The sequence below is a fragment of the Pantoea sp. X85 genome, from assembly GCF_029623675.1.
Classification (GTDB): domain Bacteria; phylum Pseudomonadota; class Gammaproteobacteria; order Enterobacterales; family Enterobacteriaceae; genus Pantoea; species Pantoea leporis.
Genome location: NZ_CP121108.1, coordinates 2,475,626 through 2,532,166, shown reverse-complemented (window position 1 = coordinate 2,532,166; position 56,541 = coordinate 2,475,626). Strand labels below are relative to the sequence as shown.

59 protein-coding genes (2 of these 59 only partly in view) are annotated in these 56,541 nt (G+C 55.0%); 30 read left to right on the top strand and 29 right to left on the bottom strand.

All coding sequences use genetic code 11. The annotated features are described in order from the left end of the window. From P6287_RS11815 to yodD, 3 genes are all read right to left on the bottom strand, one after another. A protein-coding gene (locus P6287_RS11815; protein ID WP_101763945.1) for a glycosyl transferase crosses the window boundary here: on the bottom strand, window positions 1-504 show its beginning. The gene continues 717 nt to the left of window position 1, outside the view; only the first 504 of its 1,221 coding nucleotides appear in the window; the start codon lies at window positions 502-504; the stop codon falls past the left edge of the window. 26 nt (window positions 505-530) lie between these two features. Further along, a complete protein-coding gene (locus tag P6287_RS11810) occupies window positions 531-1,328 on the bottom strand; it encodes a mannosyl-3-phosphoglycerate phosphatase-related protein (protein WP_277974930.1) in 798 nt (265 codons plus the stop codon). A 358-nt stretch (window positions 1,329-1,686) separates the two neighbouring features. After that, the gene (yodD, locus tag P6287_RS11805) at window positions 1,687-1,920 is read right to left on the bottom strand and encodes a YodD family peroxide/acid resistance protein (RefSeq protein WP_192411591.1); all 234 of its coding nucleotides are present in this window, start codon (window positions 1,918-1,920) and stop codon (window positions 1,687-1,689) included. A 313-nt stretch (window positions 1,921-2,233) separates the two neighbouring features. Here yodD and P6287_RS11800 point away from each other — a divergent pair, with 313 nt between their 5' ends. Further along, entirely contained in the window at window positions 2,234-2,392 is a 159-nt protein-coding gene (locus P6287_RS11800) for a YqaE/Pmp3 family membrane protein (RefSeq protein WP_192411592.1), read from the top strand. Window positions 2,393-2,460: 68 nt separating this feature from the next. Then, on the top strand, window positions 2,461-2,655 hold the full coding sequence (gene dsrB / locus P6287_RS11795) for a protein DsrB (protein ID WP_101763947.1): 195 nt from the start codon (window positions 2,461-2,463) through the stop codon (window positions 2,653-2,655). A 124-nt stretch (window positions 2,656-2,779) separates the two neighbouring features. On the opposite strand, the gene P6287_RS11790 is transcribed toward dsrB, so the two are convergent. The 15 genes from P6287_RS11790 to fliF form a co-directional block, all read right to left on the bottom strand. Next, the gene (locus tag P6287_RS11790; protein ID WP_137386044.1) at window positions 2,780-4,483 is read right to left on the bottom strand and encodes a methyl-accepting chemotaxis protein; all 1,704 of its coding nucleotides are present in this window, start codon (window positions 4,481-4,483) and stop codon (window positions 2,780-2,782) included. Window positions 4,484-4,625: 142 nt separating this feature from the next. Next, the gene (rcsA, locus tag P6287_RS11785; protein WP_008105413.1) at window positions 4,626-5,261 is read right to left on the bottom strand and encodes a transcriptional regulator RcsA; all 636 of its coding nucleotides are present in this window, start codon (window positions 5,259-5,261) and stop codon (window positions 4,626-4,628) included. Window positions 5,262-5,890: 629 nt separating this feature from the next. Next, window positions 5,891-6,679: a flagellar biosynthetic protein FliR gene (gene fliR / locus P6287_RS11780; RefSeq protein ID WP_101763949.1), complete on the bottom strand. Its 789-nt coding sequence runs from the start codon at window positions 6,677-6,679 to the stop codon at window positions 5,891-5,893. Then, window positions 6,679-6,948 carry a flagellar biosynthesis protein FliQ gene (gene fliQ / locus P6287_RS11775; protein ID WP_008105408.1) on the bottom strand — a complete coding sequence of 90 codons (270 nt, stop codon included), beginning with the start codon at window positions 6,946-6,948 and terminating at the stop codon, window positions 6,679-6,681. The genes fliR and fliQ overlap by 1 nt, the downstream gene beginning before the upstream one ends. A gap of 40 nt (window positions 6,949-6,988) precedes the next feature. Beyond that, the gene (gene fliP / locus P6287_RS11770) at window positions 6,989-7,720 is read right to left on the bottom strand and encodes a flagellar type III secretion system pore protein FliP (RefSeq protein WP_061723562.1); all 732 of its coding nucleotides are present in this window, start codon (window positions 7,718-7,720) and stop codon (window positions 6,989-6,991) included. Beyond that, the gene (fliO, locus tag P6287_RS11765) at window positions 7,720-8,115 is read right to left on the bottom strand and encodes a flagellar biosynthetic protein FliO (protein ID WP_101763950.1); all 396 of its coding nucleotides are present in this window, start codon (window positions 8,113-8,115) and stop codon (window positions 7,720-7,722) included. Before fliO ends, fliP begins: the two co-directional genes overlap by 1 nt. Before the next feature lie 2 nt (window positions 8,116-8,117). Further along, a complete protein-coding gene (gene fliN / locus P6287_RS11760; protein WP_008105402.1) occupies window positions 8,118-8,528 on the bottom strand; it encodes a flagellar motor switch protein FliN in 411 nt (136 codons plus the stop codon). Further along, window positions 8,521-9,528 (bottom strand): flagellar motor switch protein FliM, encoded by a 1,008-nt coding sequence (gene fliM / locus P6287_RS11755; protein ID WP_064739115.1) that lies wholly within the window; start codon window positions 9,526-9,528, stop codon window positions 8,521-8,523. Before fliM ends, fliN begins: the two co-directional genes overlap by 8 nt. Before the next feature lie 4 nt (window positions 9,529-9,532). Next, window positions 9,533-10,018 carry a flagellar basal body-associated protein FliL gene (fliL, locus tag P6287_RS11750; RefSeq protein WP_101763951.1) on the bottom strand — a complete coding sequence of 162 codons (486 nt, stop codon included), beginning with the start codon at window positions 10,016-10,018 and terminating at the stop codon, window positions 9,533-9,535. 129 nt (window positions 10,019-10,147) lie between these two features. Continuing rightward, a complete protein-coding gene (locus P6287_RS11745; protein WP_277973752.1) occupies window positions 10,148-11,410 on the bottom strand; it encodes a flagellar hook-length control protein FliK in 1,263 nt (420 codons plus the stop codon). Continuing rightward, window positions 11,407-11,850: a flagellar export protein FliJ gene (fliJ, locus tag P6287_RS11740; protein WP_064739112.1), complete on the bottom strand. Its 444-nt coding sequence runs from the start codon at window positions 11,848-11,850 to the stop codon at window positions 11,407-11,409. The genes P6287_RS11745 and fliJ overlap by 4 nt, the downstream gene beginning before the upstream one ends. Before the next feature lie 19 nt (window positions 11,851-11,869). Then, window positions 11,870-13,234 carry a flagellar protein export ATPase FliI gene (fliI, locus tag P6287_RS11735; protein ID WP_008105395.1) on the bottom strand — a complete coding sequence of 455 codons (1,365 nt, stop codon included), beginning with the start codon at window positions 13,232-13,234 and terminating at the stop codon, window positions 11,870-11,872. Then, entirely contained in the window at window positions 13,234-13,935 is a 702-nt protein-coding gene (gene fliH, locus P6287_RS11730; RefSeq protein WP_101763954.1) for a flagellar assembly protein FliH, read from the bottom strand. The genes fliI and fliH overlap by 1 nt, the downstream gene beginning before the upstream one ends. After that, window positions 13,928-14,920 carry a flagellar motor switch protein FliG gene (gene fliG / locus P6287_RS11725; protein ID WP_101763955.1) on the bottom strand — a complete coding sequence of 331 codons (993 nt, stop codon included), beginning with the start codon at window positions 14,918-14,920 and terminating at the stop codon, window positions 13,928-13,930. The genes fliH and fliG overlap by 8 nt, the downstream gene beginning before the upstream one ends. After that, the gene (fliF, locus tag P6287_RS11720) at window positions 14,917-16,647 is read right to left on the bottom strand and encodes a flagellar basal-body MS-ring/collar protein FliF (protein WP_101763956.1); all 1,731 of its coding nucleotides are present in this window, start codon (window positions 16,645-16,647) and stop codon (window positions 14,917-14,919) included. Before fliF ends, fliG begins: the two co-directional genes overlap by 4 nt. Window positions 16,648-16,905: 258 nt before the next feature. Between fliF and fliE the strand changes: the two genes are divergently transcribed. Together fliE and P6287_RS11710 are read left to right on the top strand one after the other, a co-directional pair. Further along, a complete protein-coding gene (gene fliE / locus P6287_RS11715) occupies window positions 16,906-17,217 on the top strand; it encodes a flagellar hook-basal body complex protein FliE (protein WP_008105389.1) in 312 nt (103 codons plus the stop codon). A 128-nt stretch (window positions 17,218-17,345) separates the two neighbouring features. After that, entirely contained in the window at window positions 17,346-18,053 is a 708-nt protein-coding gene (locus P6287_RS11710; protein WP_277973751.1) for a YnfC family lipoprotein, read from the top strand. 31 nt (window positions 18,054-18,084) lie between these two features. Here the strand turns inward: P6287_RS11710 and P6287_RS11705 are convergent, their stop codons facing one another. After that, window positions 18,085-19,296: a diguanylate phosphodiesterase gene (locus P6287_RS11705; RefSeq protein ID WP_137386039.1), complete on the bottom strand. Its 1,212-nt coding sequence runs from the start codon at window positions 19,294-19,296 to the stop codon at window positions 18,085-18,087. Between the two features lie 120 nt (window positions 19,297-19,416). Beyond that, window positions 19,417-20,064 (bottom strand): S24 family peptidase, encoded by a 648-nt coding sequence (locus tag P6287_RS11700; RefSeq protein WP_110866416.1) that lies wholly within the window; start codon window positions 20,062-20,064, stop codon window positions 19,417-19,419. A gap of 144 nt (window positions 20,065-20,208) precedes the next feature. Between P6287_RS11700 and P6287_RS11695 the strand changes: the two genes are divergently transcribed. The 4 genes from P6287_RS11695 (at window position 20,209) to P6287_RS11680 (ending at window position 21,882) form a co-directional block, all read left to right on the top strand. After that, a complete protein-coding gene (locus P6287_RS11695) occupies window positions 20,209-20,598 on the top strand; it encodes a hypothetical protein (protein WP_007891426.1) in 390 nt (129 codons plus the stop codon). Beyond that, the gene (locus P6287_RS11690) at window positions 20,579-20,908 is read left to right on the top strand and encodes a hypothetical protein (RefSeq protein ID WP_192233531.1); all 330 of its coding nucleotides are present in this window, start codon (window positions 20,579-20,581) and stop codon (window positions 20,906-20,908) included. The genes P6287_RS11695 and P6287_RS11690 overlap by 20 nt, the downstream gene beginning before the upstream one ends. A gap of 82 nt (window positions 20,909-20,990) precedes the next feature. Then, window positions 20,991-21,458, top strand: coding sequence for a hypothetical protein (locus tag P6287_RS11685; protein WP_277973750.1), 468 nt, complete (start codon window positions 20,991-20,993; stop codon window positions 21,456-21,458). Between the two features lie 157 nt (window positions 21,459-21,615). After that, window positions 21,616-21,882 (top strand): hypothetical protein, encoded by a 267-nt coding sequence (locus tag P6287_RS11680; RefSeq protein ID WP_101764034.1) that lies wholly within the window; start codon window positions 21,616-21,618, stop codon window positions 21,880-21,882. A 20-nt stretch (window positions 21,883-21,902) separates the two neighbouring features. Here P6287_RS11680 and P6287_RS11675 read toward each other — a convergent pair whose 3' ends face one another. Further along, entirely contained in the window at window positions 21,903-22,142 is a 240-nt protein-coding gene (locus tag P6287_RS11675; RefSeq protein WP_101764035.1) for a DinI-like family protein, read from the bottom strand. Between the two features lie 63 nt (window positions 22,143-22,205). Between P6287_RS11675 and iraP the strand changes: the two genes are divergently transcribed. Further along, on the top strand, window positions 22,206-22,499 hold the full coding sequence (gene iraP, locus P6287_RS11670; protein ID WP_061717593.1) for an anti-adapter protein IraP: 294 nt from the start codon (window positions 22,206-22,208) through the stop codon (window positions 22,497-22,499). A gap of 197 nt (window positions 22,500-22,696) precedes the next feature. Here the strand turns inward: iraP and P6287_RS11665 are convergent, their stop codons facing one another. The 3 genes from P6287_RS11665 to P6287_RS11655 all read right to left on the bottom strand — a co-directional run bounded on the left by P6287_RS11665 (window position 22,697) and on the right by P6287_RS11655 (window position 26,020). Next, window positions 22,697-23,020, bottom strand: a complete 324-nt coding sequence (locus tag P6287_RS11665) for a DUF6388 family protein (protein ID WP_101764036.1) — start codon at window positions 23,018-23,020, stop codon at window positions 22,697-22,699. A 154-nt stretch (window positions 23,021-23,174) separates the two neighbouring features. After that, a complete protein-coding gene (locus P6287_RS11660) occupies window positions 23,175-24,467 on the bottom strand; it encodes a sugar ABC transporter substrate-binding protein (RefSeq protein WP_277973749.1) in 1,293 nt (430 codons plus the stop codon). Window positions 24,468-24,475: 8 nt separating this feature from the next. Further along, window positions 24,476-26,020, bottom strand: coding sequence for a methyl-accepting chemotaxis protein (locus P6287_RS11655; protein ID WP_277973748.1), 1,545 nt, complete (start codon window positions 26,018-26,020; stop codon window positions 24,476-24,478). 195 nt (window positions 26,021-26,215) lie between these two features. On the opposite strand from P6287_RS11655, the gene yedD reads away from it, so the two are divergent. Further along, window positions 26,216-26,683, top strand: a complete 468-nt coding sequence (yedD, locus tag P6287_RS11650; protein WP_137386035.1) for a lipoprotein YedD — start codon at window positions 26,216-26,218, stop codon at window positions 26,681-26,683. 142 nt (window positions 26,684-26,825) lie between these two features. On the opposite strand, the gene P6287_RS11645 is transcribed toward yedD, so the two are convergent. From P6287_RS11645 to fliD, 4 genes are all read right to left on the bottom strand, one after another. Further along, complete coding sequence (locus tag P6287_RS11645; protein ID WP_277973747.1) at window positions 26,826-27,980, bottom strand: IS481 family transposase; 1,155 nt, start codon at window positions 27,978-27,980, stop codon at window positions 26,826-26,828. A gap of 121 nt (window positions 27,981-28,101) precedes the next feature. Next, a complete protein-coding gene (fliT, locus tag P6287_RS11640) occupies window positions 28,102-28,455 on the bottom strand; it encodes a flagella biosynthesis regulatory protein FliT (RefSeq protein WP_110866410.1) in 354 nt (117 codons plus the stop codon). Beyond that, window positions 28,455-28,862: a flagellar export chaperone FliS gene (gene fliS / locus P6287_RS11635; protein ID WP_277973746.1), complete on the bottom strand. Its 408-nt coding sequence runs from the start codon at window positions 28,860-28,862 to the stop codon at window positions 28,455-28,457. Before fliS ends, fliT begins: the two co-directional genes overlap by 1 nt. Before the next feature lie 12 nt (window positions 28,863-28,874). Continuing rightward, a complete protein-coding gene (gene fliD, locus P6287_RS11630) occupies window positions 28,875-30,299 on the bottom strand; it encodes a flagellar filament capping protein FliD (RefSeq protein ID WP_277973745.1) in 1,425 nt (474 codons plus the stop codon). 337 nt (window positions 30,300-30,636) lie between these two features. On the opposite strand from fliD, the gene P6287_RS11625 reads away from it, so the two are divergent. The 14 genes from P6287_RS11625 (at window position 30,637) to P6287_RS11560 (ending at window position 46,323) form a co-directional block, all read left to right on the top strand. Further along, window positions 30,637-32,274, top strand: coding sequence for a FliC/FljB family flagellin (locus tag P6287_RS11625; RefSeq protein WP_277973744.1), 1,638 nt, complete (start codon window positions 30,637-30,639; stop codon window positions 32,272-32,274). 179 nt (window positions 32,275-32,453) lie between these two features. Further along, window positions 32,454-33,044 carry a transcriptional regulator UhpA gene (gene uhpA / locus P6287_RS11620; RefSeq protein ID WP_277973743.1) on the top strand — a complete coding sequence of 197 codons (591 nt, stop codon included), beginning with the start codon at window positions 32,454-32,456 and terminating at the stop codon, window positions 33,042-33,044. After that, a complete protein-coding gene (uhpB, locus tag P6287_RS11615; RefSeq protein WP_277973742.1) occupies window positions 33,044-34,540 on the top strand; it encodes a signal transduction histidine-protein kinase/phosphatase UhpB in 1,497 nt (498 codons plus the stop codon). Before uhpA ends, uhpB begins: the two co-directional genes overlap by 1 nt. An 8-nt stretch (window positions 34,541-34,548) precedes the next feature. Then, window positions 34,549-35,877 (top strand): MFS transporter, encoded by a 1,329-nt coding sequence (locus tag P6287_RS11610; RefSeq protein WP_110866456.1) that lies wholly within the window; start codon window positions 34,549-34,551, stop codon window positions 35,875-35,877. 137 nt (window positions 35,878-36,014) lie between these two features. Beyond that, window positions 36,015-37,406 (top strand): hexose-6-phosphate:phosphate antiporter, encoded by a 1,392-nt coding sequence (gene uhpT, locus P6287_RS11605; RefSeq protein ID WP_256696734.1) that lies wholly within the window; start codon window positions 36,015-36,017, stop codon window positions 37,404-37,406. 211 nt (window positions 37,407-37,617) lie between these two features. Beyond that, the gene (locus tag P6287_RS11600) at window positions 37,618-38,586 is read left to right on the top strand and encodes an HNH endonuclease signature motif containing protein (protein WP_101764045.1); all 969 of its coding nucleotides are present in this window, start codon (window positions 37,618-37,620) and stop codon (window positions 38,584-38,586) included. A 143-nt stretch (window positions 38,587-38,729) separates the two neighbouring features. Beyond that, the gene (locus tag P6287_RS11595) at window positions 38,730-39,452 is read left to right on the top strand and encodes an RNA polymerase sigma factor FliA (protein ID WP_007891379.1); all 723 of its coding nucleotides are present in this window, start codon (window positions 38,730-38,732) and stop codon (window positions 39,450-39,452) included. A gap of 51 nt (window positions 39,453-39,503) precedes the next feature. Further along, entirely contained in the window at window positions 39,504-40,007 is a 504-nt protein-coding gene (gene fliZ, locus P6287_RS11590) for a flagella biosynthesis regulatory protein FliZ (protein WP_007891377.1), read from the top strand. A 131-nt stretch (window positions 40,008-40,138) separates the two neighbouring features. After that, window positions 40,139-41,125, top strand: coding sequence for a D-cysteine desulfhydrase (locus P6287_RS11585; RefSeq protein ID WP_192411607.1), 987 nt, complete (start codon window positions 40,139-40,141; stop codon window positions 41,123-41,125). Between the two features lie 105 nt (window positions 41,126-41,230). Continuing rightward, window positions 41,231-42,031, top strand: coding sequence for a cystine ABC transporter substrate-binding protein (gene tcyJ / locus P6287_RS11580; RefSeq protein WP_192411608.1), 801 nt, complete (start codon window positions 41,231-41,233; stop codon window positions 42,029-42,031). Next, entirely contained in the window at window positions 42,031-42,699 is a 669-nt protein-coding gene (tcyL, locus tag P6287_RS11575) for a cystine ABC transporter permease (protein WP_064739084.1), read from the top strand. The genes tcyJ and tcyL overlap by 1 nt, the downstream gene beginning before the upstream one ends. Next, window positions 42,696-43,448: an L-cystine ABC transporter ATP-binding protein TcyN gene (tcyN, locus tag P6287_RS11570; protein ID WP_064739083.1), complete on the top strand. Its 753-nt coding sequence runs from the start codon at window positions 42,696-42,698 to the stop codon at window positions 43,446-43,448. Before tcyL ends, tcyN begins: the two co-directional genes overlap by 4 nt. A gap of 236 nt (window positions 43,449-43,684) precedes the next feature. Beyond that, the gene (locus P6287_RS11565; protein ID WP_277973741.1) at window positions 43,685-44,773 is read left to right on the top strand and encodes an acyltransferase family protein; all 1,089 of its coding nucleotides are present in this window, start codon (window positions 43,685-43,687) and stop codon (window positions 44,771-44,773) included. A 467-nt stretch (window positions 44,774-45,240) separates the two neighbouring features. Continuing rightward, on the top strand, window positions 45,241-46,323 hold the full coding sequence (locus tag P6287_RS11560; RefSeq protein ID WP_192411610.1) for an acyltransferase family protein: 1,083 nt from the start codon (window positions 45,241-45,243) through the stop codon (window positions 46,321-46,323). Window positions 46,324-46,393: 70 nt separating this feature from the next. On the opposite strand, the gene putA is transcribed toward P6287_RS11560, so the two are convergent. Further along, the gene (gene putA / locus P6287_RS11555; protein ID WP_277973740.1) at window positions 46,394-50,338 is read right to left on the bottom strand and encodes a trifunctional transcriptional regulator/proline dehydrogenase/L-glutamate gamma-semialdehyde dehydrogenase; all 3,945 of its coding nucleotides are present in this window, start codon (window positions 50,336-50,338) and stop codon (window positions 46,394-46,396) included. Between the two features lie 447 nt (window positions 50,339-50,785). Here putA and putP point away from each other — a divergent pair, with 447 nt between their 5' ends. The 6 genes from putP to phoH form a co-directional block, all read left to right on the top strand. Beyond that, window positions 50,786-52,270, top strand: a complete 1,485-nt coding sequence (gene putP / locus P6287_RS11550; RefSeq protein ID WP_277973739.1) for a sodium/proline symporter PutP — start codon at window positions 50,786-50,788, stop codon at window positions 52,268-52,270. A gap of 208 nt (window positions 52,271-52,478) precedes the next feature. After that, on the top strand, window positions 52,479-53,312 hold the full coding sequence (efeU, locus tag P6287_RS11545) for an iron uptake transporter permease EfeU (RefSeq protein ID WP_277973738.1): 834 nt from the start codon (window positions 52,479-52,481) through the stop codon (window positions 53,310-53,312). Window positions 53,313-53,366: 54 nt separating this feature from the next. Then, window positions 53,367-54,482, top strand: coding sequence for an iron uptake system protein EfeO (gene efeO, locus P6287_RS11540; RefSeq protein ID WP_277973737.1), 1,116 nt, complete (start codon window positions 53,367-53,369; stop codon window positions 54,480-54,482). 2 nt (window positions 54,483-54,484) lie between these two features. After that, entirely contained in the window at window positions 54,485-55,762 is a 1,278-nt protein-coding gene (gene efeB / locus P6287_RS11535; protein ID WP_277973736.1) for an iron uptake transporter deferrochelatase/peroxidase subunit, read from the top strand. Between the two features lie 297 nt (window positions 55,763-56,059). Then, the gene (locus P6287_RS11530; protein WP_110866394.1) at window positions 56,060-56,263 is read left to right on the top strand and encodes a hypothetical protein; all 204 of its coding nucleotides are present in this window, start codon (window positions 56,060-56,062) and stop codon (window positions 56,261-56,263) included. 72 nt (window positions 56,264-56,335) lie between these two features. Next, window positions 56,336-56,541 carry the start of a phosphate starvation-inducible protein PhoH gene (gene phoH, locus P6287_RS11525; protein ID WP_101764056.1) on the top strand. It continues 583 nt past the right edge of the window, so only the first 206 of its 789 coding nucleotides appear in the window; the start codon lies at window positions 56,336-56,338; the stop codon falls past the right edge of the window.

Here is a 56,541-nt window from a genome sequence, read left to right as displayed (position 1 = left end):
ATTGGCCAGCGGATAGAGCAAACGCGCCAGCATGCCGCGTTCATAGGTGACGATATCGCAGTCGTGCAGCGCCACGCACTGAGTGCGGTCGGAAGCCAGCGTGTAGCCAGTACAGAACCACACATTACGCCCTTTGCCGGGTTGGCTCGGCGATAAACCCTCTTTATCCAGTTCGGCATCCAGCGCTTTCAGGCGTGGCCCGTCATTCCATAAAATGCGATGGCGCTGCGGCAGGCGGGAGAAGAACTCACGCGCAAACAGAAACTGGTCGCGATCGGCGCGGTCGAGGCCAATCACAATCTCCTCCAGGTAAGGTACCTTCGCCAGTTCATTAACGATATTATCCAGCGCCGGGCCTTCCAGTTCCGAGAACAGCGACGGCAATATCAGCCCCATTTTGCGTTTGCGTGAGAAGCGCACCATCTCTTTTTCCAGCGATTCGACGCTGCGGTGGGTGAGATTATGGAAATTAGTAATGACACCATTCTGGTAAAAATCACTCATCGTCTCATCCTTTTGGTTAAAGGCCGTTACTCATTCGGCGCAAGAAAATAGTCCAGACCTTCACGCCAGCCCTGCGGACCGACGTGCGCGGTGTGGTAAACGTTCTCAGTATCGGTGCGTTGCAACTCCACCGGCGTTTTACTGAAGCCTTTTATCACCACGGCATAATCAACGCGCTCCAGCATCGGCACATCGTTAGGACCATCGCCCAAGCCGATTGTGGTGCGCGCTTCTCCTTCCTGCGCGGCGAGATGCTGCTGAATGTCCGCCAGCGCGATACCTTTGCCGGTGCCGGCGGGCATCACATGCCAGAAACGCCCGCCCTGGGTTAACGCCAGATTGTGTTCTGCCAGCGCCGCGCGGAATTCCGGTAAACGCTGTTCGTCATCGCGCCACAACACCACTTCCGACGCTTCGCGTAGGCGGCTTTGGCTGGCTTCGGCAAGGGTTAAACCGGTAAAACGTGCGACTTCGGCATCACTAAATTCATGAAAGCCGTTGAAGCGAAATCGTGCCTGCAACGCCTGCAGCGTCTGGCACAGCGCATGATAGCTGGCGCTGGTTTCGATCGGCGGCGTGTGTTCACCGCCCAACACCACGCGCGCACCGTTTTCAGCAATAAAGGGCGCACCGACAATGCCTAACTTCTTTTGTAGCGGAATAATCTCGGCCGCCGTTTTGCTGGAACAAATCACCAGCGGAATCTGATGTTGTTGCAGACGCGCCAGCCATTCACTGGCCGCATCCCAGTTATAGTCATGATGATCCAGCAATGAGCCATCAAGATCGGTAATGATCATCAGGGAAGAGTTAAGACTCAGCATCATCACACTCCTTACGCCAGTGGCATCCGTAAAGCGAAGAGTAATCAGTATAATAGCGGAATCGCGATCACACTTTTTCCCGCGACCCGGCCAGCGACATCCAGGATAATTCTTAAATGGCAAACGTGACGGAAGGCGCGATGCACATTTCGTGCACAGCTGAAACCAGCAGTGACGCGGCGCGTAGGACGATTCACATGAATGCTTATACAAAATTGTTCGATTTACATGCAGGGATGAGTCTTGTCTTAATCAGACTAAGGCGTAATCTGACAGGGTGTTAAGAATTCCCTGGTGTAACGAACTTACTGATTTACTTTACCCGGCCATCCCGCCGGGTATTTTTTTGAAATCGATTTCAGCGGTTCACTTCGCTGCTGGCGAAGTCGCGAATGTCGAGTTCGAAAGCTTCCGCTAGCTCGGAGTAAGAGCCATAGGCTGCGCCATTTACCGTAACGCGATGCGCGTCTTCGGCTTCCATAAACTCTTTTACCTCGCCCGACGTTCTCTTCTGAATGGCTTCCAGCAACGCATCAACATCGACATTCACTTCGCGCTGAACTGTCTCGCTGTACTCTTTTGCAGTGGTCATGGCGGCCTCCCGGAGGCAATCGGATCTACACCAGTATAGTCGTTGGTGAAAAGAGGGCGCGGAGGGCAAATGGCAGGCAAAAAAAAGCCCGCGCTGCGCGGGCAAAAATCCTTGTTACTTTTAGGTTGACTGCGCCTTTGGGGTTGGTGCAGTACTGAGAAGTGTACGAGCAGCCTGCGTCAAAAGTCTCTCTGCGAAACGTTAAGAAAGCGAAAAAGCGCATCTTGACAGAGTTTTACCTGCCTTTAAGTGCACAGTGCGTAACAGCGACTATGCTTAGCGATTGATTGTTAAGTGATATCAGGGAGTGAATATGGACTTTTTACGTATTGTCATCGCCATTTTGGTTCCACCACTGGGCGTATTCTTGCAAGTCGGTTTTGGTGGGGCTTTCTGGCTCAACATTCTGCTGACGCTGTGCGGCTACATTCCGGGCATCATACATGCGGTGTGGGTTATCGCCCGACGCTGATCGCGATCAGGCAGTGTTGATTATCTTCCGTTAAACTGTGTCGCAGGACAATTTGTGGAGAGTAATCAATGAAGGTGAACGATCGCGTTACGGTTAAAACCGACGGCGGCCCGCGCCGTGTGGGTACGGTGCTGGCAGTGGAAGCATTCAATGAAGGCATCATGTATCTGGTGGCGTTAGAAGATTACCCGCTGGGGATTTGGTTCTTTAATGAAAGCGATCATGCTGAAGGGGTTTTTGTGGAGCCGTATGAAGAGGCTTGATTAATTTTCCCCTCACCTTAACCCTCTCCCGCAAGCGGGAGAGGGGAAAGATCGGCGCAACATCCACTTCTTCGCCCATGTGTGGGAGAGGGCCGGGGTAGGGGATACCGCGCACTACCTCAAATCAAAACGTCTCCCAGTTATCATTCCCTGACGTCGCCAATGCAGGACGCGGCGCCAGATTTGGCGTACGTAACGCAGACTGCGCCGCTTTAGCCACGTGCGCCACCGGCGCGTCATTCAAACGGAACACCGCCACCGCCTGCGTCAATCTGCCGGCCTGATCTTCCAGCGAAGCCGCTGCCGAAGAGGCTTCCTCAACCAGCGAGGCGTTCTGCTGCGTCACGTTATCCATCTCGGTCACCGCCAGGCTCACCTGCTGAATGCCACGGCTCTGCTCATCCGACGCGGCGGCAATCTCCGCCATAATGTCCGTCACGCGCCGCACCGCTTCAACTATCTCGCCCATGGTATTACCGGCTTCACCGACCTGGCGTGAACCGTTGGTGATCAACCCCACCGATTCAGCAATCAGCGTTTCAATCTCTTTCGCCGCCTGCGCACTGCGTTGCGCCAGGTTACGCACTTCGCTGGCCACCACAGCAAAACCACGGCCTTGTTCACCGGCACGCGCCGCTTCTACCGCGGCATTCAGCGCCAGAATATTGGTCTGGAAGGCGATGCTGTTAATGACGTTGGTGATCTCGGCAATCTTTTTCGAGCTGCCAGAAATATTGTTCATGGTTTGCACCACGCCGCTCACCAGATCGCCACCGCTGCGCGCTTTGCCAGAAGCATCGGCGGCCAGCTGGCTGGCGTGATGGGCGTTCTCGGCGTTCTGTTTCACCGTGGCGGTGAGCTGCTCCATGCTGGCGGCGGTTTGCTCCAGCGCGGAGGCCTGCTCTTCAGTACGTGATGAGAGATCGGTGTTACCGGCGGAAATCTCGCTGGAACCCTGATAAATCGCTACCGCGCCTTCTCGCACCGTACCAACGGTACGCACCAGCGAGGCCTGCATTAGCTGCAGGTTATGCAGCAAGCTACCAATCTCGCTGCGGCCATAGGCTTGTTCCGGCGCGGTGAGATCGCCTTGCGCGATACGCTCGATGCGATCAACGGACTGACGTAGCGGGGTGATCACCACGCGACGCAGGAACACGAAGGTCAGCAGCACCAGCAGCAAGGCGGCAGCAAACGCCACCGCCATAGCAATAAAGCCAATGCGTGATTGATGCGCGGCTTCGGCATTAATCGCTTCGGCGCGGTCAGTACGGATTTTAATCGCCTTCAGCAGCACGGCGTTGTAAGCGTCATCCAATTTGCGCGTGACGTCAGTTTCCTGCGCCACAATGCCTTCGAAGCTGCCCTGTTTGGCCGATTCAATCATCGGCTTGAGACCTTTATCAATATAGGCATTAAAGCTGGCGGTCAGCGGTTCATCGAGGGCAATATCCGCCGGCGTTTTCGCCTTGCGATCCATATAGAGTTTAAAACCTTCGCGCGCTTGTTTAATACGCGTCTCGGTGCGCGCTAAATCGGCACGATAACCATCCATTTCACCAATACGCGCGGCGGCACCGGATTGCAGCACATTGAGTCGCGCAGTACGCAGATGGTTAGAACTGTTAGAGATGCCCATACGAATTTGAATTTCTTCGGTGGCATCGTTTAGGGAATTATTACTCTGAATCAAAAAGTAGCTGGCGAGTCCAATGCACAGGGCAAAAAGCAGCAGAATGCCACCAAAGATCATACTGAACAAAGGCATCAGGCGCAGGTTCTGCCAGATGCTGAGCTTATATTGCTCATCAATCGATGCTGTTTTCATATCCTTGCTCTCATGTAGGTAGGTGTTATGAGAATAAGCATCGGCAGGCAGGGGGAAAGGATTAGGCAGGAAAGTGGGATCAAACTCTCAAAACGTGAAAAGGGCCAATCAGATGATTAGCCCTTTTATTCACTGTAGGTAATTATCGCACGTTAACATAAATCCCTGAGGTGACATTATCAGTCAAACGGACGACATGATAAATAACCTGCTTATTATGGGTTTTAATTTTACGTTTAATATTACCTTTATGTGACGATACGGTTTTGGCTTTAATTTGCATGTTCTCAGATATCTGAATGGTGTCATGACCTGACATCCACATTTTCAGCATATTTGATTCAGTCTGACTTAATGTCAGTGGATGCACGTCGAGCCCGGCAGAAATACGCGGCGAAGCGTTGAGTTTCTTTTGCAAATAGGTGCCTAATAAGGAATCCAACGTCGAAGTTTTTATCGATTTTGATGTAATAATCAGGTTCTTACGAACGTAGAGGTATTCCTCAAAATGGATATTCGAGATCGCCATGAAAATAAAGAATAAGGTATCAGGATGCTGCATGATAATAGCACGAATACGATCGCTGGAATCAGATTCGTGAATAAAGCACTCTTCGTTGATAAACACAACGCCCGGCTTAATTTGCTCACATCTTTGTTGCAATTGGTCGATATCCGAGACAGGAGTAATATTTTTCTTTTTAACTCCTTTCGCAGACATATAGTCAGACAAACCCAGGCGTGTGTAATTACATGAATCCATAATAATCGTTGGCATTATAGCGACCCTCACCAATTTGTTATCCGTTTAAATCAACGATGAATACGCGTTTGCGGTACGAGAGAAATTTCCAAAGACACTTTTTTATTCTGCTCAGCAGATTGGCGATAGTTATCCATGCGCCATCATGACTCTTCCCTGAACCGTGCTGCGAAGTTTTTTTTATAGTACATCCACGTCACTCTCATCTCAGCCATAGTGGGAATGGCTAAGGATTTGCATTAAGTGTTTTATTCGCTCTGTTTTGAGAGCCCTGTCACTATCGCGCAGATCACAGACAAATCTGATAGGACAAATCTTAAAAACATTTGTGTGGCGAAAGTATGACGCTTCAGCGAGCGTTGACAATGCCGGAAAAAAGGGATTTAGACAAGAAAAATCGCTGTGAAATTTTTTTTGTTTAAAAACAGCCCTTTGAGCATTTAATCAACCGATTCAGCAGGTTTAACCCCTTAGGAATCGTCTGACTAAAATACGCGAAGCGCGGTTTAATAAGAATAATTTTCACCAAAAATGCGCACTTATCAGAATTTCCTCAGTTGATTTCTGAGAAATATGGTTCAGAAAATGCACTAACAGATTTTGAATGCTTAACTATTACTTAAGGGCGTCTACAGAATAGTTAATCAACGGGCGCGGGAAAGTTCTGACACAAACTGGGCGAGTAAATCAAAGACTTCGCTAAACAGATGTTCGCAGAAGGGAGCAAGCAGCGGCATCATCAACCCTACGCTGAGGATGCCCACCGTTAAGGTAATCGGGAAGCCAACCGCGAAAATAGAGAGTTGTGGTGAAACACGGTTTAACAAACCTAGTGCCATGTTTAGCGTGAGGAGCAGAACTATTAAGGGCAGCGCTAACATCATGCCATTAAGGAAAATTAATCCCGCGGATTTCACCAACGCCATAAAAGCATTGGCGTTGAGCGGCTGATCGCTGATTGGCAACGTATGAAAACTGTCCACCAGCAGTGAAATCAGCCACAGATGTCCGTTGAAGGTAAGAAACAGCAGCATGGCCAGCATATCGAGAAAACGAGCCAGCACCGGCATGTTCAGGCGGCTGCCTGGATCGAAGAAGGTGGCGAAGGACAATCCCATCTGCAAACCAATCACTTCCCCCGCCATGCGCACCGCCGCAAAGGCGAACTGCATGGTCAGGCCGATGCTCACGCCAATCAGCAGCTGTTGCAGTAGCAACCAAAATCCCGCGGGTGTAAACAGGGTCGCCTCCACCGGCGGTAGCACCGGCAGGATGATCCAGGTGGTCAATACCGCGAGGCCAATCTTGACGCGTTTGGGAATCGATTTTTCGCTCAGCACCGGCGCGCTGGCGAACAGCGCCAGCAAACGCACCATCGGCCAGAAGAATTGTGCGACCCAATGGATCAGCTGGCTGCTGTCGAGGTTAATCATTAGCCAATAATGTACGGCAGATTGCTAAACAGCGTGCGAATGTAATCCAGCATCAGATTAAGCATCCACGGACCTGCGATTACCGCCGTAGCGGCAACGGCCAGAATCTTGGGGATAAAGGAGAGCGTTTGTTCGTTAATCTGGGTCGCGGCTTGCAGCACGCTGATGATCAACCCGCTGATCAACGCCACCAGCAACATCGGCGCGGCCATCAGCAGGGCGACACGCATTGCTTCCTGGCCCATAACCATCACTGATTCAGGTGTCATGCTGCACTCCTCGAGAAAGAAAGGTGAGGGCGAACGCCACTCAAGAGTAGAAACTTTGCGCCAGTGAACCCACCAGCAGCTGCCAGCCATCCACCAGCACGAACAGCATCAGCTTGAACGGCAGGGAAATGGTCGCCGGCGGCACCATCATCATCCCCAGTGCCATCAGTACGCTGGCGACCACCAGATCGATGATCAGGAACGGAATGAACACGGTGAAACCAATCTGGAAGGCGGTTTTCAGTTCACTGGTGACATACGCCGGCAGCAGAATACGCATCGGAACCGCTTCCGGACCCTGAATCGGTGCGGTGTTAGCCAGACGGGCAAACAGCGCTAAATCGGCTTCGCGCGTTTGACGCAGCATAAATTCACGCAGTGGCTGAGCACCTTTATCGATCGCGTCCGCCATGCTGATTTTGTCCTGGCTGAACGGCAGATAGGCGTCGGAGTAAATCTTGTCGAAGGTCGGCGCCATGATAAAGAAGGTCAGAAACAGCGCCAGGCCGAGCAGCACCTGGTTTGGCGGCGCCGACGGCGTGCCGAGGGCGTTACGCAGCAAACCAAACACAATAATGATGCGCGTGAAGCTGGTCATCATCAGCAGCACCGCCGGAATAAAGGTCAGCGAGGTGATGAACACCAGCGTCTGTACCGGCAGCGACCAGCTCTGGCCACCGTTCGCCAGCGGCTGGCTGATTAAACCTGGCAGCTGCGCATGGGCAACCGGTGCCAGCAACAGCAGCGGCAGAAGAGGAAGTAATCGACGCATCATTGTGGTTTTCCGGGACGTTTAACCAGGTTCTGGAACAGCTGACGAAAATCCTGTGGCGCAGCGCTGTGATTTGCCCGTTCTTCCGGCGGCAGCGGCGGTAACGAGTGCAGATGGGTGATCTGCTGGGCGGTCACGCCCAACACCAGACGCGCATCGGCGGTATCGACAATGACCACACGCTCACGCTGGCCAACCTGCACCGTCGCGCTGACTTTCAGCGCCTGGCCGGTCACCGTTTTCGGTGCAAAGCCAAGGCGTTTGGCCAGCCAGCCGCAGCCGAGAATCAGCAGAACAATTACTGCCAGCACGCTGCTGACCTGGCCAATCACCGAACCGGTTGAGACCACCGGCTGGCTGGGTACCGGTTGTTCGGCTTGCGTGTGTTTTAACATGCTTAACGGCTCAGACGACGCATACGTTCAGACGGGGTAATGATGTCGGTGATGCGCACGCCATATTTGTCGTTCACCACTACCACTTCACCCTGCGCGATCAGATAACCGTTGATCAGAATATCCAGCGGTTCCCCGGCCAGGCCATCCAGCGCCACCACCGAACCCTGCGTCAAGCGCAGCAGCTCTTTGATGGTCATCTTGGTGCGACCCAGTTCCACGGTCAGTTTGACCGGGATATCCATGATCAGATCGATATCCTGCAGCGAGCCGCTGATGCCAGGATTTTCCAGCGATTTGAACACATTTTCAGTTGGATCTGGCGCGCTGGTGGTGGTTTGTTCGTTCATAGCTGCAGCCCACAGATCGTCCGCGGAGATGTCGTCGTCGGACGGTTTCTTGCTGTCACTCATCGGGCTGTTCCTCGTTCAGCGAATTCAAAATCGGGTTAATCAAATGTTCTACACGCAGCGCGTACTGGCCATTGATGGTGCCGTATTGGCTGGTCAGCACCGGCACGCTATCGACGTGAGCGATGATGCGGTCCGGCTTCTCAATGGGCAGGACGTCACCGGGTTTCAGCTGCAAAATACGTGACAGGCGCAGCGATGTTTCGGCGAAATGGGCAATCAGCTCCAGCTCCGAGTGCTGCACCTGTTTCACCAGATTGTCGCGCCAGTGATTATCTTCCCGGCGTGAGTTTTCCAGTGGGGGATTGACCAGCAGCTCGCGCAGCGGCTCAATCATCGAAAACGGAATACAGATATTGAATTCACCGACCAGGTTTCCAATCTCCACCTGGAACGGCGTGTTCACCACGATGTCATTCGGTGAAGTGGTGATGTTGGTGAACTTCACCTGCATCTCGGAACGCACATACTCCACTTCCAGCGGATAAATCGCTTTCCACGCGTCGCTGTAGCCATCCAGCGCCAATTTCAACATGCGGCGAATCACGCGCTGTTCGGTATGGGTAAATTCACGTCCTTCAACTTTGGTCGGGAAACGACCGTCGCCGCCAAACAGGTTATCGACAGCAATAAAAACCAGGCTCGGTGAAAACACCACCAGCGCCGTGCCGCGCAGCGGCTTCAGGTGAATCAGGTTCAGGTTGGTTGGCACCGGCAGGTTGCGGGCGAACTCGTGGTACGGCTGAATCTTGATCGCACCCACACTAATATCGGGGCTACGGCGCAGCAGGTTAAACAGCGCCATACGGAAATGACGGGCAAAGCGCTCGTTGATGATCTCCAGCGCCTGCAGACGCTCACGTACGACGCGGCGCTGAGTATTGGGATCATAGGGACGGATATCGCCATCGGTCCCTTTGGAACTGTTCTCTACTTCCGCACTGTCACTGTCGCCATTAAGCAGCGCGTCAATCTCAGCCTGGGAGAGAATGCTATCGCCCATTAAATCACCTCAAAATGAAGGCGGTAAACAGCACGTCATTGACAACCTGAGCCGGTTGGCCTTTTACCAGCGGCGGCGCCAGCACCTGTTTGATCTGCTCAACCAGGGCCTGTTTGCCTTGCTCTGTAGCCAGAGCCGTCGCGCTTTGACGCGAAAGCAGTAACAGCAGACGGCTGCGCACTTCCGGCAGGTAATCGTTCAACCGACGACGGGTATCCTCATCGGGCAGACGCAGGGTGAACCCCACGTACAGCACACGGTCGGGATCGTTGTCAGGATTGACCAGGTTTACTGTAAACGTATCCATTGCAAAAAATACGGGAGCAGCCGGTGGCTCGACTTTCGCCGCGTCCGGTTGGCTGCCTTCGTGTTTATTCATCATTCGCCAGACTGCATAGCCTGCCACGCTGCAAGCGGCCAGCGTTACAATCAGTAACACTGGTAGTAGTAGTGAACGTTTGCGGCCTTTAGCTTTCGCGTTATCAGACATCTTGCAGTTACTTCCTGTGAATTATGGGCAAGCCTCTCGGCTTACCTGGACAGATTATCCCGCGTCTTAAGTCAAACAATGGGAAGAAAAGACGCGGGTTTTACGCTTACCTTCAGCGTTTAGCGGCTATCAGGCAAAGATATCGACAGCGCCGTTACCGGCCGCGCGCGCTTGAAGGGCTGCCGGGACGGCAATAGGCGTTATCTCGTTGTCACTGTCCTGGGAGAGGCTAAAGCTGCCGTGCTGTCCATCACGACGTCCTTCCTGCTGGCCCTGATAACTCTGGCCCTGTGCGAAGGCGTCGCTGCTGACGTTACTCTGTCCCAGGTTTATTCCGCTCTCCGCCAGCGCGCTACGCAGCTGAGGAAGAGCCGCTTCCAGCGCGGCCCTCACTTGGCTGTGGCTGGAAACCATATTTAACTGTGCCTGATCCTTATCAAGGGTCAGGCTGATCTGGATAGCGCCCAGATCCTGCGGATGTAAACGCAACTCGGCGTTATGCTGCCCGTTGCGGCTAAACATCACAATCTGCTGACTCAGCGCCTGCTGCCACTCGCTGCTGCCAAGCTGGGCGTTCAGCATGGGCGTCGACGGCGTGGTGCTGGTCGAGGCGGTGCTGCTTACCAGCGAACTGGTGGCGCTGAGCGGTGCGCTGGTGAATGGCGTCACCGGGTCATCACTGCTCTGCGCGGCGCTGCGCGCTTCAGGCTTACTCAGCGCATTCAGCACCTGCTTAAAACTCTCATCCAGCGTCAACCCGCTGCTGTTACTGGCGGTGGTGCTGACGCTGCTGCTCTGCGTGCTGCTGGCCGTTTGCGTTAAGAGCGTTACAGCATCGCTGGATTTCTTCTGTGCGCCATCCTGCTGCGCGTGCTCTTCTTTTACTGCACCGTCCAGCGAACCCCTTAACAGTGCGGTATTAAGCGAAGCGCGAGTGTCGGTTTTCCCTTCGCCTGCGCTGCTACTTACGCTGGTTGGGCTGGTGCGGTTCTCTACCGCCACCGGCAACATGGCGAATAACGCCTGCACATTCTGTAAGTCGCTGGCAGTTAACGAACTTGCCTCACTCTTGTCTTTATCATCGGCTGATTTCAGCGTGGCTTTAGTGTTTTCCGGCTGTAAAAGTGCGTTTAACGCATCGGGTTTCTCCAGCGCCTGTAATAACGCGCTTAGCGAAGCCTTACTGACGTCTTTTTCATCAACTTCTGCTGTCAGATCAGTCGATTGCGTGTTAACAGCTTGTTGCTTTACCAGCGTCAGCAAGCGGTTGCCGAGTTCAGTAATAAATCCCTGCGGCAGCGACTCCGCGCCCTGCAAAACATCTGATGAAACTGAAGTGTCAGCGTCTCCCAAAACCGAGGTTTGCGTAGCAACTGTTGGCAGCGTAATCATTCGCCTTTCCTCAATGCGGCCCGTTGGGCAAATTCATCCATCCGTTTCTGATCGAGACGGTTTTCTTGTCGTAATGCGTTTTCCTCAGCGCGCGTAATCAGCGTTTGATAAGCATTGAGCCGCTTATGCTTTTCACGCCAGTTGCTCAGCGCGCTGTCGAGGCGCTGATTCCACTGGGAAAGCTGTTGGCGATGCTGTTCGATGGCTTTTTCCAGCGTCTGAATAAACTGGTGATAATTGGTCCAGCGCGTGCTGGCGATGCCGCCGGACATATCCTGATTGAGCTTGTTGCGATACTCATCCTGATAATCCAGCAGCATGCTGAGTTGTTCGTCGGCCTGCTGCACACCCCGGCGCATATCGCCAAGGTGAATCACCGCACTCTCCAGTTCCTGCTCCGCCATATCGCGCAGCTTGTTGATCGCACTGGCCGTTTTCATCACTTAACCTCGTTTGGCGTTAACCGAACATCGCCTGCAGATGCAAACAGGCATCGTCGTAATCGCTGCGTTCGAAAATGCCCTGATGCAGGAAGGCTTCCATCTCGGGATAGAGCTTGATGGCGCGGTCCAGCATCGGATCGCTGCCTGCGGCATACGCCCCCACACTCACCAGATCGCGGTTACGCTGGAAGCTGGAGAGCAACTGTTTGAACTGACGCACGCGCGCGTAGTGTGTCTCATCAATTAATGAGGTCATGGCGCGGCTGATTGACGCTTCAATATCAATAGCCGGATAGTGACCGGCTTCCGCCAGACGACGCGACAGCACGATGTGGCCGTCGAGAATCGCACGCGCCGAGTCGGCAATCGGGTCTTGCTGATCGTCGCCTTCGGTCAGCACGGTATAAAAGGCGGTGATTGAACCGCCGCCGTGCGTACCGTTACCGGCGCGTTCCACCAGCGCGGGCAATTTGGCGAACACCGAAGGCGGATAACCTTTAGTCGCCGGCGGCTCACCTATGGCCAGTGCGATTTCACGTTGCGCCATGGCGTAGCGGGTGAGGGAATCCATAATCAGCAGCACATGCTGGCCGCGATCGCGGAAATCTTCAGCGATACGCGTGGCATAGGCGGCACCCTGCATACGCAGCAGCGGCGAGACGTCCGCCGGCGCGGCGATCACCACCGAACGCGCACGGCCTTCGGCACCGAGAATATTTTCAATGAACTCTTTAACTTCACGGCCACGTTCACCAATCAACCCCACCACGATCACGTCGGCTTTGGTGTAGCGCGCCATCATGCCGAGCAGCACGCTTTTACCGACGCCGGAACCGGCGAACAGGCCCATACGTTGACCGCGACCCACGGTGAGCAGGGCGTTGATGGCACGCACGCCGGTATCCAGCACATCTTCAATCGGCGTACGTTGCAGCGGGTTGAACGGTGCGGTGATCAGCGGGGCGCGATAGCCAGTTTCCGGCGCGGGTAAACCGTCGAGGGGTTTGCCGCTGCCGTCCAGCACGCGACCCAGCAGTTCCGGGCCCAGCAACATCTGTTTGCCGCTGTGCCCGCTGTCGCCACTGACGCGCGCATAAACGCGTGCGCCCGGTAAAATACCGTCGACTTCTTCCAGCGGCATCATTAGCAGTTTCTGGCCGTTGAAGCCGACCACTTCACTTTCAACTTCAGTGATCTTGCTGCCATCGGTACGTTCAATAATGCAGGTAGCACCGAGCGGCAGCTGCAGGCCGGTGGCTTCCAGCACTAAGCCGGTGGCGCGCGTCAGGCGACCGTAACGACGCACGGTTTGTACCTGCGAAATGCGTTCTTCGAAGGCGTCGAGCGCGCCGAGCCAGCGTGAAAGGCGTGAGGAGGTCATTACAGTGTCCCCGGAGCGGCCAGGCGGCACAGCTCCTGCCAGCGTGTTGCCACGCTCGCATCAAGGTCGCCATCTTCGGCGCTAAGCTTACAGCCGCCAGGATGCAGCGTGCTGTCGGCCAGCAAGCGCCAGCCGTGCAGATCGAGCGTTGGACCCAGCGTCTGCTCGATGCGTTGCAGATCGTCCGGATGGACGCGCAGCTGCGGTTTGCCGCTGAACATCGGTTCCTGCTGAATCAGCTGCTGGATTTGACGCAGCAGGGCGGTGCCGTCCACCTGCGTGGCCTGGCCAATCACCGTGCGCGCGGCTTCCAGCGCCAGCTGCATCAGACGTGAAGCGATCACGCTGTCGAGCGCTTCGAGCGTGTGATGGAACTCGGTCACCAGCTGCTGCATGCGTGCCTGCAGCGGCGCTTGCTGCTGCTGCGCATCGGCTAAGCCTTGCTGGAAACCGGCGTCATAACCGTTCTGTTGCGCTTCGGCGAAACCTTTCTGATAGCCTTCGCTGTAGCCTTGCGTCTGCGCATCTTTGCGCATCTGCTGCTGCATGCGTTCCAGCTGTTGCTGCTGTTCCGCTTCGGCGCTCAGTTCGACATCGATCTCCGGTTCATCTAACTGAGGCTCCGGTTCGGCACCGAACGGGCTGCCTAAATCATCAGGCTGCCAGCGCTGCCACGCGCGGGCGGAAAAGGCATCAGACATAGGTTTCCTCGCCACCACCAATCACCATCTCGCCGGATTCTGCTAAGCGGCGCACCACCAGAAGAATGGCCTTCTGCTCGTTCTCCACCGCCGACATACGTACCGGACCACGGTTGGCCAGATCGTCGCGCAGAATATCGGCCGCACGGGCAGACATGTTTTTGAGGAACTTCTCGCGCAGCGGCTGTTCGGCACCCTTCAATGCCACCAGCAACTGTTCGGATTCCACTTCCTGCAACAGACGCTGGATGCTGCGGTCGTCCACTTCCACCAGGTTTTCGAACAGGAACATCTCGTCGATGATCTTCTGTGCCAGCTCGCCATCGAAGTCGCGTACTGCTTCGATAACCGCTTCTTCCTGCTGGGTTTTCATCAGGTTGATAATTTCTGCTGCGGTTCTCACGCCGCCCATCTTCGCGCGCTTGAGGTTGGTGCCGTCGAGCAGGCCATTCAGTACTTCGGTCAACTCCGCCAGCGCCGCCGGCTGGACACCGCCGAAGGTGGCGATACGCAGCATCACATCGTGACGCAGACGCTCGTCGAACAGCGCCAGAATATCCGCCGCCTGACCACGTTTGAGGTGGACAAGGATGGTGGCGATAATCTGCGGATGCTCGTCGCGAATAAGGTCGGCGGCCGCCTGTGGCTCCATGAAGTTGAGCGTTTCCATGCCGCTGGTGGTCTCGTTTTTCTCGAGAATATCTTCCAGCAGGCTTGAAGCTCGCTCCTCGCCCAACGCTTTGATCAGCACCGAACGCAGGTAATCGTTGGAGTTGAGGCTCAGCGCCGCAAACTGTTCGGCATCGGCTTCGAACTCGCGCAGCACTTCGGTCAGCTGTTTATGTGAAACCTGGCGCATGTTGGCCATGGCACCACTCAGGTGCTGAACTTCACGCTGGTTAAGGTGTTTGAACACCTCCGCCGCGCGCTCTTCGCCGATGGTCATCATCAGAATGGCGCTTTTTTCTGTACCGGTCAGACTCATAGTTCTTTACTCATCCATTCGCGGATAACCAGCGCGACGACGCGCGGATCGTTTTCAGACATGTCGCGGATACGCTGGCTCATCACCTCGGCGCTCATGCGGTTAGTAGATTTACGCTCCTGATCCAGCTCGTCTTTGCTGAGCTGAACGTTAAAGGCTTCTTCTTCTTCCATCGCCGCAGAGCGTGCCGCCAGCGCTTCAGCCGCTGCCTTCTCCTGCTCTTTCTTACGCACCAGCTGTGGACGTACCAGCTTGCGATAGAGGATGAAGCCAACCAACGCCACCAGCAGCCAGCGACCGGCAGTCATCAGCTGATCGAAGAACGATTGCTGCTGCCAGAATGGCAGGTCGCCACCGCTTGGCTCGGTCATGTTGAACTGAGAGTTCACCACGTTGACGCTGTCGCCACGGGTTTGTGAATAGCCCATCGCTTCACGGGTTAAATCTTCAATCTGCTTAATCTGCTGCTCGTTAAGCGCCACCGCTTTGCCTTTACCGTCGTCGCGGTAGTTCACCACCACGGCAACCGACAGGCGCTGCACATCGCCGACGTTCAGCTTGGTATGACGAATGGTGCGGTCCAGCTCGTAGTTCACCGTGTCGTTGCGCGTTGAGCTGCTCGGACCAGAAGGCTGTGCGGTACTGGTGGTGCTGCCGTTATTCTGCGCATTGGCGGTTTGCGCGTTGGCGTTTTGGCCGTTGGCATTATTGTTGTTATTCGTTGGCGGATTGGTCACCGGCGCGGTATTGGCTGGCGCAGGCTGATTCGACAATGCACCCGGCACGCCGCCTGGATACGGGCTGCCATTCTGTTCGGAGTTGCTGGTCTGGCGTGAACGCACCGCGCTGTTGTTAGGATTGGCGTTCGGCTGGTATTTCTCGTCGGTCTGCTCGCTGCGGTCGAAGTTGATTTGCGCCGTCACCTGCGCATGCACATTGCCCTGACCGACAATCGGATTGAGGATCGCTTCGATACGCTGCTGGAAGCGTGCTTCCACTTCAGACGCATATTTCAGTTGCGCGTCATTCAGGTCGCGACCTTCGCTGTCAGAGCGGGTCAACAGACGACCGGCCTGATCGACAACGGTAACGTTGCCCGGCGGTAAACCGGCCACGCTGCTGGAAACCATATGCTGAATGGCCTGAATCTGGCCTTCATCTAATGCGCGGCCTGGCTGCAGGTTCAGCGTCACCGAGGCGGAAGGGGCTTTCTGCTCACGCACGAACAAGGTCGGTTTCGGCATTGCCAGATGCACGCGTACGCTCTTCACCGGACCGAGCGTTTCGATGGTGCGCGACAGTTCACCTTCCAGCGCACGCTGATAGTTGATCTGCTCGCTGAACTGGCTGATCCCGAACTTCTCTTTGTCCATCAGTTCGAAGCCAACGTTGCCGCCTTTCGGTAAGCCTTGTTGTGCCAGACGCAGACGCAGCTCATGCACTTTATCGGCGGGCACCATCAGTGCTCCACCGTTATCGGCGAACTGGTAAGGGATGTTCATTTGCGTCAGCTGCGTGACGATCGCGCCACCATCCTCATCGGAGAGGTTGTTATAAAGCACGCGATAGTCTGGCGCTTTTGCCCACAGCACCAACGCAAACACCACCGCGATAACCGCAGCAGCAGCGATAATTAAGGGAATACGCGGGTTGGCGCGCAGGCGGGCGAGAAGGTCATTGAAGCCTTTCTTAGCTGTATCCTGTGTAGCGGCTGCACTCGCATTCATGACCGATTCCTGCCTGACATTATTGATCGGGTGTGGTGTTGTGGTGACAAAACGTACTCCCTGAAGACTTCTCCCCTAAAATCGGGAGAGGAGAAAAATTAAATTCCACTTAATGGCAGGCATTATTTGTTGAAAGCCGCGACATCGATGGGTGGATAAGCCGGGTTTTTTGCGGTCATTTAGCGCCTTTGTCCTATTGACAGTGTGTTAACTTTCTCATCGTGAAAATTTAATCACTTCTTCATTAGGGGTCAGGCAATGTCAATTCAGGCGATTGAGGGTGTGCTGCAGCAGCTGCAGATGACGTCTCTGCAGGCCAGCGGTAAGCAAGCGGAGTCCACTAATCAGGTCGATTTCAGTGCCACCATGAAAGCAGCACTCGACAAGATCAGTGAAACCCAGACTACGGCCCGCGCTCAGGCACAGGATTTCGAAATGGGTAAACCGGGCATCCAGTTAAATGATGTGATGGTCGATCTGCAAAAATCCTCTATTTCCATGCAGATGGGCGTGCAGGTGCGTAACAAACTGGTGTCGGCGTATACCGATATTATGAGTATGCAGGTTTAGTTTCTTTCGGGTATTTCTTTCGGGTATAGTCCAGCGCGGTAATGGTGTTATATCAGGCGGGAAGGTTGCTGCATCACAGTGAGTACACCGCCAAACGCGCTGCCTTATTTTGAGAAGAGGATTCTCACGTGAAGAAAACCCTGTTGTTTTTAATCGCTATTGTCCTGCTCACGGGATGTGACAAGGATGACGCGACTTACTACCCGCAAATGAAAAACTTTGCCTATCTGTATCAATTCGAAGCGCTGCCCGGCAACGTCAAAACGACCCATCAAACGCTGTTTACCGCCGACGGCCAGCAGATCTTCGAAGTGAATGTCGATTTCGACCGCAACGGCTGTCCGACGCACGTGAAATCGGTGCGCAAACAGGGCGAAGTGATTGATGTCACGCGCGATGGCGACCAATTAAAAGGCAGTGAAAACGGTCAGGACGTGGTGGTGACGCTGGATAAGAACTGCGCCATGGTGAAGAAAGTCACGCCGACCATGACCGTGGATATTGCCTATAACAAACAGGGTTTGGTAGAGCAGATCTCATCGCCCGCCTCCGATGCCGCGTTTCACCTCGCTTATAACAGCGCCGGTGAAATGGCGGTATTGAGTATTACCCAGGCCGGAACGGAAGTGTCGCGTGCTACCGCGGTGCGAGCAGAAGATAAGAAAAAGATCTCTGACGTGGTCACCACGGTGAAGCGAAATGACCAAATTAAAACCGTCAGCAATGTCTGCAAATACAAACACGACGTTCCCTATTATTGCGACATTATTAGCGTTGACGCGGCAGGCAACGTGATTGATAAGCAGTATGGCAATATTGAGGTAACGTATTACTGATTGGTGGGGTCGCCATGCATGGCGACCAACACTATTTAATCTCAGGCCACGCCACCGCCGGGAATCCATTCAGCAGCGGATAAGCAAACAGGAAACCCTGGAACTGGCTAATGCCTGCGGCTTCCAGCCACATCCACTCTTCAGCTTGCTCGACACCTTCGGCAATCACCGCAATCTCCAGCGATGCGCAGCACTTAATGATGGCGTGCATGATCGCCTGCTTCGGTCCGCTTTTATGCACATCGCGGATCAGCTCGCGATCGATTTTGATTTTGTCCGGCTGGAATTTTGATAACAGCGACAAGCCAGCAAAACCGGCACCAAAATCGTCCAGCGCAAGGCTGATACCCGCCGCTTTCAACTTTCTCACTTCGGCAGCAAATTCATCTGAGCGCGAAATGATCTCATTTTCGGTCACTTCGACAATCACCTGTTGCGGCACCAGCCCGCTGGCGTTGATCTCAGTAAGCAGGAATTCCACCGCGTTTGGCACCGTCACCAGTGACATCGGCAGCAGGTTGATCGACAGACGATGCTCGCCAATGCCCAGTTTGTTCGCCACGCGAAAGGCCAGACGTTTCGATTTGATATCCGCGTGATAAATCGCTTCGCCGCCAAACGCGGAGAAATACTCATCGGGTGAGCCACCGTTTGGCGTGCGGATCAGCGCTTCAAACGAAGTGACGCGGCGCGCGAAGGGATCGATGATGGGTTGAAAAGCAAAGCGGCAATCCTGCAGGCTCTGATCGATACCCTCCAGATCGTTCTGCCATTCAATATCCGGAACAAATTCCCAGGTATTGGCTGGCGGGATCTCGAAGTAGTTCTCTTTGTCGCGCGCCACCACGAAGGTACGCAAAAACTGCAGCGCGCGATCGTTGTAGGTGAGCTGATAACGCGAGGTGCCTTTATCCAGCACAGCTTGCAGCACATTGTCCTTGTCATGCTCGCGCAGATCGAACAGCTCCATGCCGACTTTGCCAAAACGGCGTTCAGGCGCGAAGTCGTGCATTAACTCCACCAGATTATGGTGGCGTGCGTCCTGACAAATACGCTTGTATATGCCCTGAACGGACTCACGCGGTCCTTCCAGCAGCTGGAAGAAGTGCAGGCCGTCGAACAGCAGGATGCCAGTAACGTCGAAGTTTTTATTTTTGCTATTGGCTTTAGCAACCATATCTTCGAGCGTTTTGATTGGCACGTGATCGTGCAGATGGCTGCGGTAAATAATTGTGGTGAGCATCGAGATTGTCCGGATAATTTATTATTTTGCGACTAGATTAGCAGCCTTACCGCGGGGTCTGTCCATAGCTTACCGCGATCAGGCTAAACTTTTTTTATTATAACAGCTTAAGCGAAGCGGCTAGCCGCTTCGGTAACGTCGCAACTCCATCAGCGTGCCGATAATTTCTAGCGCCGATTCCGCCGAATGCAGCTGCGGAAAGTCATCATTCAACGCGCGCAATGTGAAGATCTGCTCATCCTGCTGTTGCGTTTGCAGGCGATAAATGCGCACTCGTGCCACGCCATCCACCAGCGCCAGCACCACATCGCCCGGCTGCGGCTGAACGTCAGGATCAAAAATCACTTTGTCACCGGGCCGGTAATCGGGCTGCATCGCCTGATCGTCTATCGTGACCGCCAGCGCGCCATCGCCCAGCTGACTCTCGCTGTAGAGAAAGTGCGCAGCCTGCTGTTTGAGCAACAACCGTTCTTCGCTCAACCACGCTGACGCTTGCGCCAGGCTAATCAATGGCACCGCCGCAACCGGTGCGGCTTTGGCGTGGGTGGCAAACACTTCGCCATCCCCGTCGATAATCCATGCCGCGGTGCATTGCAGCCACTGCGCGAGCCGCAGCAAATTCTCGCCACGCGGTACGGTTTCCTCTTTTTCCCACTGCGATACAGCCACATGCGACACCCCAATACTTTTGGCCAGCGCCTGCTGCGTCAACTGTAGAGCTTTACGTCGTGCCCGGATGCGCTCACCGGAAGATTCTTTTTTCATCATCTTGACATCTCCTGAAGGAACGACTTAAGTATACTTAAATTCATAAGTTAAAGTAAACTTAAATTCAGGCGTTGACCGCGAAGCTGGCAAGGGTGGTCAGCGTGCTTATGGGGCACATCCCTTGCCAGGGGTGAGAGGTGAAGCATGGAAAGTAGTTTAGTCACCAGCGTAGGTGCGTTGCTTCTCGGCGGCGGCGCAGCAGCTGTGTTCTGGAAACCGTTAATGGCGGGTATCGCCGCTATCGTCACCAGCAATCGTGCCGGTGGGGAGATCATCACCAGTTACAAAGAACAGGTGATGCTGCTCAAAGAAGGTCACGCCTTGATGCGCCAGGAAAACGATGAATTGCGCATCCGACATGACAAAAACCTGCGGCGTATCTCTTCGCTGGAAACCGATCTGCGGCTGATAAAAAACGCCCTGAGCATTTTGCTGGCCACCACGGAAGCCGAGCACAGCGATAAGTTTCGCAGCCAGGTTAACCAACTGATTACCACTCTGGAGGAGAGTCGTGATGATGCAGATAAACAGTGAGTACGTAGTGAAAAACCATCGGCGCCAACTGTTCTTCGGCGGCTTTTTGCTGATGTTGTCGTTGATGTGCGTGGCGATGACGGTGCTATTCCTGTTCGTCAGTAACAGCGCCAATCAGCGTGTTGAAGAGATTCGACAGCAATATCGAACCATATCGGAACGACGTGAAGCGCGCGTGGCGGAGCTTACCAGCCAGCTGGTGGCGCTGCAGAACAAGCTCGATGGCACCGTGAAGCACCCGGTCAGCAATCCGGCTGACAAAGGGAAACCGGCAGAAGGAGATAAGTCGCCACCTCAACCCAAGCGTTAAGGAGGGCATCATGCGAATTACCCCGTGGATTGCAGCCCGTCTTGCCCGACTGCGATCTTTATTCAGTATGAAGGAGAGCATTATGAGCGATCAAACTGTCATCAATCCAACCAGCACCATCGCATCGTCACCAGCGGAAGATTTCGCCAACGAAGTCGCCACGCCCGTTGCTGCACCGACGACCGCCGTAGCACCTGAAGCGACGCCCGCCGTCGTCGCAGAAGCAGCACCTGAAGTTGCGCCCGCATCGGCTACAGCACCCGAGGCGATAACAGCTGCACCCGCGCAGGTGGCGGCGACTGCCGCTCCTGAGGCGGTAACGCCTGCGCCAGCCGAGGTTGCGCCGCCCAGCGAACCGGACATCGCTGCTCCCGCTGCAGCCGATGCGCCACCAGCCGCCGCAACGGCGCAGAGCCACGACGGGACTCAGGCGTTCTCAGAAGGCGTGAAGGATTTTGTCAGAGCGTTTAGCTTTGTCGAGCAGGGCGTAATCAAGCTGGGCGATGCCGCGAAGGATGAGCTGATTGATCTGGCGAGGAAGTATCTGTAATGCCTGACGACTCAGCATCGGGGGACCGGGATGTCCCCTGTTTACTAACAGGTTTTAGTCACTTCCGATTATTCCTAAGGCAGCTTCGATATTTTGCACTACCTTTAATCATTCAAGCGTTATTTAAATCGTCTTATTAAGCGAAAAGGAAGATAGCATGAGTGATACAGAAACTGTAAAAACCAAAACTGAATACTTGCGTGATGTCACCTCCCAGCTTAAAGAGATGCGCCACTACGCGCAGACCAACACTGAGACGCTATCTGCCCACTGGCTGGCGTTTGATGCGGGTGAGTATAAAGACACCGAATACGCGGGACGCTTCGACACCTTGCTGAACAAGCAGGGCAAGCTGCTGGATGACATTGATGAGGCGATTCAGGATCTCGAAATCGCCATCAACCATGCTGAGCAGGAAAGCTAAGCGCCTAGCGTACTGGTGGCCTAATCGGCCACCAGCCACATTTCTGCCTCATCGAACATCTCTTCAACAATCCGCGCAACTGTCGCTTTATCGTTCTTACTCATATCGGTATCTATCGCGTTACGCTCCATCGGTTTGACGCGCACCTCAATATCGGGAAAGACGCGCTGTACACGCTTTTCCAACTCCTGCAAAATCATCTCGCGTGCACCCGGTAATCCGGCCACGTTACGCTTATCGTAAATCAACTCCACAAACATCAGGGTCGTTCCATTCATTGGATCGGGTGCGATATAGTACTGTAAATAAAAACAGGGGTAAATATGCGCCAACTGGTTATCGATATCTTATTGAAAATGGCAAAAATGGATGTGGAAGCAAAAGAGCTGGTGGCGCAGGTAGAGGCGCAGTCGTTATTGATTGCCGCGCTGCTGATTCAGGCGAAAGAGAATAACTCGTTGACTATTTCCGATACGGTGCAGGAGGCGATTGTTACCGCTTCGCGCGCATCGCAGGAATTTTTACAGTCCGATGTTGATCTGCTGCTGACCCACGTCAATCGTCTGCTGGCGGTGGCAAGTTATATCGAAGTAAAAGGGATTGAGCGGGAAGGATAAGAAAAAATATTACCTCTGGAAGTGGAAATCCAGCAACACTTCCAGAGGCGGTGCAACAGCACCATTCGTTCAAGGACAATCTACGACTGACGTCGTGATGAGTAAGTTATACAAGTTTTCTCAACTTGTACAACTTTTTCCTGAACATTTTGTGTGGTTGGCGATGTATCTTTGATGCCGTTACAGTGCGTGGCCGATTACAACTCGTTTTTGATGCAGAACTCTTCCCACGTCATGCCTAAGGCTTCCGCGTGAGATTTCAGATACTTTTCAATGGCATCCGCGGCAACGGCTTTATCGGGTTCCGCGAGTTGAATGGAAAACAGCATGCCATCCAGCTTCTTCTGACGCAAAAAAGCGGCATAAATACGTTCTGCATGCCAGTCGCGTAACTGCGCTAATGACAGGTTCGCCTGGCGGGCATCGCTTTCGGTGAGTTCATCCAGTGCAGACTGGAAATCGGGGTGAGCGGCGAAAAACATCGTGCGCGCCTGAGCGTAATACTCTTCTGGGGTTTTCATTCGGTGTTCCTGCGTATCAACTTGCGCGCTAGTGTAACGCGCGCATGTGGCCTTGTCAGTTTCCGATCTTACAGAACATGGGCATCGTAGCGGCGCAATTTACTGCGCGATAAAGCGCGCCGCTACGGTATGTGCAACTTGTGATCACAGCCTATCAATGCATCTGCTGATAAATCCGCGTCACATCTTGTTGGTTCTTTGCCAGCGTTTCATCCAGCGTCAGTTTACCGCTCAGCATATCCGCCAGATTCTGCCCGACGGCGTTACCCATCTGATCAAACCCGGGAATACTCACGTACTGCACGCCCTGATAAGGCACCGGATTGAGCGTCGGCTGCTCGACGGTGGCCGAATCAATCGCCGCACGCACCTGCGCGGCATACGGCGCCAGGCGCTGATAGCTCGCCTGCTGATACGTCGAATTGCGGCTGCCCGGCGGTACCGCCCCCCAGCCGACGGTATCGGCCACTTGCTGGATATACTGTTTTGACGTCGCCCAGCTAATAAAGGCAATCGCCGCCTCGCGATTCGGCGTATTCGCCGGTACCGCCAGCGCCCACGACCATAACCAATTGGAGCCGTTACGCGTTATGCCGCCCGGTGCAGGCGCAAAGGCCAGCTTATCGGCGACTAATGAGATCTGCGGATTCACTAGCAAACCGGCTGCCACCGTACTGTCGATCCACATCGCGCATTTACCTTGCGCGGTCAGGCGCAGAATCTGGCCGAAACTGTTTTTCACCGTATCCGGCGGTCCATCCTGCTTCACTACCTGCAAATAATCACCCAGCGCTTCGCGCCACTCCGGCGAGTTGAGCGTCGGCTGCCAGGTTTCATCGAACCACTGCGCGCCATAGGCATTCGCCATGGTGGTCATGAACGCCACGTTATCGCCCCAGCCTGGCTGGCCACGCAGGCACAGACCGTAAATGCCTTTCTGCGGGTCGGTGAGTTTGGCGGCGAAGTTTTTGATATCGGTCCAGTCGGGATTATCGGGCATGGTTAACCCTTTTTGCGCAAACAGATCTTTGCGGTAGTAGGTCATGCTACTTTCACCGTAGAACGGCAGGGCGTAAAGCGTTTGCTGAAACGACAGCGCTTTGCGCACTGGCGCGATGAGATCCTGGCTGTCGTAATCGGCGGGCAGCTTATTGAGCGGCGCCAGCCAGCCTTTTTCACCCCACAGCGGCGCTTCATAGGTGCCGACGGTGATGACATCGAACTGCGCCTGGCCGCTATTCATCGCCGACAGCACCGCCTGACGCAGCGCGCCATCGTCCATCACATGCCATTGCAGTTTGACGTCAGGATGCTCCTGTTCGTAGCGCGTGGCGAGCTGCTGCATGATGGTCATATCGCCGTTAGCGATGGTGGCAATATTCAGCGTGGTCGCGGCGTGGCTCAGCAGCGGCGTGGCTAGCAACATAGCGAGAAGTTTACGCATCATCTCGCTCCTTAGCGCTGTTGCAGGCGGAAGAAGGCCATCTTCTCCACCAGCAATCCGGCATGTTCGCTAACGGTCTGGCTGGCGGCGCTGGCTTCCTGCACCAGCGAGGCGTTCTGCTGCGTCGCGCCATCCATCTGAATCACTGCGGTGTTGACCTGCTCAATGCCGCTGGATTGCTGGCGGCTGGCCACGGCAATTTCACCGACAATGTCCACCACGCGCGCCACGCCCTGATTGATGTCATTGAGCATTGCGCCGGAACGCTGCACCAGCGCACTGCCGGCTTCCACTTTACCCACGCTGGCATCGATTAACGCTTTGATCTCGTGGGCGGCCCCGGCGGACCGCTGCGCCAGCTGACGCACTTCGGACGCCACCACGGCAAAGCCGCGTCCCTGTTCACCGGCGCGTGCCGCTTCAACCGCTGCGTTGAGCGCCAGCAGGTTGGTCTGGAAGGCGATCTCATCGATCACCCGGTTGATATCCGCGATGCGCTTGCTGGAAGATTCGATCTCCTCCATCGCGCTGACCGCATCACGCAGCACGCTGCTGCCACGTTCGGCCTGATGACGCACGTCGGTGGCCAGTTCGTTGGCCTGTGCAGCGTTATCGGCGTTGTGTTTCACCGTGGCGGTCATCTGCTCCATGCTGGCGGCGGTCTGTTCCAGCGAGCTGGCCTGCGAATGGGTGCGTTCAGAGAGATCGTCATTGCCATCGGCCATCTGACGCGCCGCATCACTCAGCGCAGTGGCGCTTTCGCCCACGTCGCGCACGATCTCCGCCAGACGTACATCCATGCGCAGCAGCGACTGCATCAGTTCGCCCATCTCATCGCGTGAAACGCTGCCAATATCGTGGTTCAGTTCACCGGCCGCAATCGATTCGGCCAGCTCGCGCGCCTGAGCAATCGAGCGGTTGATCGAGCGGATCAGCAGCCAGCCGAACACCAGCGCCACGCTCAGCCCGACCAGCAAAATGATAATCAGGCTGTTACGCGCCAGCTGGTAATCGCTATTGCTCTGCTGATAGGTGAGTTCCGCATGCTGGCGCATTAACGCATCAAGCTGATCGATGTCCTGTTGCAGCAGCTGACTGCCGCTGCGTAGGCGGGTTTCAATCACCACCAGCGCGCCGGACGGGTTGCCGCCCTTTAGCAGTTCACCGGCATCTTTCAGCGCGGTTTGCCAGCCATCGAGATGGCTGATGAATTTCTGGCTAAGCGGTTTGGTTTGCGCATCAAACGACAGCTGCTGCCAGGTTTGGCGGTCTTTGGCTATCTGCTCGCCGTACTGCGCGATGCGCGCCAGACGTTTTTCCACTTCGCTGCTGTCGGTCCAGTAGCGCAGGGCATCGAACAGGGTCGCGGATTGTTCCTGCACCATGCGGTACAGGCGGGATGAATATTGCAGCGGTAACAGCTCATTCTGATAGGCGTTTTGCGCCCGTTGGTCGGCGGCGCGCAGGCCGATGATTCCCCAGATGGCGGCAACAATCAGTAAAATGCACAGCAGGCCAACAATCGATGTCAGACGCGCGCGAAGGGTCAATCGCATAACGGGATTCTCCGTAACGAAGGTGAGTGTGTAATCGGTCATTATTGTTTTTACAGGCACTTTTAACTCCAGAAGAGTTATCGGCGCAGAAGTGAGCAGCTTGAGGAAAATCATGTGGCGCGCAGCAGATACCTTGCGCAACCTGCGGGAAAAATTATAACGTAGCCGCCATTGATGCGAGTGTAGGGACCGAGAATGAAAAAGTGGATGATAGTGGCCGCGCTGGCGCTGAGTGGCTGTGCGCAGATCAGCAATTATGACCAGGCGGTGAAAACCCCGGCACCGCTGGAGCTGCAGGGCAACTGGCAAACCGTGGGGCCGCAAAGCAAGCTGATCAGTAAGCAAGCGATGGGCAGCCTGATTATTGGTGCCGAAGGCGACACGCTGGATTGCCGTCAGTGGCAGCGCGTGATTGCCAAACCGGGCAAATTAACGCGTCTGGGCGATGACTGGGTTAATGTGACGCGTCAGGTGCGCGTGATGCCGCTGGTGCTGGAGAACGGTGAGCTGCGTTACGATGGATTGAGACTGCGTAAAGTGGATCGCCCAACCGTTGAGTGCCAGCAGGCGCTGGAAGAAGTGGCGAAGCGTCCGAATGAGGCGGTGATTCAGAATATCGAGCCAGAGATTATGCGCCCGGTTTCAACGGCGACGCAGAAGTAGCTTTCCCTCACCCTAACCCTCTCCCAGTGGGAGAGGGAACCGATCGAGCCCATCTGGCATATTGCAGCATCTCCCTCTCCCTGTGGGAGTGTACAGTCCGGGGACATGGTAGACAGGTGTTCGGGGACATGGTGAACACTTTTTAACATCCTTTACCCATGGTGATCGACTTTTTCTTCAGGTCGATCACCCCCACTTTTGTGCTGTACCACCATACCTCGTAGCACCCGTCTTCCTGCATCTCCTTCAGGCCAACGTGCTCTCCCCTGAACGCCTTGCCTGCCTTCAGACTCAGGCCTTTTATAGTCAGCTTCCCACTGATATCTACCTTCCTGACCATCACGCCCTCGTCGTATTCCGCTGACGTTACGCTGGCGCTGTACTGCCGAGCCGATGGCTGATAGCGCGACGCCGGCACCGCCATATCCAGCGCCTCATGCGGGCGTTCAAGGTTATAAACCGTCCGCCAGTGGTCGAAGGCGCGCTGCAGCTCACCGTCGTCCGCGAACCACTTCCCCTGCAGCACTTCAGCCTTCAGGCTGCGGTGAAAGCGCTCCAGCTTGCCCTGCGTCTGCGGATGATAAGGCCGGGAGTGCCCCACCCGGATACCCTGGCGCATAAGCCACAGCTCGACGGCCGTCCAGGTCCCGGTAGTGTCGCCCCACGGTGAACCGTTATCCATCGTCATCCGGTCCGGCAGGCCGTAACGTTCAAAGACTCTGACCAGCTGCTTCTGCACCGTCTCACGCCGCTCATCAGCGCAGTGTACGAGGCAAAGCGAGAAGCGGGAGTGATCGTCAAGGAGGGTAAGCGGGTGGCAGCGGCCGCCGCCAAAGGGAAAATGCCCCTTGAAATCCATCTGCCAGAGCTGGTTCGGGGCCGCATGTTCAAACCGGCCCGTGGCCGGGACACCCGGAGGTGAGCCCGGCAGCAGGTCGTGGCGGGCCATCAGGCTGTGGACGGTGCTGAAGGCGGGCATGCGGTGTCCGCGGTCTTCGAGCCAGCGCTTTATCTTGCGCGCGCCCCAGTGCTGATGAAGTTCATGCGCCATACGAAGCAGGTCAGTGATGTCGTCAGACGAGCGGTTGGGAGAGTGATGGGGTATGCAGGGGCGGTCCTCAAGACCGGATTCTCCCTCTTCAGCCCAGCGGCGAAGCCACTTGTAGGCAGTGGCGGAAGAAATGCCGTAGTGACGGCAGAGTGCGCGGATGTTCGCCCCGTCTTGCGAGGCGAACAGAACAAACTCTTTACGTAATGACATGGTATCTCTCGCATCCCAGGACATAAGCGACTCCATAAACGGGTTCTTATGCCTTAGTTGTAAGTGTCTACCATGTCCCCGAACAAGTGTTCACCATGTCCCCGGACTGTACAGGGAGAGGGCCGGGGTGAGGGCATCAGCGCGCAGAGTCCTAAATTTAACCCTGCGGCAAATACACACTACCTTGCTTGCCATACGCGCTCATCACCGATTTCTGCATCGATGACTGGCCCACCAGCTGCGTCAATTCGTCCATACGCAACTGCAACAGACGTTTCACTTCGCTCTCATTATCGAGAATATGGCGTAACACCGGACGCAGCTGCTCTTGCAGCTGGCGCGACGGTGCGGCGGCTGCGGTTGTTTGCGCCAGTCTTTGCACCGCACTGACATAGTCCACTTCCTTGGTGATCAAATCATCCCATTCGCCGTCTGCTGCCAAACGCAGCATTCCGTGGCTGAGGTCGAGTAACTGTTGGTAAACGGTAATCAGTGGCGGTGCAATATTCATTAAACGGCGTCCTGAAGGTGTTGAGGTTGTACGACTTCTTTCCAGGCATCAGCGATATTGCGCAGAAGACCTTCAACTTCTTCGAGGGCTTCGACATCATTACGCAGATTAGCCTGAACCAGACGGCGAACCATGTAGGAGTAGAGTCCTAACAGGTTGTCGGTCAGGTCATCGCCTGATTGCTCATCGAGGCCCTGCTTGAGTCCGCCCTCGATAATATTAATGGCCTTGGAAATCGAGTTACCTTTTCCCTGGATATTGTTGTCCTGCATAAACAGGCGGGCGCGGACCAGTGCGCTGATCGCACCGTCAAACAGCAGCGTAACCAGCTGTTGTTGATTGGCGCTCATCACTGAGCTCTCCACCCCGATTTTGGCGTAGGCTTGTGTGCCACTAGCGCTGTACATGGTCACTCCTAATTATTTTGAACTGCTTGACGTCATATTCTCGAACTGCTGCGTCAGATAATCGCTGGTGCTGTTCAGCGAGTTCATGGTGACGTCGAGTTGCGTAAACTGCGCTTTGTAACGCGCAATCAGGTTATTGATGCGCGTATTAGTGCTGTTGTACTGCTCTGTCAGGGTATTCAGCGTTTTACTAACACCATCTTTCGCCGACTGAATGCTGCCGGTTGATGACAGCCAGCTGGTCAGGTTTGTCGCCAGCTTAGTAGTAATGCCGGTGGTTTTACCGTCACCCACAATCATCTCTTTAATGCCCGTAGGATCTTTGGTGAGTTCCGTTTTTAACTTATCGGCATCCAACGTTAATTCGCCGGTGGTGGGATCCGACGTCACGCCAATCTGTGCCAGCGTTTTATACGCTGATGAACTCGTATTGTTGGTCAGCAGACTTTTAATCTGAGTCTGAATGCTGCGCAGAGTGCTATCACCGAGTAGAGCACCATTGCTGGAATCTTGCGTATCTGAACCGGTATCCACCGCAGTGTATTTGGTCAGCGCGTTGAACTGATCAAGCAGGTTGTTATAGGCATCAACAAAGTTGGAAATCGCTGTCGAGGCCTTAGAGCTATCCTGCGTGATGGTCAGCGATTGATTACCACTGGTGACATCACTCAGATTCAACGTGATTCCTTCCAGCGCATCACTGATGGTGTTGGTGCTGCTGGTGATGGCCACGTTATTCACGGTTAATTCAGCATCTTGAGCTTTAACGCTGAGGTCGAGTGGGTTGTCGGCATCACTTTTCGTGGCATCAAAACCGACAATGCCCTGCAAAGTGTCATCGCCGGTCACGGTGACCGAGGAGACCGCATTCGCTTCACCGGTTTTCGACGCGGTGAGTGAAAGGCGGTATTCACCGTCAGCGACTTTAATAATGCTGGCGCTTACGCCCGCACCGGCGCCGTTAATCGCATCACGCATACCGGTCAGCGAAGTTTGATCGCTGGTCAGCGTAATGTCTTTGCTGGTGCCGTCCGCCAATTTGATCGACAAGGTGCGGCTGGCATCAGAACTACCCAGTGCGGTGGTATTACTGGTTTGAATACCGGAAGTCAGCGTTTGTGCCTGCGCCAGCTGCGTAACGCTAATGTTGTACTTACCCGCGATGGCGCCGGTAGAAGTCGTCGCGCTAAAAGCGGTAGAGCTGGTGCTTGTTGCTGTAGTGGCGCTAAACAGATCTGCACTATTCAACGCGGTGTTAGCGGTTTGAAAGGCGGTTAGTGCGCTGGATAACGTACCGTAAGCGCTCAGTTTGGCTGTGTACGCGCTCTGCTGAGTGGTGATGGGTTTGAGTGACGCTTTTTCTGCCGTGGTTAAATTATCCAGAATGGTGCTTAAGTCGAGGCCTGAACCGACACCGAGGGTAGAGATACTAGCCATGTTGTTTCCTTTTCATGTCGACACGGAAAGTGATACCGCGGTTATCGGCTTTATAGGGTCAAAGTTTAGAATTATTTAATCGCGGCTAATAAAGCGAATAAGACATATAGAGAAGGGTATTTCTGGCGCTAGAAAAAATGATCAAGTCTGACTAAAGATGTTTGCAGAGAGGGCGATAAAGATAAGCGTGACAGGTTGAAGGGAAAAATTTTCACCTGGTCCTAAAAAAAATCTAAAGGTTGTTTAAGGGCAGACGATAACAACTTTGACGGCGCTGAAGCCGGCGGGTTGAAGCCCACACCTTAACCGAAAGACTTGATTAACAGGAATAATTATCATGGCCCAAGTCATTAATACCAACAGCCTCTCGCTGATCACACAGAACAACATCAACAAAAACCAGTCTGCAATGTCTACCGCTATTGAGCGCCTGTCTTCAGGTCTGCGTATCAACAGCGCTAAAGATGACGCAGCAGGTCAGGCAATTGCTAACCGCTTCCAGTCAAACATCAACGGCCTGACTCAGGCAGCGCGTAATGCTAACGACGGTATCTCTGCAGCGCAGACCACTGAAGGCGCACTGTCAGAAATCAACAACAACTTGCAGCGTGTTCGTGAACTGACTGTACAGTCTCAGAACGGCACTAACAGCCAGTCTGACCTGGACTCAATCCAGGACGAAATCAAATCCCGTCTGGACGAAATTGACCGCGTATCCGGTCAGACCACTTTCAACGGCGTGAACGTGCTGGCTAAAGACGGTTCTATGAAAATCCAGGTTGGTGCAAATGATGGTGAAACTATCACGATTGACCTGAAGAAAATTGATTCCTCTACTTTGAACCTGAGCGGTTTCAACGTAAATGGTAAAGGTGGTGTGGCTAACACTGTAGCATCAGCGACTGATATGACTGCCGCTGGCTTCACGTTGAGTGGGTCAACTTACACTGGCTCAGCAGGCTTTACTGCTGCATCTTCAGCCAATGTTCTTAGCAGCTTGACCAATACTAGTACTGTTACCACCGCCGCAATGGTAAACGACGGCCTTTCAGCTGCCGGAAATACCTATAAATATAATAGTGCCTCGAATAGTTTCACTTTCGACGAAGCCAACGTAACCGCAACTAAGGCTACTAGCTATTTAAATCCAACAGCCACTGATACGACCAAAGCTACAGTGACTATTGGTACTACTAAGCAAGATGTCATCATTGCTCAGGACGGTTCTCTTACTGCAGCGGATGATGGCGCAGTGTTGTATCGTGATACCACTGGTAACCTTACTAAGAACAGCGGCGGAGCAACACCACCACCGGCTGCTACACTGGCTAACTTGGCTGCTAATACCGGTAGTAATGCTGCAACAATTGCTACTTCCAAAGGTACTTTGGTGTCTGATGGCACAAACTATGATGTCACTGGCGCAACCATTAGCGCAGATGCTCTGAAGACGGCTGCAGCAGGTAATTCTGCTTATACCACGTCAACTGGTTATTCTGTCAGTGCTGCTGGTGCTGTAACCGTGACTTCTGGTGGCGCAGCAGTTTATGCTGACAACAAAGGTGGTTTAACCACAAACAACACAGCTAACTACTACGTTCAGGATGACGGCACCATCACTAACGGCAGCGGTAAAGTGGCTTACAAAGACGCGGCAGGTAAAATCACTACCGATGCGCAGACTGCAACCACCACCACTGCTGATCCATTGAAAGCGCTGGATGCCGCAATCAGCGACATCGACAAGTTCCGTTCTTCACTGGGTGCGATTCAGAACCGTCTGGATTCAGCGGTAACTAACCTGAACGACACCACTACTAACCTGTCTGAAGCACAGTCTCGTATTCAGGATGCTGACTACGCCACTGAAGTTTCAAACATGTCTAAAGCACAGATCGTGCAGCAGGCGGGTAACTCAGTGTTGGCGAAAGCTAACCAGGTTCCACAGCAGGTTCTGTCTCTGCTGCAGGGCTAATCGCTCTAAGCTCCTTGCTTATCAAACCCCGCTTCTGCGGGGTTTTTTTATACCTGCATATTCATAATATGCATATTTGCAGGCGCAACGAATTACGTGAACCAAACCCACCCAACCCTCTTGAAGCTTCCCCCGCTTATCGCTAAGGTAAGCGCGTTTTTTCACCGCCAGGAAACTTCATGACCACCATTGCGCTCATCGACGACCATATGATCGTCCGTTCGGGTTTTGCCCAATTGCTGGGGCTGGAACCGGATTTCCAGGTTGTTGCCGAATGTGGTTCCGGGCGGGAAGCGCTCAACCAGTTACCAGGTCGCGGCGTGCAGGTGTGCATCTGCGATATCTCGATGCCGGATATTTCCGGGCTCGAGTTATTGAGCCAATTGCCGAAAGGCATGGCGACCATCATGCTATCGGTGCACGACAGTCCGGCGCTGGTGGAGCAGGCGCTGAATGCGGGCGCGCGCGGATTCCTCTCTAAACGTTGCAGCCCCGATGAACTGATCGCCGCGGTGCATACCGTGGCCAAAGGCGGCTGCTATCTGACGCCCGATATTGCTATGAAGCTCGCCTCCGGACGTCAGGACCCGCTCACCAAACGCGAACGGCAGGTGGCGGAAAAACTGGCGCAAGGTTTAGCGGTAAAAGAGATCGCGGCCGAACTGGGCCTGTCGCCAAAAACCGTTCACGTTCATCGCGCCAATTTGCTGGAAAAGCTCAACGTCAGTAACGACGTTGAACTGGCGCGCCGCATGTTTGATGGCTGGTAATGCAGCCACTCTTTTCGCGGCTGATTGCCGTCATCGCCAGTTTTTGTATCTTTTCTGCCGCGTGGTTTTGCCTGTGGAGCATTAGCCTGCATCTGGCGGATCGTCCTGAGCTGGCGGTGTTGCTGTTTCCCTTTGGCCTGCGCCTTGGCCTGATGTTGCAATGCCCGCGCGCCTACTGGCCGGTGCTGCTCGGTGCCGAGGGGTTGCTACTTTATTGGCTGTCGCGCGAAGTGGCGCTGGCGCATCTACCGCTGCTGATGCTGGGCAGCGTGCTGACGCTGCTGCCGGTGGCGCTGATCTCCCGTTATCGTCATCAACGCGACTGGCACACCTTGCTGTGGCAGGGCGGTGCGATGGTGTGCGCGGCGCTGCTGCAGGCGTTGCCGTGGATCGCAGAACCCGCCGCGCTGAATGCGGTGCTGCTCACGCTCACCGGCGCACTGACCGTGGCACCAACCTGTTTGGTGATCTGGCATTACCTCACCAGCACGCGCTGGCAGCCGCTTGGCCCGTCGCTGGTCGGTCAGCCGGTTAACTGGCGCGTGCGCCATCTGTTTGGTTATGTGCTGCTGTTTATGGTCAGTTTGTGGTTGCAGCTGGGTCTGCCCGCAGAGCTGTCGCGCTTCACACCGTTTTGTCTGGCGTTGCCGATCATTGCGCTGGCATGGCATTACGGCTGGCAGGGCGCGCTGATCGCCACACTGATGAACGCTATCGCGCTAATCGCCAGCCAAACCTGGCACGATCACGCGGTTGATCTGCTGCTCTCACTGCTGGCGCAAAGTCTGACCGGGCTGCTGCTCGGCGCGGGTATTCAGCGTTTACGTGAACTCAATCAGTCGCTGCAAACCGAGTTGGTACGCAATCGTCGCCTGACGGAGCGCCTGCTGGAGACCGAAGAGAGCGTCAGACGCGAAGTGGCGCGCGAGCTGCACGATGATATCGGCCAGACCATCACCGCGATTCGCACCCAGGCCGGGATCATGCAGCGCATTAGCCCGGAAAGTGGCGTCAAGCAGAGCGGCATGCTGATTGAGCAGCTGTCACTGGGCATTTACGATTCGGTGCGCCGCTTGCTGGGGCGCTTGCGTCCGCGCCAGTTGGACGATCTTTCGCTCGAGCAAGCAATCCGTTCGCTGATGCGGGAAATGGAGCTGGAAGGGCACGGCATCATCAGCCACCTCGACTGGCAGATTGATGAAGCGCGACTGAGTGAAGCGCAGCGCGTCACGCTGTTTCGCGTTTGTCAGGAAGGACTCAACAACGTGGTGAAACACGCCAGCGCCCGTGCGGTGACGCTGCAAGGCACATTGCAGGACGAGCGGTTGCAGCTGGTGATTGAAGACGACGGCTGCGGCTTACCGCTGGGTTCCCCGCAGCACGGTTTTGGCCTTGCCGGCATGCGCGAACGCGTGACGGCACTCGGCGGCTCGCTGGGGATCTCCTGTACCCACGGCACGCGCGTTAGCGTCACGTTACCGCTGCGCAAGGGATAACCAATATGTTGTTTAGATTTCTCAAAGCGCCCGCCAGCGCGCAGCCGATCAGCGATAAAGCGACCATTGATGCGCGCTATCGCTACTGGCGGCGCCATATCATGATCACCATTTGGCTCGGCTATGCGCTGTTCTATTTCACCCGTAAAAGCTTCAACGCCGCGTCGCCGGAAATTCTGGCGGCGGGCGTGATGACGCGCACGGATATCGGCCTGCTGGCGACGCTGTTTTACATCACTTACGGCCTGTCGAAGTTTTTCTCTGGCATCGTCAGCGACCGCTCTAACGCGCGCTACTTCATGGGCATCGGGCTGATAGCGACAGGCGTGGTGAATATTTTGTTTGGCTTCTCCACATCGCTGTGGGCTTTCGCCGTGTTGTGGGTGTTAAATGCCTTTTTCCAGGGATGGGGATCGCCGGTCTGTGCGCGTCTGCTGACCAGCTGGTTTTCCCGCACCGAACGCGGCGGCTGGTGGGCGCTGTGGAACACAGCACAAAACGTTGGCGGTGCGCTGATCCCGATGATCGTGGGTGCCGCCGCGCTACACTATGGCTGGCGCGCCGGCATGATGATCGCGGGCGGATTAGCGATCGTCGCTGGTATTTTTCTCTGCTGGCGCCTGCGCGATCGCCCGCAAACCGTGGGTTTACCGCCGGTCGGTGACTGGCGCCACGATGCGCTGGAGATTGCTCAGCAGCAAGAGGGCGCGGGGCTGAGTCACAAACAGATCCTTGCCAAATATGTGTTGCTCAACCCTTACATCTGGCTGCTGTCGCTGTGTTACGTGCTGGTTTACGTGGTGCGTGCCGCGATTAACGACTGGGGCAATCTCTATATGTCCGAGACGCTGGGCGTGAATCTGGTGACGGCCAACTCGGCGGTGACCATGTTTGAACTCGGTGGCTTCGGTGGCGCGTTAGTGGCGGGATGGGGATCGGATAAATTGTTCAACGGCAATCGTGGCCCGATGAACCTGATCTTTGCCGCCGGCATTTTGCTGTCAGTGGGATCGCTGTGGCTGATGCCGTTTGCCAGCTACGTGATGCAGGCTGCGTGTTTCTTTACCATCGGCTTTTTTGTCTTCGGGCCGCAGATGTTGATTGGCATGGCGGCGGCGGAGTGTTCGCATAAAGACGCGGCGGGCGCGGCGACCGGCTTTGTTGGCCTGTTTGCCTATCTGGGCGCATCGCTCTCCGGCTGGCCGCTGGCGCGGGTGATCGATGTCTGGCACTGGAACGGTTTCTTTGCGGTCATCGCATGCGCGGCGGGCATATCGGCCTTGCTGCTGTTGCCATTCCTGCATGCTCAAACGCCGCGCCAGCGCGAGGAAGTGTGATGCATCCCCGCTTTTTACCCTTACATCGACAAAACTAAGAAATTTTCCCGGTTGCGCCGGGCAGTTGTCTCAGGCCGAAACCGCTGCTGATTTTTACAATGCCTGCCATCACGCAGGTCATTAATCAGGAGCACTCCATGCTGGCTTTCTTAAATCAGGTGCGCAAGCCGACCCTGAATCTGTCGCTCGAAGAGCGGCGCAAGATGTGGTTCAAACCCTTTATGCAGTCCTATCTGGTGGTCTTTATCGGCTACCTGACCATGTATCTGATCCGCAAAAATTTCAACATTGCGCAGAACGACATGATCACCACCTACGGACTCAGCATGACCCAGTTGGGGATGATTGGCCTCGGCTTCTCCATTACGTACGGCGTCGGTAAAACGCTGGTCTCCTATTACGCCGATGGGAAAAATACCAAGCAGTTCCTGCCGTTTATGCTGATCCTCTCGGCCATCTGCATGCTGGGCTTCAGCGCCAGCATGGGCGCGGGCTCGGTGAGTTTGTTCCTGATGATCACGTTTTATGCGCTGAGCGGCTTCTTCCAAAGTACCGGCGGATCCTGTAGCTACTCCACCATCACCAAATGGACGCCGCGCCGGAAACGCGGCAGCTATCTGGGGATGTGGAATATTTCGCACAACCTGGGCGGCGCAGGTGCAGCGGGTGTGGCGCTGTTTGGTGCCAATTACCTGTTTGATGGGCATGTGGTCGGCATGTTTGTGTTTCCGTCACTGATAGCGCTGGTGGTCGGTTTTATCGGTCTGCGCTACGGTAGCGATTCACCCGAATCTTACGGTTTGGGCAAAGCTGAAGAGCTGTTTGGCGAAGAGATCAGCGAAGAGGATAAAGAGACCGAAGATCAGGCGATGACCAAATGGCAGATCTTTGTCGAGTACGTGCTGAAAAACAAAGTGATTTGGCTGCTGTGCTTCGCCAACATCTTCCTGTACGTGGTGCGCATTGGTATCGATCAGTGGTCGACGGTGTATGCCTTCCAGGAGTTAAAACTGTCAAAAGAGGTGGCGATTCAGGGCTTCACGCTGTTTGAAGTCGGTGCGTTAGTCGGCACGCTGCTGTGGGGCTGGTTGTCGGATCTGGCGAATGGTCGTCGTGCGCTGGTGGCATGCGTGGCGCTGGCGTTGATTATCGCCACGCTTGGTATCTATCAACATGCCAGCAATCAGTATGTTTATCTGGCGTCGCTGTTTGCCTTGGGCTTCCTGGTGTTTGGTCCGCAGCTGTTAATTGGCGTTGCCGCTGTCGGCTTTGTGCCGAAAAAAGCCATTGGCGCCGCCGATGGCATCAAAGGCACCTTTGCTTACCTGATTGGTGACAGCTTCGCCAAGTTAGGCTTGGGAATGATCGCCGATGGCACGCCCATCTTTGGCTTAACCGGTTGGGCAGGGACCTTTGCGGCGCTGGATGCCGCCGCGATCGGCTGTATCGCCCTAATGGCGATGGTGGCGGTGTTTGAAGAGCGTAAGATTCGCCGTGAAAAGCGTCTGCAACGGTTGAAAGCAGCATGATGTTTAGCCCCGGTTTTCACCGGGGCTTTTTCGGACGATAAATCCTGCTGACCTAAAACAAATTCATACGCAGGGGAATGGACGATTTTAGCTGCTGCACTACTTCCTCAGAAAAGTAACCACCTTGTTACAGTCCTCGCGCAGATTGCCGATAACTCCCCTCAGAATCATTCCAATTTTTGAACCACATTTTTCCGTTTCTGGGGTGTCTATGCGCTTCAATTATGACTTGTTACCGGGTGAGCTACTGACCTTCGAAGAGATTGCCCTGCGCTACACGCAGCAGCATCCCGACGAGAAAGAGCTTACCGCACGCGGGTTGCTGAGCCCGTCGACCAGCTTTCGCAATTTGGTGATCCGCGCGCTGTTCGCGCAGGAGGAGATCAACAGCCCGATCGAGGATCTGCTGTTTGTCTCGGACGACAACGAGCGCAAAAACTATCTGCGTCGCTTTGAGCATTACCTGAAAAACCAGCAGGCGTTTCTCTACTTCCGGCGCAACGACGAAGCGCGCAAAGAAGGGCGCTGGAAAGTGGTCGGCGAAACCCAGGTGTTTGCCATGCTCGATCCCAATTCGGCAGCGGCACAGAATCTGCTCAACAGCCGGGGCTTTAAGCTGGTGCTGATGCGGCAGACCGAAGAGGATGAGTATTGGCAGCTGTTCGATGCGCAGGCGCATCCGTGCTTCCCGCTGTCGCGCAAAATCCAGTTTCTGGTGGTGTTGAGCACGCCGCAATACAAAGTGCCGAGCGGCGTGATGCCCGGCACCGAAGTCGGACGCCGCGTGAAAGCCAAAGTGCTGCAGCGCTCCAGCCAGGCGGAGTTTACCTCGGCGGTAAAAGCGCGCTACGGCGCCTGCATTATCACCGGCACGCAGCTAACCGAACGTCACAGCTGGCCGTGGGTGGAAGCGTGCTACATCGACACGCAAGAGAACGAAGAGGGCTTTCTGGCGGATAACAGCGCCGATAACGGCTTATTCCTGCGCAGCGACCTGCAGCGGCTGTTTATCAACAAAATGATAAGCATCAACGCGGAAACCGGTCAGGTGCTGTTTAATCCTGCGCTGGAAACTGAAGCGTTGATTACCCCTTTTTATCAGGCACTTGAGGGCAAAGTTTGCGCATTATGGGACGCGGTGCCGCCTGGCACGCGGGAAAGACTGCGTAATTTGCGCTAACGCCCGCGCGGATGGCGGTGCGATCCACCGCCATCCATAACAAATTTGAAATAACCTCGCTTTTGCCCGCCTATTCTGCCAATCAAAACCCCTACAGAATTGGATAATCATGCCGATAACTTTACTAACGCAGGGTAGTCAACGTGAACGATCTCTATACCGCCGATGGCGTGATGGATAAACATTCGCTCTGGCAGCGCTACGTTCCTCTGGTGCGGCATGAAGCGCTGCGCCTGCAGGTTCGTTTGCCAGCCAGCGTTGAGCTTGACGATCTGCTGCAGGCCGGTGGCATTGGCTTATTAAATGCCGTGGAGCGCTACGATGCGCTACAGGGCACCGCCTTTACTACCTACGCCGTGCAGCGTATCCGGGGAGCAATGCTGGATGAGCTGCGCAGTCGCGACTGGGCACCACGCAGCGTACGCAGAAATGCGCGCGAAGTGGCAGGTGCCATGCATCAGGTAGAACAAGCGTTGGGGCGCTCGGCTACTGAGCAGGAAGTGGCTGAGCGACTGAATGTTTCGCTGGAGGAGTATCGGCAGATTCTGCTCGATACCAACAACAGCCAACTCTTCTCCTACGACGAGTATCGGGAAGAACACGGCGACAGTGCGGAGCTGGTGACGGAGGGGCATGAGGAAGCCAACCCGCTTCATCAGTTGTTGGAAGGAAACCTACGTGACCGCGTGATTGAAGCGATTGAGGCCTTGCCTGAACGTGAAAAACTCGTGCTCACACTGTACTACCAGGAAGAACTGAACCTGAAGGAGATTGGCGCGGTGCTGGAAGTGGGGGAATCCCGCGTCAGTCAACTGCACAGTCAGGCGATCAAACGCCTGCGTGCCCGATTATCGGGGGCGCGCTAACAGTCTCAGTTCCTGGCGATCGAAAAAAACAATAAAACCGGGGACTCAGCAATGGGAGCCAAAGTTAAAGCCAGACCGTTAAGTCGCTATCTTAAAGACTATAAGCACAGCCAAAGCAATTGTTCACACTGTGGCAAAGTTTTAGATCGTATGGCGTTAGTCTTTCGCGGCCAGATCATCAATAAAGAGGCCATCGCACGCATGGACCAAATGATTGACGATCAGGTGTGGATGAAACTCCAGCCAGAATTGACCGCCTTGTGTCGTTTCTGCAGCGATATATTTTGTAATACCCATCCGAATTACTTCGACATTATGGCGTTTAAGCAATACCTGTTTGAGCAGACCGAGATGAGCCACAGTACCATACGTGAGTACGTGGTACGTTTGCGTCGGCTTGATGACATGCTGAAGGCGAAAAATTTCCCGGCCGATCGTTTACGGGGCAATAGCTGGCATGAATGTCTGGAGAACGATCTGCCTGATGCGGGCAATAACAATTACCGCATCGCACTGCGAAAATATGACCAGTTTTTAGGCTGGCAGCAGGGCTGAGGGTGATCCCACCCTTGTTGTTGTCGAGCATGACAGCAACAAGGGCAGCACGCGGTGAATTCCGGGTGCGACTTTTCTCATCTTCTGCAACACTGTATGGATAACTGCACATTGCCCGAATGGAGGCTGCATTGTCCTTACATCTTCTGCACCAGTTTCCCCGTCTTGAATTACTCGGTGCACCTACGCCGCTTGAGCATTTGCCCCGGCTTTCTGACTATCTGGGTCGCGATATCTTTATTAAGCGCGATGACTTCACGCCGGTTGCCCTCGGCGGTAATAAACTGCGTAAACTCGAATTCCTGGCTGCGGATGCGCTGCGCGAAGGCGCGGATGTGCTGCTGACGGCGGGCGCTATTCAATCTAACCATGTGCGTCAAACCGCAGCGGTAGCGGCGAAGCTCGGCCTGAAGTGCGTGGCGCTGCTGGAAAACCCGATTGGCACCGCGTCAGAAAACTACCTCAGCAACGGCAATCGCCTCATGCTCGATTTGATGGATGTGGAAATCGTCATGGTTGATGCGCTGCACAATCCTACTGAACAGCTGGCCGCTCAGGCCGAACACCTCGAAGCGCAGGGATTTCGTCCGTATATTGTGCCGGTTGGCGGTTCCAACGCGCTCGGTGCGCTCGGCTACGTTGAGTGTGCGCAGGAGATTGCGCATCAAAGCGAAGGCGTGGTGGATTTTGCCGCGGTGGTGGTCGCTTCCGGCAGCGCCGGCACGCACGCGGGCCTGGCGGTGGGTCTGGAACAGCTGCTGCCCGAAACCGAATTGGTCGGCGTCACCGTGTCGCGCAAAGTTGAGGCGCAGTTGCCGGTGGTGGAGCGCATTCGCAGCGCGCTGGCTGAGCAGCTGGAAGTGCAGTCCAAAGCGCCGATCACCTTGTGGGATGATTACTTCGCGCCGCGTTACGGCGAGCCAAACGATGAGGGCATGGCGGCGGTGAAACTGCTGGCGCGCCTGGAAGGCATCATGCTCGATCCGGTCTACACCGGTAAAGCGATGGCGGGATTAATCGATGGTATTGCGCAAAATCGCTTCCGTCGTGAAGGTCCATTGCTGTTCGTGCATACCGGGGGATCGCCGGCGTTATTTGCTTATCACCCTTCGGTCTGAGACAGAACGTAAAAACGGTTTATAATCCAGCGGTTATTCAAACGGTCGCCGTCGATGGCGGCCTGACTAAGCACACAACAACACATCACAATAAATGGGGTAAACATGACTTTCTCTCCAATTCGTCGCCAAATGGTGATGGGCATGATGGCGGTCGCGCTGGTCGCGGGCGTTAACGTTAAATCCTTTGCCGCTGAAGATTTGCTGGTAAAAGTAAAGAGTAAAGGCGAGCTGCGCGTCGGTCTGGAAGGCACTTATCCGCCGTTCAGCTTCCAGGATGAAAAAGGCCAGTTGACCGGCTTCGAAGTGGAGTTCGCGCAGGCGCTGGCTCAACACCTTGGCGTGAAAGCCGATCTGCGTCCGACCAAATGGGACGGCATGCTGGCGTCGCTGGATTCCAAACGCATCGACGTAGTGATCAATCAGGTCACCATTTCCCCTGAGCGCAAGAAAAAGTATGACTTCTCTACGCCGTACACCATTTCTGGCGTGCAGGCGCTGACGCTGAAGAAAAACGCAGCGACCGTCACCAAGCCAGACGATCTGGCCGGCAAGAAAGTCGGCGTCGGTCTCGGCTCCAACTACGAGCAGTGGCTGAAGGATAACGTGCCGAAAGCCGATGTGCGTACCTATGATGATGACCCAACCAAGTATCAGGATCTGCGTTCAGGCCGTTTAGACGCCATTCTGGTTGATCGCCTGGCGGCGCTGGATCTGGTGAAGAAAACCGGCGACACCATGGCGGTAGCGGGCCCGGCCTTCTCCCGTCTGGAATCGGGCGTGGCGCTGCGTAAAGGCAACGACGATCTGCTGAAAGCGATCGACTCCGCCATCGCGGACATGCAGAAAGATGGCTCGCTGAGCAAACTGTCTGAAAAATGGTTCGGCGCGGACGTCACTAAATAATGCAGGAAAGCTTACAACTGGTGCTGGATTCAGCACCATTTTTACTAAAAGGCGCGCTGTTCACGCTGCAGCTGAGTATCGGCGGGATGTTCTTCGGCCTGATACTCGGCTTCGTGCTGGCGCTGATGCGCCTGTCACACTTCTGGCCGATCAACTGGCTGGCACGCATCTACGTGTCGATTTTCCGTGGCACGCCGCTCATCGCCCAACTGTTTATGATCTATTACGGTCTGCCGCAGTTTGGTATCGAGCTGGATCCGATTCCCTCGGCGATGATAGGTCTGTCGCTGAATACCGCCGCTTACGCCTCTGAATCGCTGCGTGGTGCGATTGCCGCGATTGAGCGCGGGCAGTGGGAAGCCGCTGCCAGCATCGGCATGACGCCGTGGCAGACGCTGCGTCGCGTGATCCTGCCGCAGGCCGCGCGCACCGCGCTGCCGCCGCTGGGCAACAGCTTTATCAGCCTGGTGAAAGATACCTCGCTGGCCGCCACCATTCAGGTGCCGGAGCTGTTCCGTCAGGCGCAGCTGATCACCTCACGTACGCTGGAAGTGTTCACCATGTATCTGGCGGCCTCGCTGATTTACTGGGTGATGGCGACCGTGCTGTCGGCGTTGCAAAATCGCCTGGAAGCGCATGTGAATCGACAGGATCGGGAGGGCAAATGAGTGCAATTGAAGTCCGTCAGCTGGTGAAGCAGTTTCACGGCCAGACGGTGCTGCACGGCATCGATCTCGACGTGGCACCAGGCGAAGTGGTGGCCATTATCGGGCCAAGCGGCTCCGGTAAAACTACGCTGCTGCGCAGTATCAATTTGCTGGAAGTGCCGGAAAGCGGACGTATTAAAGTTGGCGATATTGCCATTGATGCGGCGCTCGGCCTCAATAAGCAGAAGCAGCTGGTGCGCCAGTTGCGTCAGCAGGTTGGCTTTGTGTTCCAGAACTTCAATCTGTTCCCGCACCGCTCGGTGCTGGAGAACATCATTGAAGGGCCGGTGATCGTGAAGGGCGAGCCGAAGGCGGAAGCCATCGCACGTGCGCGCAGTTTGCTGGAGAAAGTGGGATTGCACGGCAAGGAAGAGAGTTTTCCACGTCGTCTCTCCGGCGGACAGCAACAGCGTGTGGCGATTGCTCGCGCGCTGGCGATGCGTCCGGAAGTGATTCTGTTTGATGAGCCGACCTCGGCGCTTGATCCTGAGCTGGTGGGCGAGGTGCTCAACACCATTCGCGCGCTGGCGCAGGAGAAACGCACCATGGTGATCGTCACCCATGAGATGAGCTTTGCGCGCGACGTCGCGGATCGCGCCATCTTTATGGATCAGGGACGCATCGTGGAGCAGGGCGCAGCAAAAGCGCTGTTCAGCAATCCGCAGCAGGCGCGTACCCGGCAATTTCTCGACAAGTTTCTTAACCAATAATCCCCAGCGTCGCCTGATAAGGGCGACGCTTTTCTTATCTCTCCCGGTATTTTTCTTCTCAGTATTTTCCTAAAGTTAATTTATCTAACTTTAATAACTTCATGAATTTTAACGTTTAAATTTCAGCAGTATCCTACGCGACTTAGGGTGATTTCTTATTAGGAAAGTCCCGATTGAGACATCTTTGTAAATATAAATAATTCTTTACAAATTCATGGCGCAATTAGGACATAGCAATGACAACTGCCAGGAAAGAGGTCCTGTGGATCAACACGCTCAAAGGGGGCTGCATTTTGATGGTGGTATTACACCACTCCATCATCACCACGTTCGCGCCTTCGCTGCATCATCTCACGGCTGGGCTGATGCCAGCGCACTGGTGGGTGGCGTTTAACACCTATCTGTCGCCGCTGCGCATGCCGGCCTTCTTTTTTGTATCCGGTTTGCTGGCTGCCAGTTCAATCACCAAAAAGAGCTGGAAAGAGGTGTTCACCAAGAAGTTCAGCAACATCGTCTATCTCTACCTGCTGTGGGGCGTCATTCAGTGGCTGAGCATTCACTACATCTCCACCCACCTCGGGGAGCGGCTCTCCAGCACTAAAAACGCCGCCTATGCCGACACGCCGTTTGAGTTCGTTAAGCTGCTGATGACCTCGATGACGAGCCTGTGGTATCTCTACGCGCTGGCCGGATTCTTCCTGTTCACCAAGCTGTTCCACAAACAGAAGATGGCCTTGATGGCGCTGGCGATTGTCGCGACTTACGCCGCGCAGTTTAGCCTGATTCCCGGCTGGGGACCCGCCAGCGTGGCGCAGAACTATCTCTATTTCCTGCTCGGCGTGTTCTTCAGCCAGGCGTTGATCGAGTTGAGCGAACTGAAGCGTCAGCACTGGTTGATGCTGGGCGGCATTGCGCTGATTGGCCTACTGCACCATGTCGGCGGCATCTATAAGAATCCGTTCTACAGCTTGCTGACCATCGTGTTTGGCATTGTGCTGTGCCGCTTGCTCAATGAACATTTCAATATGGCGTGGCTTAACTGGATTGGCCGTAACACGCTGCAAATCTACGTGCTGCACCGTATCTTTATTGAGCTGCTGGGGCTGAGTGCGATTGTGCTGGCGGTGCATTATGGTTGGTTTGACCATACCGTCTTTAGCTGGGCATGGGCGCTACTGATGCCAATTATCGGCGTTGCGTTGTGTACCAGTATTTCGTTGTTGGTGTGGACGCTGCTCAACCGTGGTCCGGGCCGCATGCTGTTTCTCTATCCGCGCCTGCTGAGCAAACCTGCGCTCGAAAGCAAAAGCGCACCGCTGCAATAACTTTGTTGATCACGCGCCGCACATTCCGTAGCGGCGCAATTCATTGCGCGATAAATCACGCCGCTACGGAATGCGCGGTAATAAATCGCTTAGCACAACGCTAATATCGCTGCTTATCCATTTGCCACATTAAATAAATCTACATTTAGAATTTGAATTTAATCTGGCATAAGAAAGGGGGGATTGTTCTTAATTTACCTGCGCGACACCGATCACACTTATTTTACTTAATCCTCTTTTAGTGACTCAAATTAAGACAAATTTCCTTAGCCTGCTCAGGGTTCTATTTTTGTCTGGATGTGTAAAGTATTGTTATATCAGGACCACAAAAAAACATTTAGGACTTTCGCTACATCATGCCCGCCCTGCCTGTTGAATAATCGTTTAATAATCATAAATGCTACAACGCTTATTTCCTCATCCTTCTTCTTTAAGACCTACACAGCAACAGCAGCGGGAGTCATCATATGAATAACGCCAGGAAAGAAGATATCGCATGGATAAATACCCTCAAGGGAGCCTGCATATTACTGGTGGTGTTGTATCACACCGTATTACCTGGATTCGAAGGCACGGTGAAATTATTGACGGCAGGTTGGATCCCGGCAGAAATATGGGTGCAGTTTAATACCGTATTGTCGCCGCTGCGTATGCCGGCGTTTTTCTTTGTTTCGGGCTTATTAGCCACTAACGGTATTTTAAATCGGCCGTGGAAACAGGTGTTTACCAGCCGCATCACCAACCTGTTTTATCTCTATATTTTGTGGGGCTTTATTCAGTGGTGGTCGATTGTTGGCATCTCAACCGAGATAACCGGGCAGCGTATTTCGCAGAACCTTAATGCAGCGTATGCCGGTTCGCTGCTGGAGTTCTTAAAGCTCACTTTCCTCGCCATGAGCACCTCGTGGTATCTCTACGGCTTAGCGCTCTATTTCCTGTGCGCCAAGATCTTTAAACAGCAGAAAGTGGCGTTGCTGGTGGTGGCGATTGCGCTCAACTATCTGGCGGTGGAGAAAATTATTCCGTACTGGGGACCACAAAGCGTGGCGCAGTATTTCCTGTTCTTCCTGCTGGGGGCGTTCTGGAGCCCGATGATGCTGCGTCTCAGTGAATGGCGTCGCGACAACATTGTGCCCTGGGCGATATTGGCGGCGATCTCGGGCCTGCATATCATCTTTGGTCTGGATAAGAGCCTGTTCCTGTGCATCCTCGCGGTGCTGGGCAGCGTGGCGGCCTGTCGCTGGCTGAACGCGCGTTTCAAGATGAGTTATTTGAACTGGGTCGGGCGCAACACGCTGCAAATTTACGTGATTCACCGCATCTTCATTGAGTTCTTCGGCATGTCGGCGATTCTGTTTGCCCAGCGCCATCACCTGTTTGAGCAAGCGTGGTTCTCCATTCTGTGGGCCTGCTTCTATCCGCTGGCGATTGTTGGGATCTGTTCGCTGTGTTCGGTGGCGGTGTGGCAGGTTACTAATCGTGGATTGGGGCAGTCGCTGTTTGTGTTTCCAACGTTGATCGGATTGAAACGGAATAAGTCTGCGGCCTGAAAATTCACGCGATGAATCGCGCCGCTACGAAGTCATGCACTGACTGTAGCGGCGCACTTTATTGCGCGTTTTAACCGATGGTCATCAAACTCGCATTACCGCCCGCAGCGGCGGTATTGACGCTGAGTGAACGCTCAATGAGCAAACGCTCCAGCAGCAGATTGGTTTCGCCGCGGGCGAAGCCCTGCACCGAGACAATCGCGCCATCGCGTGCCGCGACCTGCTCACACAGGCTGCGCAGCTGATCGGCATCACCGTGATAAATCACCGCATCAAACTCCGCCGCCAGCGCATCCTTCACCAGCTTGACGTGCGCTTGCACTGCAGCAGGCAAAGACGTACGCAGCGCACGATGCAGCTCATCATCCTGCCAGATGGCCTGACTGCCGACGCTGGTTACCGCCGCCAGTTGCGTCAGCGCGTCTTCTGCGTTATCGGCGATGCACAGCACATGTTCGCGCGGCAGCAGGGTGAAGGTATTGCGCTCGCCGGTTGGGCCCGGCAGCAGACGCACCGTACCGGCCTGCGCCAGCTCGTCGTAACGCTGACACAGCGCCAGCAGCTCAGGCTTATCCTGCGCCCACTGCTGCAATGCCTGATGCGCGCGCATTAGCTCGGCACGCACTGTGCTGTCAACCGGGCGCTCGGCATCCTGACGATCAAAGGTGATACGCAGCGCGCCATCTGGACGGTTGGCCAGCAGGCGATAGAGATAGAGCGGACCACCGGCTTTTGGACCGGTGCCCGACAAGCCTTCGCCGCCGAACGGCTGCACGCCGACGACCGCACCCACCATATTGCGGTTTACATACAGGTTGCCGACTTTAGCGCTCGCCGTAACCTGCGCGATGGTTTCATCGATGCGGGTATGCACGCCGAGCGTCAGGCCGTAACCCGACGCGTTAATCTGCTCCACCAGCTGCGGCAAGTTATTGCGCGAGAAACGCACCACGTGCAGCACCGGACCAAACACCTCTTTATCCAGATCGCTCACCTGATCCAGCTCGATCAGCGTCGGCTTGATAAAGGTGCCGCTGTTCCACTCTTTGCTGTCCTGTGGATTCTCCTGCGCCGCCTGATAGACGGTGAAGCCCTTGTTGCGCAGCGCCTGAATGTGACGTTCGATATTGGCTTTCGCTTCGGCATCGATCACCGGACCAATGTCGGTCGAGAGACGTTCCGGGTTGCCCATGCGGCACTCGGCCATCGCACCACGCAGCATTTTCAGCGTGTGATCGGCCACATCGTCCTGCACGCACAGCAGACGTAGCGCCGAGCAGCGTTGACCGGCACTATCAAAGGCCGAAGCCACGATATCCACCACCACCTGTTCGGTGAGCGCTGAGGAATCCACGATCATCGCGTTCATGCCGCCGGTTTCGGCAATCAGCGGCGTCGGACGACCCTGAGGATCGAGACGACCAGCCAGATTACGCTGCAGCAATGTCGCCACCGCGGTTGAACCGGTGAACATCACACCGCGCACGCGCTCGTCGCCGGTCAGTTGCGCACCCACGGTTTCGCCCTGGCCCGGCAGCAGTTGCAACACGCCAGCCGGTACGCCGGCATCCAGCAGGATGTGCACCGCCTGCGCGGCAATCAGCGGAGTTTGCTCCGCCGGTTTTGCCAGCACGCTGTTACCCGCCGCCAGCGCTGCGGCAACTTGTCCGGTAAAGATCGCCAGCGGGAAGTTCCACGGGCTAATGCACACCACCGGACCAAGCGGACGATGGGTTTCGTTATCGAAATCGTCGCGCACCATGCCCGCGTAGTAGTAGAGGAAATCAACCGCTTCACGCACCTCGGCGATGGCGTTGTTGTAGGTTTTACCGGCTTCACGCACCAGCAGGCCAATCAACTGCTGCATCTGGCCTTCCATCGCTTCGGCGGCACGCTCCAGAATCGCGGCACGCTCCTGCGGTGGCGTCGCGAACCAGATTGGACCGGCATTGACTGCCGCATCCAGTGCAGCCGAGACTTCGGCTTCGGTAGCTTCACGCACGCTGCCCACCACATCTGTTGGTGCAGAAGGGTTAAGCACCGGGCGGCTGACGCCTTCGCCCAATTCACCTTCTACCAGCGGCTGGGCAATCCACGGCTGGCTGGCGCTGTTGAGCAGGGCACTGGAGAGCGACGCCAGACGATGTTCGTTGGCCATATCCAGACCGGCGGAGTTAGCGCGTTTGGCGCCATACAGATCGCGCGGCAGCGGGATTTTCGGATGCGGTAAACCAATCGCGCCTTCCGCAATGCCCATTTTCTCCACGGCGGCAACCGGATCGGCGACCAGCTCATCCAGTGGCAAGGTGTTATCAGCGATGCGGTTAACGAAGGAGGTATTGGCACCGTTCTCCAGCAGACGACGCACCAGATACGCCAGCAGCGTTTCGTGGGTACCGACCGGCGCATAAATGCGACACGGTCGGTTCAGTTTGCCATCGGCCACTTTACCGACAACCTGCTCATACAGCGGTTCACCCATGCCGTGCAGGCACTGGAATTCGTACTGGCCTGGATAATAGTTATTGCCCGCCAGCTGGTAGATCGCCGCCAGCGTGTGCGCGTTGTGGGTAGCAAACTGCGGATAGATCAGGTTCGGCACCGCGAGCAGTTTGCGCGCGCATGCCAGATATGAGATGTCGGTGTACATCTTGCGGGTATAGACCGGATAGCCTTCCAGACCTTCAATCTGCGCGCGTTTGATTTCGCTGTCCCAATACGCGCCTTTCACCAGGCGAATCATCAGACGGCGACGGCTGCGCTGCGCCAAATCAATCAGCGAATCAATCACGAACGGACAGCGCTTCTGATACGCCTGAATCACAAAGCCGATGCCGTTCCAGCCTTCCAGCTCCGGTTCAAAGCAAAGTTTTTCCAGCAGATCGAGCGACAGCTCAAGGCGATCGGCTTCTTCCGCATCGATGTTAATACCGATGTCATACGTGCGCGCCAGCAGCGTCAGGGATTTAAGGATCGGGTAGAGTTCGTCCATCACGCGCTCATACTGCGCGCGGCTGTAGCGCGGATGCAGCGCTGACAGTTTGATGGAGATGCCCGGACCTTCATAAATACCGCGACCGTTCGACGCCTTGCCGATGGCGTGAATCGCCTGCTGATAGGAAATCAAATAGGCTTTGGCATCGCTGGCGGTCAGCGCCGCTTCGCCCAGCATGTCGTATGAGTAACGGAACCCTTTCTCTTCCAGTTTGCGCGCATTGGCCAGCGCTTCGGCGATGGTTTCACCCGTAACAAACTGCTCGCCCATCAGGCGCATCGCCATGTCCACGCCTTTACGGATCAGCGGTTCGCCGCTTTTACCGATGATGCGATTGAGCGAGCGCGACAGATTAGCTTCGTTATGGGTAGAGACCAGACGGCCGGTAAACAGCAAGCCCCAGGTGGCGGCGTTAACAAACATCGACGGGCTGCGGCCAAGATGCGATTGCCAGTTGCCATTGCTGATTTTGTCGCGGATTAACGCATCACGCGTCGGCTTATCCGGAATACGCAGCAGCGCTTCCGCCAGACACATCAGCGCCACGCCTTCCTGCGAGGAGAGCGAGAACTCCTGCAGCAAGCTTTGCACCATGCCGGCGCGGCCGGTTGCACCTTTCTGGTGCCGCAATTTATCGGCAAGGCTGTAAGCCAGCTGATGGGTTTTCTCGGCCAGCGGGGCAGGGAGACGCGCTTGTTCCAGCAGCATTGGCACCGCATCCGTTTCCGGACGACGCCATGCGGCGGTGATCGCTGAGCGGCTGACTGACTGCGGTAAAATATGTTCGGCGAAGTCGAGGAAAGGCTGCAGCGCCTCGTCGGGCACGCTTTCATCACCGGCGGCATCAATCAGCAACTGCGGAATTTCCGGCACGGATTCACCGGCTTCCAGCTGCTCCAGATAATTAAAAATGGCCTGCTTGATCAGCCAGTGTGATGTGCGGTCAAGCTTCTGCGCCGCCAGTTTAATGCGATCGCGGGTGGCTTCATCCAGCTTCACCCCCATGGTAGTCGTTCCCATGATGTCCTCGTCCTCGAAAAGTAGTGATTCAACGCTTGCGTGGCAGCAATATCACCTATGTTGCAACTTTGTGCAACCAAGTTAAATGTGACCTCGGTTGCACGCTTTGAACCGCCGAAAGTGTTAAATCGATAAATGCGGCATGAAAATTGCTGCAAGAAACTCGCCAATGTTGCAACCGCCAGCAACAAGACGGTTCCTGAACCCGATAAGGTGCAACTCAAACTGTGAGCAGGCGCAACCTGCTGGCATTAAAAAAGCGAAGGAAGGTGAAACCGGTGTAACAGCTGTGTTAAATGCATTGTGCGCGCCGACCCTTTGCGGCAGGATACCGCGCCTTAAGAGAAATCGCTTTCTCTGGATGCGGTGAAACCAGGCTGCTGTCCCGTTCCGACAGCTGATCAAAAAGATTTCTCTTGATGGATCAAATAATAAGTGGAGAGACTCATGAGTGTAAGTACACCGATGTTGGTGACCTTTGTAGTGTATATCCTTGGGATGGTGCTGATAGGTTTCATCGCCTGGCGATCAACCAAAAGCTTCGATGACTATATTCTCGGCGGGCGCAGTTTAGGGAGCGTCGTGACCGCGCTCTCTGCGGGTGCTTCCGATATGAGCGGCTGGTTATTGATGGGCCTGCCGGGCGCCATTTTCCTGTCTGGGATCTCCGAAAGTTGGATCGCCATCGGCCTGATCATCGGCGCCTGGCTGAACTGGCGCATCGTGGCGGGCCGTCTGCGTGTACAGACCGAGCATCACGATAATGCGTTAACCCTGCCAGACTTCTTCTCCAGCCGTTTCGAAGATAACAGCAAACTGCTGCGCGTTATCTCGGCGGTGGTGATTCTGATCTTCTTCACTATCTATTGTGCGTCTGGCGTGGTTGCCGGTGCGCGTCTGTTTGAAAGTACCTTTGGTATGGATTACCAGACCGCGCTGTGGGCAGGTGCCGCTGCCACCATTCTCTACACGCTGGTGGGCGGTTTCCTTGCGGTGAGCTGGACCGATACCGTGCAGGCCAGCCTGATGATTTTTGCGCTGATTCTCACGCCAGTTATCGTGATTGTCGCCGTCGGCGGCTTGGATGATTCACTGGCGGTGATCAGGGCGAAGAGCCTCGAAAACCTCGATATGCTGAAAGGGCTGAACTTTGTCGCGGTGATTTCGCTGCTCGGTTGGGGACTTGGCTACTTTGGGCAGCCGCATATTCTGGCGCGCTTTATGGCGGCCGATTCGCATCACACCATCCGCAGCGCGCGTCGTATCGGTATGATTTGGATGATCCTGTGCCTGGGTGGCGCGGTGGCGGTGGGCTTCTTTGGTATCGCCTACTTCGAGAACCATCCTGATCAGGCGGCGGGCGTAAGCCAGAACGGCGAGCGTATCTTTATCGAACTGGCGCGTATTCTGTTCAATCCGTGGATTGCCGGTATCTTGCTCTCAGCGATTCTCGCCGCGGTGATGTCGACCTTAAGCTGCCAGCTGCTAGTTTGCTCCAGCGCCCTGACCGAGGATCTTTATAAAGGCTTCCTGCGTAAAAACGCCAGCCAGAAAGAGCTGGTGTGGGTAGGGCGCTTAATGGTGCTGGTGATTGCCTTGATTGCTATCGCGTTGGCAGCCAACCCGGAAAACCGCGTGTTGGGTCTGGTGAGCTATGCGTGGGCAGGTTTCGGTGCCGCCTTTGGTCCGGTGGTGCTGTTCGGCGTGTGCTGGAAACGCATGACGCGCAACGGCGCGTTGGCCGGTATGGTGATTGGCGCGCTGACCGTATTGCTGTGGAAAGATTATGGCTACGCCGAGCTGTATGAAATCATCCCAGGCTTCGCGTTCGCCAGTATCGCGATTGTGGTATTTAGCTTGCTGGGTCGTGGCCCATCAGAAGCGGCACAGCAGCGCTTTGCTGCCGCCGAAGCCCAATACCAGAGCAAGTAACCTCTATCGCCATTGATGGCGACGTGTTTGATGAACCCCCAGGTGCGCAGGAGTGCGCACCCTCTCAAACCCGCTCCCCCTTCCGCAAAACAAAATTAATTTCCTGCAGTGACTTGTATTTCTCTCTTCAGTAATGATAATCACTATCGTTCGCACTTTACGTTTTTTTACCTAAGGTTTACCCTTCTTAAAATTCAAGAGGTTGGTGATGTTCGTTCCCTTTCTCATTATGCTGCGCGAAGGTCTGGAAGCAGCGCTCATCGTCAGCCTGATTGCCAGCTATCTCAAACGCACCCAGCGCACCCAATGGTTTCCCGCCATGTGGGCCGGCGTATTTATCGCTGCCGCGCTCTGCTTAGCGTTGGGCATCTTTATTAATGAAACTACCGGTGAGTTTCCTCAGAAACAGCAGGAGCTGTTCGAAGGCATTGTCGCGGTGATTGCCGTGGTGATCCTGACGTCGATGGTGTTCTGGATGCGCAAAGTTTCGCGCAATATCAAAGCCACGCTGGAAAAATCGGTCGATCAGGCGTTGCAGAAGCAGGGCAGCAGCGGCTTCCCGCTGGTGCTGATGGTGTTTCTGGCGGTGGCGCGTGAAGGGCTGGAATCGGTGTTCTTCCTGCTGGCCGCGTTCACGCAAGATGTGGGTTATGCGCCGCCGCTCGGCGCGGTGCTCGGCCTTGCAACCGCCGTGGCGCTGGGCTTTTTGCTCTATTACGGCGGCATTCGCCTGAACCTGGCGCACTTTTTCCGCTGGACCAGTTTGTTCATTCTGTTTGTCGCAGCGGGGTTGTCCGCCGGCGCCATTCGCGCCTTCCATGAGGCCGGTTTGTGGAATCACTTCCAGGATGAAGCGTTTGATATGAGCAACACGCTTTCAACGCACTCGGTGTTCGGCACGCTTTTGGAAGGGATTTTAGGTTACCAGGAAACGCCAAGCGTCAGCGAAGTGGCGGTGTGGCTTGCCTATCTCATCCCGGCGCTGCTGCTGTTTTTCTTCCCGGCCCGGCCTGCAGTCAACGCGGCACGTACCACACGCTGAAATTTAATCAGGCGCAATTGCGCGCCTGTTCTTCCATGTAACAGGGATATCACTATGACGATTCGCTTCCGCCGCAAGGCGCTGTTGGTTGCTATGCTGGCGCTTTCCGGTGCGGCTACTGCTGCCGTCCCGCAAGTCACGGTCACCGTGACGGACAAACAATGTGAGCCGATGTCGCTCAACGTGCAGGCCGGTAAAACCCAGTTCATCATCAAAAACAACAGCCAGAAAGCGCTGGAGTGGGAGATCCTGAAAGGGGTGATGGTGGTGGAAGAGCGTGAAAACATCGCGCCTGGCTTCAGCCAGAAACTCACCGCTAATCTGGAAGCGGGCGAATATGACATGACCTGCGGCCTGCTCAGCAACCCGAAAGGCAAGCTGGTGGTGAGCGGCGATGCGAAGAAAGCGGCAAACGGTAAACCGGATGTGCTGGAGCTGGTTGGCCCGATCGCCGACTACAAAGTCTACGTGATGAATGAAGTGAAAGAGCTGGTAGCAGGCACCAAAGCGTTTACCGATGCGGTGAAAGCCGGCGACATTGAGAAAGCCAAAGCGCTATTCGCACCTACGCGCGTGCATTACGAGCGTATTGAACCTATTGCTGAGCTGTTCTCCGATCTGGATGGCAGCATTGATGCGCGTGAAGATGACTTCGAGAAGAAAAATGAAGATCCGAAATTCACCGGTTTCCACCGCCTGGAAAAAATCCTGTTCGCCGATAACACCACCAAAGGTGCCGAAGAGTTCGCCAGCAAGCTAAATCAGGATGTGCTCGATCTGCAAAACCGCATCAGCGAACTGGCGTTTCCACCGGCGAAGGTGGTTGGCGGCGCAGCCGGTCTGATTGAAGAAGTGGCCTCCAGCAAGATCTCTGGTGAAGAGGATCGTTACAGCCGTACCGATCTCTCCGACTTCCAGGCCAACATCGATGGCGCGCAGAAAATCGTTGATCTGCTGCGTCCGCTGCTGCAGAAAAACAACCCGCAGCTGCTGGCGAAAGTGGATGCTAACTTCAGGAAAGTCGACGGCATTCTCAGCAAATATCGCACCAAAGATGGCTTTGAATCGTACGAAAAACTGACTACCGCTGACCGTAACGCGCTGAAAGGCCCGATTACCACGCTGGCGGAAGATCTCTCACTGCTGCGTGGAACCTTGGGTCTCGACTGATCATGAGTGAAAAAAATGACGCGGCGCAGCCGTCGCGTCGTCGATTATTGCAGGGATTAGGCATGTTGGGTGGCGCAGCCGCCCTTGGCGGCGGTTGTCCGTTCCATACCGCAGCCGCCGATAGCTTCTCTCCCGGCACGGTTGCACCCAACTCGCGCCAGCAGGCGCAACCTTTTTACGGCGCCCATCAGGCCGGTATCGTCACGCCGCAGCAGGCATCCATGATGCTGGTGGCGTTTGATGTGCTGGCGAGCGACAAAGCCGAGCTTGAACGTCTGTTTCGCTTGCTAACCGATCGCTTCGCTTTTCTCACGCAAGGTGGACCGGCGCCGGCGGTCACCAATCCGCAGCTGCCGCCGATGGATTCGGGAATTCTCGGTGCCGATATCGCGCCCGACAATCTCACCATGACGTTATCGGTCGGCACCTCGCTGTTTGATGAGCGCTTCGGCTTAAGCAAACACAAGCCTGCGCAGCTGCAAACCATGACGCGTTTTCCCAACGATTCGCTGGATGCGGAACAGTGCCATGGCGACCTGCTGCTCCAGATTTGCGCCAACACCCAGGATACGGTGATTCACGCGCTGCGCGACATCATTAAACGCACGCCCGATCTGCTGGCGGTGCGCTGGCGTCGCGACGGTTTTATTGCCGACCACGCGGCGCGCAGCAACGGCAAAGAAACGCCGATCAACCTGCTCGGTTTCAAAGATGGTACCGCCAATCCCGATACGCATAATCCGGCATTGATGGATCAACTCTTGTGGGTCACGCACGAACAGCAGGAACCGGCGTGGACGCACGGCGGCAGCTATCAGGCGGTGCGTATCATCCGTTTTCACGTAGAAATGTGGGACCGTACGCCGCTCGGCGAGCAGCAAACCATCTTTGGTCGTGAGAAGTTATCAGGCGCGCCGCTGGGTATGAAAAACGAGCATGACGTACCGGATTACAGCAAAGATCCCGATGGCGATTTGATTGCGCTGGATGCGCATATTCGTCTCGCCAATCCACGCACGCCAGAAACCGACAGCAGCTTGATGCTGCGGCGCGGTTACAGCTATTCCAGCGGTATTACCGGCTCGGGTCAGCTGGATATGGGTTTATTGTTTGTTTGCTACCAGCATGATTTAACCAGGGGCTTTATTACCGTACAGCAGCGTCTCAATGGCGAAGCGCTGGAAGAATATATTCGCCCGATTGGCGGCGGATACTTTTTCGCGCTGCCGGGCGTGGCGGATAAAAACCATTATCTCGGGCAATCTTTATTGCAGGCCTGATTAATAAATGTGCAGCGCCTGCGATGGTCACCGCTTCGCAGGCGCATTTGTTAAGTCTTCCTTAAACTTTCCGCTGGAAGTAATCACTTCCGAATGTTCTTAAAAAGTTATGTTACCCGTTAATAAATCATCTATATGATAAACATGAGAAATTTAATTTAAGGTAAAAGACCTTAGGCTTCGCTTATCTTTTTTTCTTTACTGCTACGTAAAAATAATGTTGCAAACCACCGCAAATATGATGCACTTTATTCATAAGCGTTGTCAGTTGTGTGGCTAAGCCACTGGAGTTCGCGCATGATTCGTCTCTCTTTGGGACAGTTAAATAGTTTCACCACACGCAGTCCACTGCGGGGGATTTCTTCCCTCCAACGTAACCTCGCTACTTTTCAAACATCGTTCTTGTTCAATCTCATTTTCTTTACCGGTGCGCGCCTGCGTCTCGGCGCTGATGCACACCATTCTCACTGGCTCGACACGGCTTACAAGGAAGCCAACTAAACCTCTAAAGCGTTCAAGTCATCGCCGCGGGTGATCCGCCGCGATAAATGAAACCAACTGTAAGGTGCCACTATGGGAAGACAGAAAGCAGTGATCAAAGCACGTCGTGAAGCAAGACGCGTTATTCGTAGCGACTCTCGCAGTCACCGTCAGCGTGAAGAAGAATCGGTCACTTCGCTGGTGCAAATGGGTGGGTTGGATTCAATTGGTATGGCACGTGATGCACGTGACCGCGGGCCGATTGAAGCCAGAAATGAAGCTCAGGCACACTATCTCCA

Coding starts and splice junctions, on each gene's coding strand:
- P6287_RS11645 (WP_277973747.1), bottom strand. CDS start 27,980: ATGGAGTCGCTTATGTCCTGGGATGCGAGAGATACCATGTCATTACGT.
- yedD (WP_137386035.1), top strand. CDS start 26,216: ATGAAAAAGTGGATGATAGTGGCCGCGCTGGCGCTGAGTGGCTGTGCG.
- uhpA (WP_277973743.1), top strand. CDS start 32,454: ATGACCACCATTGCGCTCATCGACGACCATATGATCGTCCGTTCGGGT.
- P6287_RS11655 (WP_277973748.1), bottom strand. CDS start 26,020: ATGCGATTGACCCTTCGCGCGCGTCTGACATCGATTGTTGGCCTGCTG.
- fliD (WP_277973745.1), bottom strand. CDS start 30,299: ATGGCTAGTATCTCTACCCTCGGTGTCGGTTCAGGCCTCGACTTAAGC.
- efeU (WP_277973738.1), top strand. CDS start 52,479: ATGTTCGTTCCCTTTCTCATTATGCTGCGCGAAGGTCTGGAAGCAGCG.
- uhpB (WP_277973742.1), top strand. CDS start 33,044: ATGCAGCCACTCTTTTCGCGGCTGATTGCCGTCATCGCCAGTTTTTGT.
- P6287_RS11745 (WP_277973752.1), bottom strand. CDS start 11,410: ATGATTACGCTGCCAACAGTTGCTACGCAAACCTCGGTTTTGGGAGAC.
- P6287_RS11675 (WP_101764035.1), bottom strand. CDS start 22,142: ATGTTTGTGGAGTTGATTTACGATAAGCGTAACGTGGCCGGATTACCG.
- P6287_RS11660 (WP_277973749.1), bottom strand. CDS start 24,467: ATGATGCGTAAACTTCTCGCTATGTTGCTAGCCACGCCGCTGCTGAGC.
- fliO (WP_101763950.1), bottom strand. CDS start 8,115: ATGTTAAAACACACGCAAGCCGAACAACCGGTACCCAGCCAGCCGGTG.
- fliM (WP_064739115.1), bottom strand. CDS start 9,528: ATGGGCGATAGCATTCTCTCCCAGGCTGAGATTGACGCGCTGCTTAAT.
- P6287_RS11790 (WP_137386044.1), bottom strand. CDS start 4,483: ATGAAAACAGCATCGATTGATGAGCAATATAAGCTCAGCATCTGGCAG.
- fliZ (WP_007891377.1), top strand. CDS start 39,504: ATGGGAGCCAAAGTTAAAGCCAGACCGTTAAGTCGCTATCTTAAAGAC.
- fliS (WP_277973746.1), bottom strand. CDS start 28,862: ATGTACAGCGCTAGTGGCACACAAGCCTACGCCAAAATCGGGGTGGAG.
- uhpT (WP_256696734.1), top strand. CDS start 36,015: ATGCTGGCTTTCTTAAATCAGGTGCGCAAGCCGACCCTGAATCTGTCG.
- putP (WP_277973739.1), top strand. CDS start 50,786: ATGAGTGTAAGTACACCGATGTTGGTGACCTTTGTAGTGTATATCCTT.
- fliR (WP_101763949.1), bottom strand. CDS start 6,679: ATGATTAACCTCGACAGCAGCCAGCTGATCCATTGGGTCGCACAATTC.
- fliF (WP_101763956.1), bottom strand. CDS start 16,647: ATGAATGCGAGTGCAGCCGCTACACAGGATACAGCTAAGAAAGGCTTC.
- efeO (WP_277973737.1), top strand. CDS start 53,367: ATGACGATTCGCTTCCGCCGCAAGGCGCTGTTGGTTGCTATGCTGGCG.
- P6287_RS11565 (WP_277973741.1), top strand. CDS start 43,685: ATGACAACTGCCAGGAAAGAGGTCCTGTGGATCAACACGCTCAAAGGG.
- P6287_RS11800 (WP_192411592.1), top strand. CDS start 2,234: ATGGACTTTTTACGTATTGTCATCGCCATTTTGGTTCCACCACTGGGC.
- P6287_RS11625 (WP_277973744.1), top strand. CDS start 30,637: ATGGCCCAAGTCATTAATACCAACAGCCTCTCGCTGATCACACAGAAC.
- P6287_RS11530 (WP_110866394.1), top strand. CDS start 56,060: ATGATTCGTCTCTCTTTGGGACAGTTAAATAGTTTCACCACACGCAGT.
- yodD (WP_192411591.1), bottom strand. CDS start 1,920: ATGACCACTGCAAAAGAGTACAGCGAGACAGTTCAGCGCGAAGTGAAT.
- tcyL (WP_064739084.1), top strand. CDS start 42,031: ATGCAGGAAAGCTTACAACTGGTGCTGGATTCAGCACCATTTTTACTA.
- P6287_RS11695 (WP_007891426.1), top strand. CDS start 20,209: ATGGAAAGTAGTTTAGTCACCAGCGTAGGTGCGTTGCTTCTCGGCGGC.
- P6287_RS11690 (WP_192233531.1), top strand. CDS start 20,579: ATGATGCAGATAAACAGTGAGTACGTAGTGAAAAACCATCGGCGCCAA.
- P6287_RS11705 (WP_137386039.1), bottom strand. CDS start 19,296: ATGCTCACCACAATTATTTACCGCAGCCATCTGCACGATCACGTGCCA.
- dsrB (WP_101763947.1), top strand. CDS start 2,461: ATGAAGGTGAACGATCGCGTTACGGTTAAAACCGACGGCGGCCCGCGC.
- P6287_RS11700 (WP_110866416.1), bottom strand. CDS start 20,064: ATGATGAAAAAAGAATCTTCCGGTGAGCGCATCCGGGCACGACGTAAA.
- fliT (WP_110866410.1), bottom strand. CDS start 28,455: ATGAATATTGCACCGCCACTGATTACCGTTTACCAACAGTTACTCGAC.
- fliN (WP_008105402.1), bottom strand. CDS start 8,528: ATGAGTGACAGCAAGAAACCGTCCGACGACGACATCTCCGCGGACGAT.
- fliG (WP_101763955.1), bottom strand. CDS start 14,920: ATGAGTCTGACCGGTACAGAAAAAAGCGCCATTCTGATGATGACCATC.
- P6287_RS11560 (WP_192411610.1), top strand. CDS start 45,241: ATGAATAACGCCAGGAAAGAAGATATCGCATGGATAAATACCCTCAAG.
- tcyJ (WP_192411608.1), top strand. CDS start 41,231: ATGACTTTCTCTCCAATTCGTCGCCAAATGGTGATGGGCATGATGGCG.
- fliQ (WP_008105408.1), bottom strand. CDS start 6,948: ATGACACCTGAATCAGTGATGGTTATGGGCCAGGAAGCAATGCGTGTC.
- tcyN (WP_064739083.1), top strand. CDS start 42,696: ATGAGTGCAATTGAAGTCCGTCAGCTGGTGAAGCAGTTTCACGGCCAG.
- P6287_RS11685 (WP_277973750.1), top strand. CDS start 20,991: ATGAGCGATCAAACTGTCATCAATCCAACCAGCACCATCGCATCGTCA.
- putA (WP_277973740.1), bottom strand. CDS start 50,338: ATGGGAACGACTACCATGGGGGTGAAGCTGGATGAAGCCACCCGCGAT.
- iraP (WP_061717593.1), top strand. CDS start 22,206: ATGCGCCAACTGGTTATCGATATCTTATTGAAAATGGCAAAAATGGAT.
- rcsA (WP_008105413.1), bottom strand. CDS start 5,261: ATGCCAACGATTATTATGGATTCATGTAATTACACACGCCTGGGTTTG.
- fliL (WP_101763951.1), bottom strand. CDS start 10,018: ATGTCTGATAACGCGAAAGCTAAAGGCCGCAAACGTTCACTACTACTA.
- P6287_RS11810 (WP_277974930.1), bottom strand. CDS start 1,328: ATGCTGAGTCTTAACTCTTCCCTGATGATCATTACCGATCTTGATGGC.
- efeB (WP_277973736.1), top strand. CDS start 54,485: ATGAGTGAAAAAAATGACGCGGCGCAGCCGTCGCGTCGTCGATTATTG.
- fliJ (WP_064739112.1), bottom strand. CDS start 11,850: ATGAAAACGGCCAGTGCGATCAACAAGCTGCGCGATATGGCGGAGCAG.
- fliP (WP_061723562.1), bottom strand. CDS start 7,720: ATGCGTCGATTACTTCCTCTTCTGCCGCTGCTGTTGCTGGCACCGGTT.
- P6287_RS11600 (WP_101764045.1), top strand. CDS start 37,618: ATGCGCTTCAATTATGACTTGTTACCGGGTGAGCTACTGACCTTCGAA.
- P6287_RS11665 (WP_101764036.1), bottom strand. CDS start 23,020: ATGAAAACCCCAGAAGAGTATTACGCTCAGGCGCGCACGATGTTTTTC.
- fliE (WP_008105389.1), top strand. CDS start 16,906: ATGTCAATTCAGGCGATTGAGGGTGTGCTGCAGCAGCTGCAGATGACG.
- fliI (WP_008105395.1), bottom strand. CDS start 13,234: ATGACCTCCTCACGCCTTTCACGCTGGCTCGGCGCGCTCGACGCCTTC.
- P6287_RS11680 (WP_101764034.1), top strand. CDS start 21,616: ATGAGTGATACAGAAACTGTAAAAACCAAAACTGAATACTTGCGTGAT.
- fliH (WP_101763954.1), bottom strand. CDS start 13,935: ATGTCTGATGCCTTTTCCGCCCGCGCGTGGCAGCGCTGGCAGCCTGAT.